Source organism: Rhodococcus sp. 66b, assembly GCF_002076325.1.
GTDB lineage: Bacteria > Actinomycetota > Actinomycetes > Mycobacteriales > Mycobacteriaceae > Rhodococcus_F > Rhodococcus_F erythropolis.
In genome coordinates this window covers 57,122-114,792 of the sequence record NZ_MUZB01000018.1, presented here as the reverse complement: position 1 = coordinate 114,792, position 57,671 = coordinate 57,122, and the positions used below count along the sequence as shown (strand labels likewise).

Annotated in this window: 55 protein-coding genes and 6 tRNA genes (2 of these 61 running past the window's edge); 24 read left to right on the top strand and 37 right to left on the bottom strand. The window is 63.2% G+C overall.

All coding sequences use genetic code 11. The annotated features are described in order from the left end of the window. Positions 1-424, top strand: the 3' portion of a protein-coding gene (locus tag B0E55_RS27280) for a peptidylprolyl isomerase (protein ID WP_019748307.1). Its footprint begins 389 nt before the window's first position; 424 of the gene's 813 nt are visible here — the last part of the coding sequence; the start codon falls outside the window, past its left edge; the stop codon is at positions 422-424. A gap of 53 nt (positions 425-477) precedes the next feature. Here the strand turns inward: B0E55_RS27280 and B0E55_RS27275 are convergent, their stop codons facing one another. The 10 genes from B0E55_RS27275 to B0E55_RS27230 all read right to left on the bottom strand — a co-directional run bounded on the left by B0E55_RS27275 (position 478) and on the right by B0E55_RS27230 (position 12,081). Continuing rightward, positions 478-2,889 (bottom strand): RelA/SpoT family protein, encoded by a 2,412-nt coding sequence (locus B0E55_RS27275; protein WP_080910855.1) that lies wholly within the window; start codon positions 2,887-2,889, stop codon positions 478-480. Positions 2,890-2,987: 98 nt separating this feature from the next. Further along, entirely contained in the window at positions 2,988-3,566 is a 579-nt protein-coding gene (locus tag B0E55_RS27270; protein WP_019748305.1) for an adenine phosphoribosyltransferase, read from the bottom strand. Then, on the bottom strand, positions 3,563-5,293 hold the full coding sequence (locus tag B0E55_RS27265) for an ABC transporter substrate-binding protein (RefSeq protein WP_080910854.1): 1,731 nt from the start codon (positions 5,291-5,293) through the stop codon (positions 3,563-3,565). The genes B0E55_RS27270 and B0E55_RS27265 overlap by 4 nt, the downstream gene beginning before the upstream one ends. 2 nt (positions 5,294-5,295) lie before the next feature. Next, a complete protein-coding gene (gene secF / locus B0E55_RS27260; protein ID WP_020907642.1) occupies positions 5,296-6,519 on the bottom strand; it encodes a protein translocase subunit SecF in 1,224 nt (407 codons plus the stop codon). Continuing rightward, positions 6,516-8,237: a protein translocase subunit SecD gene (gene secD, locus B0E55_RS27255; RefSeq protein ID WP_019748302.1), complete on the bottom strand. Its 1,722-nt coding sequence runs from the start codon at positions 8,235-8,237 to the stop codon at positions 6,516-6,518. Before secD ends, secF begins: the two co-directional genes overlap by 4 nt. Positions 8,238-8,457: 220 nt before the next feature. Beyond that, the gene (gene yajC, locus B0E55_RS27250) at positions 8,458-8,805 is read right to left on the bottom strand and encodes a preprotein translocase subunit YajC (protein WP_019748301.1); all 348 of its coding nucleotides are present in this window, start codon (positions 8,803-8,805) and stop codon (positions 8,458-8,460) included. 138 nt (positions 8,806-8,943) lie between these two features. Next, complete coding sequence (gene ruvB, locus B0E55_RS27245; protein WP_019748300.1) at positions 8,944-10,041, bottom strand: Holliday junction branch migration DNA helicase RuvB; 1,098 nt, start codon at positions 10,039-10,041, stop codon at positions 8,944-8,946. Continuing rightward, positions 10,038-10,637, bottom strand: a complete 600-nt coding sequence (gene ruvA, locus B0E55_RS27240; protein WP_007732953.1) for a Holliday junction branch migration protein RuvA — start codon at positions 10,635-10,637, stop codon at positions 10,038-10,040. Before ruvA ends, ruvB begins: the two co-directional genes overlap by 4 nt. Further along, positions 10,634-11,203, bottom strand: coding sequence for a crossover junction endodeoxyribonuclease RuvC (gene ruvC, locus B0E55_RS27235; RefSeq protein ID WP_020907638.1), 570 nt, complete (start codon positions 11,201-11,203; stop codon positions 10,634-10,636). The genes ruvA and ruvC overlap by 4 nt, the downstream gene beginning before the upstream one ends. A gap of 125 nt (positions 11,204-11,328) precedes the next feature. Next, positions 11,329-12,081, bottom strand: a complete 753-nt coding sequence (locus B0E55_RS27230; protein ID WP_007732951.1) for a YebC/PmpR family DNA-binding transcriptional regulator — start codon at positions 12,079-12,081, stop codon at positions 11,329-11,331. 145 nt (positions 12,082-12,226) lie between these two features. On the opposite strand from B0E55_RS27230, the gene B0E55_RS27225 reads away from it, so the two are divergent. Both B0E55_RS27225 and B0E55_RS27220 read left to right on the top strand, forming a co-directional pair. Continuing rightward, positions 12,227-12,583 carry a GntR family transcriptional regulator gene (locus B0E55_RS27225; protein WP_003943322.1) on the top strand — a complete coding sequence of 119 codons (357 nt, stop codon included), beginning with the start codon at positions 12,227-12,229 and terminating at the stop codon, positions 12,581-12,583. Then, on the top strand, positions 12,580-13,500 hold the full coding sequence (locus B0E55_RS27220; protein WP_019748298.1) for a hypothetical protein: 921 nt from the start codon (positions 12,580-12,582) through the stop codon (positions 13,498-13,500). Before B0E55_RS27225 ends, B0E55_RS27220 begins: the two co-directional genes overlap by 4 nt. 30 nt (positions 13,501-13,530) lie before the next feature. On the opposite strand, the gene B0E55_RS27215 is transcribed toward B0E55_RS27220, so the two are convergent. Continuing rightward, on the bottom strand, positions 13,531-14,232 hold the full coding sequence (locus tag B0E55_RS27215; RefSeq protein WP_019748297.1) for a GAP family protein: 702 nt from the start codon (positions 14,230-14,232) through the stop codon (positions 13,531-13,533). Position 14,233: 1 nt separating this feature from the next. Then, a complete protein-coding gene (locus B0E55_RS27210; protein WP_003943331.1) occupies positions 14,234-14,434 on the bottom strand; it encodes a hypothetical protein in 201 nt (66 codons plus the stop codon). Positions 14,435-14,545: 111 nt separating this feature from the next. Here B0E55_RS27210 and B0E55_RS27205 point away from each other — a divergent pair, with 111 nt between their 5' ends. Then, entirely contained in the window at positions 14,546-15,760 is a 1,215-nt protein-coding gene (locus tag B0E55_RS27205; protein ID WP_225989350.1) for a sensor histidine kinase, read from the top strand. After that, on the top strand, positions 15,715-16,392 hold the full coding sequence (locus tag B0E55_RS27200; RefSeq protein WP_046378508.1) for a response regulator: 678 nt from the start codon (positions 15,715-15,717) through the stop codon (positions 16,390-16,392). Before B0E55_RS27205 ends, B0E55_RS27200 begins: the two co-directional genes overlap by 46 nt. A gap of 25 nt (positions 16,393-16,417) precedes the next feature. On the opposite strand, the gene pdxT is transcribed toward B0E55_RS27200, so the two are convergent. Together pdxT and tesB are read right to left on the bottom strand one after the other, a co-directional pair. After that, positions 16,418-17,023: a pyridoxal 5'-phosphate synthase glutaminase subunit PdxT gene (gene pdxT / locus B0E55_RS27195; protein WP_003943308.1), complete on the bottom strand. Its 606-nt coding sequence runs from the start codon at positions 17,021-17,023 to the stop codon at positions 16,418-16,420. Further along, on the bottom strand, positions 17,023-17,874 hold the full coding sequence (tesB, locus tag B0E55_RS27190; protein WP_080910853.1) for an acyl-CoA thioesterase II: 852 nt from the start codon (positions 17,872-17,874) through the stop codon (positions 17,023-17,025). Before tesB ends, pdxT begins: the two co-directional genes overlap by 1 nt. Before the next feature lie 35 nt (positions 17,875-17,909). Between tesB and B0E55_RS27185 the strand changes: the two genes are divergently transcribed. Further along, the gene (locus tag B0E55_RS27185; RefSeq protein ID WP_020969524.1) at positions 17,910-18,575 is read left to right on the top strand and encodes a hypothetical protein; all 666 of its coding nucleotides are present in this window, start codon (positions 17,910-17,912) and stop codon (positions 18,573-18,575) included. Positions 18,576-18,625: 50 nt separating this feature from the next. Here the strand turns inward: B0E55_RS27185 and B0E55_RS27180 are convergent, their stop codons facing one another. Together B0E55_RS27180 and B0E55_RS27175 are read right to left on the bottom strand one after the other, a co-directional pair. Further along, complete coding sequence (locus B0E55_RS27180) at positions 18,626-19,447, bottom strand: acyl-CoA thioesterase (RefSeq protein ID WP_019748291.1); 822 nt, start codon at positions 19,445-19,447, stop codon at positions 18,626-18,628. Between the two features lie 114 nt (positions 19,448-19,561). Next, entirely contained in the window at positions 19,562-21,070 is a 1,509-nt protein-coding gene (locus B0E55_RS27175; protein WP_080910852.1) for an HNH endonuclease signature motif containing protein, read from the bottom strand. A gap of 196 nt (positions 21,071-21,266) precedes the next feature. On the opposite strand from B0E55_RS27175, the gene B0E55_RS27170 reads away from it, so the two are divergent. Then, a complete protein-coding gene (locus B0E55_RS27170; protein ID WP_046379901.1) occupies positions 21,267-21,743 on the top strand; it encodes a RidA family protein in 477 nt (158 codons plus the stop codon). A 100-nt stretch (positions 21,744-21,843) separates the two neighbouring features. Here B0E55_RS27170 and pdxS read toward each other — a convergent pair whose 3' ends face one another. The 9 genes from pdxS to B0E55_RS27125 form a co-directional block, all read right to left on the bottom strand. After that, a complete protein-coding gene (gene pdxS / locus B0E55_RS27165; RefSeq protein ID WP_003943338.1) occupies positions 21,844-22,752 on the bottom strand; it encodes a pyridoxal 5'-phosphate synthase lyase subunit PdxS in 909 nt (302 codons plus the stop codon). 170 nt (positions 22,753-22,922) lie between these two features. After that, on the bottom strand, positions 22,923-23,945 hold the full coding sequence (locus tag B0E55_RS27160; protein WP_042951805.1) for an NUDIX hydrolase: 1,023 nt from the start codon (positions 23,943-23,945) through the stop codon (positions 22,923-22,925). Next, entirely contained in the window at positions 23,942-25,069 is a 1,128-nt protein-coding gene (locus tag B0E55_RS27155; RefSeq protein WP_003943332.1) for a glycosyltransferase family 4 protein, read from the bottom strand. The genes B0E55_RS27160 and B0E55_RS27155 overlap by 4 nt, the downstream gene beginning before the upstream one ends. Then, complete coding sequence (locus B0E55_RS27150) at positions 25,066-25,968, bottom strand: phosphatidylinositol mannoside acyltransferase (protein WP_070386652.1); 903 nt, start codon at positions 25,966-25,968, stop codon at positions 25,066-25,068. The genes B0E55_RS27155 and B0E55_RS27150 overlap by 4 nt, the downstream gene beginning before the upstream one ends. Next, entirely contained in the window at positions 25,965-26,660 is a 696-nt protein-coding gene (pgsA, locus tag B0E55_RS27145; RefSeq protein ID WP_070386653.1) for a phosphatidylinositol phosphate synthase, read from the bottom strand. Before pgsA ends, B0E55_RS27150 begins: the two co-directional genes overlap by 4 nt. Positions 26,661-26,741: 81 nt before the next feature. Then, the gene (locus B0E55_RS27140; protein ID WP_080910851.1) at positions 26,742-27,296 is read right to left on the bottom strand and encodes an HIT family protein; all 555 of its coding nucleotides are present in this window, start codon (positions 27,294-27,296) and stop codon (positions 26,742-26,744) included. Then, positions 27,293-29,350 carry a threonine--tRNA ligase gene (thrS, locus tag B0E55_RS27135; RefSeq protein ID WP_080910850.1) on the bottom strand — a complete coding sequence of 686 codons (2,058 nt, stop codon included), beginning with the start codon at positions 29,348-29,350 and terminating at the stop codon, positions 27,293-27,295. Before thrS ends, B0E55_RS27140 begins: the two co-directional genes overlap by 4 nt. Before the next feature lie 133 nt (positions 29,351-29,483). Further along, entirely contained in the window at positions 29,484-29,894 is a 411-nt protein-coding gene (locus B0E55_RS27130) for a TIGR02611 family protein (RefSeq protein WP_085989954.1), read from the bottom strand. Between the two features lie 245 nt (positions 29,895-30,139). Next, positions 30,140-30,211: transfer RNA gene (locus B0E55_RS27125), tRNA-Val, on the bottom strand. A 293-nt stretch (positions 30,212-30,504) separates the two neighbouring features. Here B0E55_RS27125 and B0E55_RS27120 point away from each other — a divergent pair. From B0E55_RS27120 to B0E55_RS27100, 5 genes are all read left to right on the top strand, one after another. Beyond that, positions 30,505-30,577: transfer RNA gene (locus B0E55_RS27120), tRNA-Gly, on the top strand. A gap of 25 nt (positions 30,578-30,602) precedes the next feature. Further along, a tRNA-Cys gene (locus tag B0E55_RS27115) sits at positions 30,603-30,673 on the top strand. A gap of 1 nt (position 30,674) precedes the next feature. After that, positions 30,675-30,749 (top strand) — tRNA-Val (locus B0E55_RS27110). Positions 30,750-30,841: 92 nt separating this feature from the next. Continuing rightward, positions 30,842-30,917: transfer RNA gene (locus tag B0E55_RS27105), tRNA-Gly, on the top strand. 16 nt (positions 30,918-30,933) lie between these two features. Then, positions 30,934-31,008: transfer RNA gene (locus B0E55_RS27100), tRNA-Val, on the top strand. A 146-nt stretch (positions 31,009-31,154) separates the two neighbouring features. Here the strand turns inward: B0E55_RS27100 and B0E55_RS27095 are convergent. After that, complete coding sequence (locus tag B0E55_RS27095) at positions 31,155-31,652, bottom strand: alpha-isopropylmalate synthase regulatory domain-containing protein (protein WP_080910849.1); 498 nt, start codon at positions 31,650-31,652, stop codon at positions 31,155-31,157. A gap of 174 nt (positions 31,653-31,826) precedes the next feature. Beyond that, a complete protein-coding gene (locus tag B0E55_RS27090; RefSeq protein WP_047888390.1) occupies positions 31,827-33,212 on the bottom strand; it encodes a GH1 family beta-glucosidase in 1,386 nt (461 codons plus the stop codon). Between the two features lie 116 nt (positions 33,213-33,328). Here B0E55_RS27090 and B0E55_RS27085 point away from each other — a divergent pair, with 116 nt between their 5' ends. Both B0E55_RS27085 and B0E55_RS27080 read left to right on the top strand, forming a co-directional pair. Further along, a complete protein-coding gene (locus B0E55_RS27085) occupies positions 33,329-34,525 on the top strand; it encodes an MFS transporter (RefSeq protein WP_047888391.1) in 1,197 nt (398 codons plus the stop codon). Positions 34,526-34,592: 67 nt separating this feature from the next. Further along, positions 34,593-35,126 carry a GNAT family N-acetyltransferase gene (locus B0E55_RS27080; RefSeq protein ID WP_060938507.1) on the top strand — a complete coding sequence of 178 codons (534 nt, stop codon included), beginning with the start codon at positions 34,593-34,595 and terminating at the stop codon, positions 35,124-35,126. A 12-nt stretch (positions 35,127-35,138) separates the two neighbouring features. Here the strand turns inward: B0E55_RS27080 and zapE are convergent, their stop codons facing one another. Further along, positions 35,139-36,155, bottom strand: a complete 1,017-nt coding sequence (zapE, locus tag B0E55_RS27075) for a cell division protein ZapE (RefSeq protein ID WP_080910848.1) — start codon at positions 36,153-36,155, stop codon at positions 35,139-35,141. A gap of 43 nt (positions 36,156-36,198) precedes the next feature. Between zapE and B0E55_RS27070 the strand changes: the two genes are divergently transcribed. Genes B0E55_RS27070 through msrB form a run of 4 tightly spaced genes read left to right on the top strand, consistent with a single transcriptional unit; the run spans position 36,199 to position 40,306 of the window. Next, positions 36,199-36,948, top strand: coding sequence for a pyrimidine reductase family protein (locus B0E55_RS27070; RefSeq protein ID WP_080910847.1), 750 nt, complete (start codon positions 36,199-36,201; stop codon positions 36,946-36,948). Positions 36,949-36,967: 19 nt separating this feature from the next. Then, a complete protein-coding gene (locus B0E55_RS27065; protein ID WP_080910846.1) occupies positions 36,968-38,521 on the top strand; it encodes an alpha/beta hydrolase in 1,554 nt (517 codons plus the stop codon). Between the two features lie 60 nt (positions 38,522-38,581). Beyond that, positions 38,582-39,865 carry a glycosyltransferase family 87 protein gene (locus B0E55_RS27060; RefSeq protein ID WP_019748274.1) on the top strand — a complete coding sequence of 428 codons (1,284 nt, stop codon included), beginning with the start codon at positions 38,582-38,584 and terminating at the stop codon, positions 39,863-39,865. A 9-nt stretch (positions 39,866-39,874) separates the two neighbouring features. Next, positions 39,875-40,306 (top strand): peptide-methionine (R)-S-oxide reductase MsrB, encoded by a 432-nt coding sequence (gene msrB, locus B0E55_RS27055; protein WP_080910845.1) that lies wholly within the window; start codon positions 39,875-39,877, stop codon positions 40,304-40,306. A gap of 119 nt (positions 40,307-40,425) precedes the next feature. Here the strand turns inward: msrB and B0E55_RS27050 are convergent, their stop codons facing one another. The 7 genes from B0E55_RS27050 to hemE form a co-directional block, all read right to left on the bottom strand. Further along, positions 40,426-41,346 (bottom strand): WXG100-like domain-containing protein, encoded by a 921-nt coding sequence (locus B0E55_RS27050; protein ID WP_080910844.1) that lies wholly within the window; start codon positions 41,344-41,346, stop codon positions 40,426-40,428. After that, positions 41,346-41,657, bottom strand: coding sequence for a hypothetical protein (locus B0E55_RS27045; protein WP_080910843.1), 312 nt, complete (start codon positions 41,655-41,657; stop codon positions 41,346-41,348). Before B0E55_RS27045 ends, B0E55_RS27050 begins: the two co-directional genes overlap by 1 nt. Beyond that, positions 41,650-42,123 (bottom strand): YbaB/EbfC family nucleoid-associated protein, encoded by a 474-nt coding sequence (locus B0E55_RS27040; RefSeq protein WP_232816759.1) that lies wholly within the window; start codon positions 42,121-42,123, stop codon positions 41,650-41,652. Before B0E55_RS27040 ends, B0E55_RS27045 begins: the two co-directional genes overlap by 8 nt. A gap of 82 nt (positions 42,124-42,205) precedes the next feature. After that, the gene (locus tag B0E55_RS27035; protein ID WP_080910841.1) at positions 42,206-44,482 is read right to left on the bottom strand and encodes a molybdopterin guanine dinucleotide-containing S/N-oxide reductase; all 2,277 of its coding nucleotides are present in this window, start codon (positions 44,480-44,482) and stop codon (positions 42,206-42,208) included. 54 nt (positions 44,483-44,536) lie between these two features. Further along, positions 44,537-45,232: a hydrogen peroxide-dependent heme synthase gene (gene hemQ / locus B0E55_RS27030; protein ID WP_019748269.1), complete on the bottom strand. Its 696-nt coding sequence runs from the start codon at positions 45,230-45,232 to the stop codon at positions 44,537-44,539. A gap of 4 nt (positions 45,233-45,236) precedes the next feature. Then, positions 45,237-46,598, bottom strand: coding sequence for a protoporphyrinogen oxidase (locus B0E55_RS27025; RefSeq protein ID WP_019748268.1), 1,362 nt, complete (start codon positions 46,596-46,598; stop codon positions 45,237-45,239). Next, positions 46,595-47,692, bottom strand: coding sequence for a uroporphyrinogen decarboxylase (gene hemE, locus B0E55_RS27020; protein WP_021334677.1), 1,098 nt, complete (start codon positions 47,690-47,692; stop codon positions 46,595-46,597). Before hemE ends, B0E55_RS27025 begins: the two co-directional genes overlap by 4 nt. 168 nt (positions 47,693-47,860) lie before the next feature. On the opposite strand from hemE, the gene B0E55_RS27015 reads away from it, so the two are divergent. The 5 genes from B0E55_RS27015 to B0E55_RS26995 all read left to right on the top strand — a co-directional run bounded on the left by B0E55_RS27015 (position 47,861) and on the right by B0E55_RS26995 (position 54,707). After that, positions 47,861-48,451 (top strand): DUF3000 domain-containing protein, encoded by a 591-nt coding sequence (locus B0E55_RS27015; protein ID WP_019748266.1) that lies wholly within the window; start codon positions 47,861-47,863, stop codon positions 48,449-48,451. A 60-nt stretch (positions 48,452-48,511) separates the two neighbouring features. Continuing rightward, positions 48,512-49,918: a WS/DGAT/MGAT family O-acyltransferase gene (locus B0E55_RS27010; RefSeq protein ID WP_080910840.1), complete on the top strand. Its 1,407-nt coding sequence runs from the start codon at positions 48,512-48,514 to the stop codon at positions 49,916-49,918. 11 nt (positions 49,919-49,929) lie between these two features. Next, positions 49,930-51,219, top strand: coding sequence for an HRDC domain-containing protein (locus tag B0E55_RS27005; protein ID WP_019748264.1), 1,290 nt, complete (start codon positions 49,930-49,932; stop codon positions 51,217-51,219). A 161-nt stretch (positions 51,220-51,380) separates the two neighbouring features. Then, positions 51,381-52,601 (top strand): thiolase family protein, encoded by a 1,221-nt coding sequence (locus B0E55_RS27000; RefSeq protein WP_003942598.1) that lies wholly within the window; start codon positions 51,381-51,383, stop codon positions 52,599-52,601. After that, complete coding sequence (locus B0E55_RS26995) at positions 52,602-54,707, top strand: 3-hydroxyacyl-CoA dehydrogenase NAD-binding domain-containing protein (protein ID WP_047888396.1); 2,106 nt, start codon at positions 52,602-52,604, stop codon at positions 54,705-54,707. 66 nt (positions 54,708-54,773) lie between these two features. Here the strand turns inward: B0E55_RS26995 and B0E55_RS26990 are convergent, their stop codons facing one another. Together B0E55_RS26990 and B0E55_RS26985 are read right to left on the bottom strand one after the other, a co-directional pair. After that, on the bottom strand, positions 54,774-56,345 hold the full coding sequence (locus B0E55_RS26990) for a GMC oxidoreductase (protein WP_080910839.1): 1,572 nt from the start codon (positions 56,343-56,345) through the stop codon (positions 54,774-54,776). Positions 56,346-56,447: 102 nt separating this feature from the next. Next, positions 56,448-56,999 carry a TetR/AcrR family transcriptional regulator gene (locus tag B0E55_RS26985; RefSeq protein ID WP_080910864.1) on the bottom strand — a complete coding sequence of 184 codons (552 nt, stop codon included), beginning with the start codon at positions 56,997-56,999 and terminating at the stop codon, positions 56,448-56,450. A 124-nt stretch (positions 57,000-57,123) separates the two neighbouring features. Between B0E55_RS26985 and B0E55_RS26980 the strand changes: the two genes are divergently transcribed. Then, a protein-coding gene (locus B0E55_RS26980) for an iron-siderophore ABC transporter substrate-binding protein (protein ID WP_020969505.1) crosses the window boundary here: on the top strand, positions 57,124-57,671 show its 5' portion. The gene runs 469 nt beyond the window's last position; only the first 548 of its 1,017 coding nucleotides appear in the window; the start codon lies at positions 57,124-57,126; its stop codon lies off the right edge, out of view.

The window sequence follows — 57,671 nt, the reverse complement described above, 5'->3', positions numbered from 1 at the left end:
CGAGCAGAAGTATTTCGACGACACCCCGTGCCATCGACTGGTCACCACACCCGGTCTTCAGATCCTGCAGTGCGGCGATCCCTCGGGCAAGGGCACGGGCGGACCGGGCTACGGATTCGACAACGAGTACCCGACCACTGCGTACTCCGCTAACGATCCGGCGCTCTCCTTGCCTGCCGTCTACCCCCGCGGCACGCTCGCAATGGCCAACTCGGGTGCACCGGGCAGCAACGGCAGCCAGTTCTTCCTCGTCTACGAGGATTCGGTCTTGCCGCCCAACTACACGGTCTTCGGAAAGATCGACGACGCCGGCCTGGCGACGATCGAGAAGATCGCAGCCGACGGCGACGACGGAGGCATGGGCGCAACCGGTGGCGGCGCACCCAACACCCCGATCACCATCGAGACTGCAGTAGTCGCCTAACCCTGCTGTGCGCCTTTATTAACCGCCCACGGTTAATAAAGGCGCACAGCAGTTTACGAAGCAGAGGTCACGCGGTAGACGTCGTAGACGCCTTCCACATTGCGAACCACGTTGAGCACATGACCCAAGTGCTTCGGGTCGCCCATCTCGAAGGTGAACTTGCTGATCGCCACTCGGTCACCTGAGGTGGTGACCGAGGCCGACAGGATGTTCACTTTCTCGTCGGCCAACGCCTTGGTGACGTCGGAAAGCAACCGATGACGATCGAGCGCCTCGATCTGGATCGCGACCAGGAACACCGACGTCGCTGAGGGCGCCCATTCGACGTCGATGATTCGCTCGGACTGATCGTGGAGCGAGTTGGCGTTGGTGCAGTCGGTACGGTGCACGCTCACCGCCCCACCGCGCGTGACGAAGCCCAGAATCGAATCGCCCGGAACCGGCGTGCAACACTTTGCGAGTTTTGCCACCGTGCCGGGTGCTCCGGGAACCAGAATTCCGGAGTCACCCGTACTGCGGGTGCGCACCGGCATGGTCGACGGCGTCGAACGCTCGGCCAGTTCCTCCTCGACGGCGCCGACGCCGCCCAGATGAGCAACCAGTCGCTGCACGACGTGGTGCGCCGACACCTGGCTCTCGCCTACCGCCGTGTACAACGCCGAGACGTCGGGATAGCGAAGTTCATGCGCGATCGTGCTCATCGATTCGGCATTCATCAACCGCTGCAACGGAAGTCCCACACGGCGGACTTCCTTCGCGATCTGATCCTTGCCGGACTCGAGCGCCTCTTCGCGGCGTTCCTTCGCGAACCACTGACGGATCTTCGCCTTGGCACGCGGCGAGACGACAAACGTCTGCCAATCTCGGCTCGGTCCGGCGGTGGCAGCCTTCGACGTGAAGACCTCCACCACTTCGCCGTTTTCGAGAGTTCGTTCCAGCGCGACCAACCGGCCGTTGACCCTGGCACCGATGCATCGGTGCCCGACCTCGGTGTGCACCGCATACGCGAAATCGACGGGAGTCGATCCGGCAGGCAACGTGATCACGTCACCCTTTGGCGTGAAGACGAAGATCTCCTTGACCGCGAGGTCGTAACGCAACGATTCGAGGAACTCCCCCGGATCGGCCGCTTCACGTTGCCAGTCGAGTAGCTGACGCATCCACGCCATGTCGTCGACCTCGGCGATGTCGCCCGCGTGCTTACCCTTGGTCTCCTTGTACCGCCAGTGCGCGGCGATACCGAACTCCGCGGTCCGGTGCATGTCCTGGGTCCGGATCTGGACCTCCAGGGGCTTGCCTTCCGGTCCCACGACGGTGGTGTGCAGCGACTGGTAGACGCCGTAGCGCGGCTGTGCGATGTAGTCCTTGAAGCGTCCGGCCATCGGCTGCCACAGTGAGTGGACAACGCCGACCGCGGCGTAACAGTCACGCACTTCTTCACACAGGATGCGGACGCCGACCAGATCGTGGATGTCGTCGAAATCGCGGCCCTTGACGATCATCTTCTGATAGATCGACCAGTAATGCTTGGGCCTGCCTTCGACGATGGCGTTGATCCGCGAGGCGGACAGGGTCGAGTTGATCTCGGCGCGAACCTTGGCCAGATAGGTGTCACGAGAAGGCGCGCGATCGGCGACCAGTCGAACGATCTCGTCATACTTCTTCGGGTGCAAGATGGCGAACGAGAGGTCCTCGAGTTCCCACTTGACGGTCGCCATTCCAAGTCGATGTGCAAGTGGCGCAATGACTTCGAGAGTCTCTCGCGCCTTACGTGCCTGCTTTTCTGGCGGCAGGAATCGCATCGTGCGCATGTTGTGCAGACGATCCGCGACCTTGATCACGAGCACGCGCGGGTCCCGCGCCATCGCGATGATCATCTTGCGGATGGTTTCGCCCTCGGCGGCGGTGCCCAGAACGACCTTGTCGAGTTTGGTGACGCCGTCGACGAGGTGAGCGACCTCGTCACCGAAGTCCTTGGTCAACTCTTCGAGTGAGTACCCGGTGTCCTCGACGGTGTCGTGCAGCAGGGCTGCGACGAGGGTGGTGGTGTCCATACCCAACTCGGCCAGAATGCTTGCGACGGCCAACGGATGCGTGATGTACGGATCGCCGGACTTGCGACGCTGGCTCGAATGTCTGTCCTCGGCGACGTCGTACGCACGCTGGAGCAGCGCGAGGTCGGCCTTCGGATACAGCTCACGGTGGAGGCTGACCAACGGCTCGAGCACCGGGCGGATGGTGGCGTTGCGCTGACCGGTGATGCGCCGAGCAAGCCGAGCGCGCACCCTACGGGAGGCGGAAGCGGGCACGGCCGGGTTCTGCCCACCCCGATTGCCGGCAGTTTGCGCAGATCCCGAATCGTCGGGCACCGCGGACTTCGATGGTGTCGTCTCCGGAGCCGGATCTGCACCCGTCTCCTGCGACACTGCACCCGAGTTCTGTGATCGATCAAGATTCGACGTCATGTCGCCACCTCCTACCACCGAGTTGGTTGAGGCAACCGCCCTGCATCGGGTAATTGCCCTGGAGGTCTAACTCGACCCCCAGGAGACAACTTTAATACTCAGACCTTCACCAGGGATGTCAGTGGGTACTTCAAGAAGCGATCTCGACCGCGCAGTTCCTCGATCTCGAGCACCACTGCGACGCCGACGACGTTCGCTCCACCCAACTCAACCAACTGTACAGCCGCCTCGAGTGTCCCTCCGGTAGCCAGAACGTCGTCGATCACCAGAACATTCCGCCCGGTGAGATCGAAGCCGTTTGCGGGGATCTCGAGAGTCGAGGATCCGTACTCGAGGCTGTACGAACGAGAGAGTACCGGCGGCGGCAGTTTGCCGACCTTCCGCACGGCCACCACCCCTGCACCCATCTTCGCAGCCGCGCCGGCACCGAGCAGGAAACCGCGAGCATCGACGGCCGCAATCGTGTCGGCGTCCGGAGCACAGGCGACAAGGGCGTCGAGCACGGCCCCGAACCCCTCGGCGTCGGCGAACACCGGAGTCAGATCGGCGAACCGAACCCCGGGCCCGGGAAAGTTGTCCGCCCAGCGGGTCAGCCGAACAACGGCGTCTCCGGCAGCCCGGTGGATTGCGATCAATTCTTCAGGCGTGTGCAAGGCAACACCATTCGAGACGCTCATCTGCGTAATACCCATCTGTCCATGTTCCAGCCGGTAGCGGCCCGAGTCGGATTGACCAACACTGCCGACATGCCTGGAGCTACAGCGACAGTTCGTAGTTGATTGAACAGTGGAATCGTAGGCACCTGGGTCCACAGGATGTTCTCCGCCTCCACCGAGAGTCCCAATTGCGCACTGGTGCTCGCATCCACGTTCAACTGATCGATGATCTGATCGATCCGTGCATTTCCGTACGTACCGAGGTTTGCGCCGTTGCCCGATCGCAACGCTCCGCGCGCGTCGATCATGCTCGCTGTTCCGCCTGCCCCGACTTTGCCTGCCATGCCGGAAAGCACAGCGTCGACTCCCCCGGACTGCAGACTCGCAGGATCGAAGCTGTCGGTACTCGCGTCCTCGATCGTAATTCCCGCTGGAGCACACGCGGCTTTGGCTTCAGAGACGATCTGCGCCCGCACCGGGTCCGGTGCGAGGTACCCGACCCGGACGGTCAACTGGTCGAGATCGGCTTCCGACAACGACGTCTTCGCGGCATCGACGTCGGCATTGGCGTACCGGTCACCGTCGACCGCAGCGGCGTCGCTGTACACGAGTGAATCCGGCGCCATCAGTCGCGAATCGACCACGCCGGAACCCAGACCAGCCTGCGGCGCATTCTCCGTCTGCCCGAACTTCTCGAACAGAGTTGTCCGCGGAACACAATGCGCGAACGCTCGACGGGCGGCTTCGTCGCCCAGCGAACCAGACGTCGCGAGAACGAACTGCTCGATCGACCGCGACGGAATCTGTTGGACGTCGAACCCGGACGGAGTACCGAGCTCGCCGGCCGACCCGGAAGCGACGTCGACGACCTCGATCGAGTTCTTGTCGAGATCCTCGGTCAGATTCACACCACGTGGCCAGACGACGATGCGATCGGTCGCGGGCTTGTTGCCCCACCACCGCTCGTTCGCGACCAGCACCAGGCCGTCGTCGGCGCTGTACGAGTCGATTCGATACGGACCAGCGGAAGGCAGTACGGAGGTGTCCACCTGACCTGGAGTCAGGTTCCACCCGGTGTTCCAGAAGTCGGCGATCTTCGACAACGCTTCGGTGTCACCGGCATTCACCGCGCTCACCACGTCGCCGACTCCGGCGCGCTGCGTCACGATGTGTGAAGGCATCAATGCAGTCGCACCGAACAACGACCGCCAATCGGTGAACGATCGCCCGGGCTTGAAGAAGACAGTCGCGTCCTTCGACCCGCTCTGGCAGTCGATCCGGTCGATGTCCGCGTAACCGAGATTGTTCGCCGTGTCGAACATGGGCTTCACCGCACCATCGACGTCTTTGGTGTACTTGCCACTCGACGCCGCCCAGGTGAGGACCAGATCGTCACAGGACATCGGAATCCCGTCGGAGTACACCGACGCCGGATTGAGCTTGTACGAGACCGTGAGCACGTCACCGGGCAACTCCGACGCCGTGCCGATGTCGGTGTCCGACACAGGAGCACCGGCCGGACCGGTGAACGTGAAGCCGGGAAGCACCCGGCCGAACGCGGCCATCGCCCCGGACACCGATCCAGCTGTCGTGTTGGCGTTGTACGTGGAGATGGAGTTGTCGATGGCATATCCGATGGACGGAACCTGCTCGGCGCTTTCCGAGCAGGCCGCCAACGAACCGGCAGCCACAGCGGTGGCCGCAACGAACGTCATCGATCGAACCAGTGTGCGTGTTCTTGGGAGCATGTTCAGTGCCCCTTCTTGTTTCGCTTTCCGGTCGGCCGCACACCCGGCTGCGGAGCAACCGGCGCACGGCGTGCAACTGGTGCGCCGACGGCAACCGTCTGCGTACCCTTCTCGGCCAGCGTAGCCCGGCGCGAGAGCACCTTACGAGTGTGCGCGGCAACGGGTCCCCAGCGTTCCTTCATCGACACCAGGAGTGGCGTCGCGAAGAAGATCGAGGAGTACGCACCCACGATGATGCCGACGAGCTGAACCAGCGCAAGGTCCTTGAGCGTGCCGACGCCGAGCATCCAGACCGCGACAACCATCAGAGCGATCACCGGGAGCACACTGATGACGGTCGTGTTGATCGATCGCATCAAGGTCTGATTCACCGCGAGGTTGGCCTGCTCGCCGTACGTCCGGCGCGTCAGATGCAGAACACCGCGTGTGTTCTCTTCGACCTTGTCGAACACCACCACTGTGTCGTACAGCGAGAAACCGAGAATGGTGAGCAAACCGATCACCGTCGCGGGCGTCACCTCGAAACCGACGAGCGAGTAGACGCCGGCAGTGACGATGATGTCGAAGAACAACGCGACAATCGCGGCTACCGCCATGTCCCGCTCGAAGCGGATGGCGATGTAGATACTCACGATCACCAGGAACACAATCAGCGCGATCAGCGCCTTCTTGGTGATCTGGCCGCCCCAGGTTTCACTCACGTCCGCAAAACTGATGGCCTGCGCCGACGGGTTCCCGTTCTTGTCCTTGGGCTGGAACTCGTCGAAGAGCGCCGACTGCAGATCGTTGATCTGCGTCGCGTTCAACGTCTCCGACCGAATCTGTACGGTGGCGCTGGCACCCGAGCCGACCGTCTGCACGCTGACCGGCTCGAACCCGAGTGTGTCGGAGTAGACGGTTTCCACCTCCGACGTCTCGACTCCACCCTCGGCCGGGAACTGAATGCGCGATCCGCCCTCGAAATCGATACCGAAGGTGAAGCCGCGCAGGATGATGCTGAGCAGCGCAATGGCGACCAGAGCGCCGGTCAGTCCGTAGTAAAAACGACGCCTGCCGACGACCTCGAACGCACCCGTTCCCGTGTACAGCCGCGAGAGCCAACTGTGCTTGGGCATCGCGCCCTGATCGACGCCGGAGTCGGTGATCTCCGACCGGGCTGCGGCATCGGCGGACTCGGCCGAGGAACTGTTGTTGGACCCCACCGGGGAGTTGTTGGACTCGCTCATGCTCGTGTCTCCTTAGCCGACGCAGCGGCGGCAACCTTACGTTCGCGGGCAACCTCTTGCACTGCGCCGAGACCGTTGACGCTGGGCTTGGACCAGAACGCCGAACGGGACGCCATGCTGACCAGTGGCCACGTCACGAGGAACACGACAATCACGTCGAGGATGGTGGTCAGACCCAAGGTGAAGGCGAAGCCTCGCACCTGTCCGACCGCCAGCACGTACAGAACTGCAGCGGCGATGAAGCTCACCGCGTTGCCGGACAGAATTGTTCGGCGCGCTCGCGCCCAACCGCGTGGCACCGCGGAGCGGAAGCTACGGCCCTCACGCATTTCGTCCTTGATGCGTTCGAAGAACACGACGAACGAGTCGGCGGTCATACCGATACCGATGATCAGACCAGCCATGCCGGCCAAGTCGAGTGTGAAGCCGATGTATCTGCCGAGCAGAACCATGATCGCGTAGACCATGACTCCGGAGAGGATCAGCGACAACGCCGTCAGGACGCCGAGCATCCGGTAGTAGACGAGGCAGTACAGCAGAACGAGAACGAGACCGACCGCGCCGGCAATCAATGCCGCCTGAAGTGAGGCCAGGCCGAGCGTTGCCGAGACCGTCTCGGCCTCGGAGGCTGCGAACGAGAGCGGAAGCGAACCGTACTTCAGAGTGTTGGCAAGTTCTTTGGCGCTCTCCGCAGTGAAACTGCCCGTGATCGAGGTCGCGCTACCCGCAGGCGTTGCACCTTGAATCGTGGGGGCGCTGACGACCTTCGAGTCGAGCGTGAACGCTGCCTGCTTGCCGATGTTGGCTGAGGTGAACTCGGCCCAGGTGTTGCTGCCGGTCGTCTTGAACGAGAGGCTGATCTCGTGGCGCGACTGCTGCGAGTTGAAGACCGAAGACGCGTCGGCAATCTCCTGGCCGTCGATGATCGAAGGACCGAGAAGATAGATGTTCAGTCCGTCTTGCGAGCACGCGACCAGCGGAAGAGTCGGGTCGTCGTTTCCACGGAGCGGATCCGCGACGGAGCAGTCGAGGTTCGCCACTGCTTGCTGCTGCACCGTCGGATCGCTGCTCTGTCGGAGGGCGCGCGCTGCGGCGATTTCCGCTGCTGCTGCGTCGCCTTCGTCGGTGCCGTCACTCGATGCGTCCGCGGGGGGAGCCGGTGTTGTCGTCTCCGGCGCCGGGGTTGCCTCCGGAGTGGTCGGGTCCTGAGCCAGGAACGGGCGGTTCTGCGGCGTCTGGGTCCCGTCGGCCGGCGCCTCGGGAGCCGGGGCATCAGTGGCCGGAGTTTCGGCCGCCGGCGCCTCAGGGGTAGCTGTCCGGTTCGCGTCACGGGTGGCGACATCGATCGAACCCGTCACCGGGCGGATGTACAGACGGGCGGTCTGGCCGAGCGAGCGAGCCTGCGCACTGTCGTCGCCGGGAACGGTGATGACGAGATTGTCACCGTCGACGACGACCTCGGAGCCGGAAACGCCGAGACCGTTGACGCGGGTCTCGATGATTTCCTGAGCCTGCTTGAGACTGTCCTGACTGGGAGCGCTGCCGTCCGGGGTACGAGCGGTCAACGTGACGCGCGTTCCACCCTGCAGGTCGATGCCGAGTTTCGGCGTGGCCGACTTGTCTCCAGTGAAGAACACCAGGGCATACAGTGCCACCACCAGGACCCCGAAAAGGGCCAGGTAGCGGACCGGATGCACCGTTCCGGTGGAAGGTGCCACGATCTTTAAGTCTCCTCAGTAGGTGCAGAGCTTCAGTAAATGCAGGGCTCGGGCGGTCGACGACCACCCGAGCTGCGGCGTTCGAACTGCAACGATTGATCAACGGGATGAACTGAGCTGCTGGTGAAAGAACTACTCCGATGAAAGAACTACTACAGACCAACCGATCTGGACGTGTGTCCGAGTTCACAACTCTAGAACACGTGCCAGGTCGACGAAGTCAGGACTCCTTGGTGAGCCGGATTTCGGTGTCAGCAGCTGATTCTTCGATCTCGGAAACCGAGTCGTCGTCGTACTCGTCGGTTTCGGTCGTCTCGACAACGCGCTCACGGATGACCAGACGCGACCAGGTGGTGATGACACCGTCGGCGATCTCGAGGTCCACGGTGTCGTCGTCCAGAGAAGCAATCGTGGCATAGAGCCCGGCCGTGGTCTGCACTCGATCGCCGACCTGCAGCGAGTCCTGCATCTCGGAAGTGGCAGCCAAAGCCTTCTTCTGCTTGCGCATGCCCAGGAACATGGGCACCAGCAGTGCGAGGATCAAGAGTGGGAAAAGCAAACTCGACATGTGTTGATCAACCTCGGTTGTGTTGCACGTTTTACGCCGCGATGGTCCCGGATGGACCTACGCAATACACCAGTGTGCCATTAGTTGCTGAGGATTCCTGACAGATCGGCCGTTCAAGTAGGCCTTTCCAGTCGAAATTCACTCTCCGTTCGGATCGAACAACGTGGCCTGCGGTTCGTTGACACGAACCTCGATACCGCCCGCTGCGGCATCCGGCGGCGGTGTCATTCCGAGTTGAGTCCAGGCAGCGGCGGTAGCCACGCGTCCTCGCGGCGTCCGGGCGATCATCCCGGCCCGAACCAGGAACGGCTCGCACACTTCTTCCACCGTCGACGGTTCCTCGCCGACGGCCACCGCAAGCGTCGACACGCCGACTGGCCCGCCGCCGAACGACCGCACCAACGCACTCAGTACGGATCGGTCGAGACGGTCCAAGCCCAACTGGTCCACGTCGTAAACAGCCAAGGCCGCCTGAGCGACGTCCATCGTGACGATTCCGTCGGCGCGAACCTCGGCGAAGTCACGAACCCGGCGCAGCAATCGGTTCGCGATACGCGGCGTCCCTCGCGAGCGTCGTGCGATTTCGGCGCCGGCGTCAACTTCGAGATTGACACCCAGAATTCCGGCCGAACGCATCAGAATCTGTTGCAGCTCTTCGGGTTCGTAGAAATCCATGTGAGCGGTGAACCCGAAGCGGTCGCGCAACGGACCGGTCAACGCACCTGACCGCGTAGTCGCACCGACCAGCGTGAACGGTGCAACCTCCAGAGGAATCGACGTGGCACCCGGCCCCTTACCGACGACGACGTCGACACGGAAGTCTTCCATCGCCAGGTACAACATCTCCTCGGCCGGACGAGCGATTCGGTGAATCTCGTCGATGAACAGCACGTCACCCTCTACGAGATTGCTCAGCATCGCGGCCAGGTCTCCGGCGCGTTCGAGCGCCGGTCCGGACGTCAACCGTAGAGAAGAGCCCAACTCCCCCGCGATGATCATCGCCATCGACGTCTTGCCGAGCCCGGGGGGACCGGACATCAGGATGTGATCAGGTGTGCTGCCGCGAAGTTTTGCTCCGGTGAGCACGAGCTGCAGTTGTTCGCGAACACGGGGTTGCCCGATGAAGTCGTCGAGACTCTTGGGACGCAAACTCGCTTCGACATCGCCGTCTCCCGCCACCAATTCGGCAGAGACCTGCGACTCGTCGTCGAAATCGTCGATCGGGTCGAAGTTCATCGAGTCTTACCGAGCAGCGACAGAGCAGAACGCAGTGCTACCGACGTAGTGGCCTCGGGCGATTCCGCCAGGACCGAATCCGTGGCCTGCTCGGCCTGCTTGATCGGGAAGCCCAGACCTTCGAGAGCCTCGACGATCTGATCACGGATCGAACTGCCGACGACGACACCGGACGCCGCGCCGGCCGTCGTCGCGACGGCGTCGACCTTGTCGCGCAGTTCGACGACCATGCGCTCGGCGCCGCGTTTCCCGATACCGGGGACCCTCGTCAACGCCGTCAGGTTGCCTTCCGAGAGTGCCCGCCGCAATGCGTCCGGTTCGAGCACTGCAAGAGTTGCCATCGCCAGGCGCGGTCCGACTCCGGAAACCGTCTGCAAGAGGCTGAACAGGTCCTTCGACTCGGTATCGGAAAAACCGTAGAGCGTCATCGAGTCTTCGCGAACGATCATCGTCGTGAACAGTCGCGCTTCGCTTCCCCGATGCAGTGCACCGAGAGTCACCGGGGTGGCATTGACCCGATAGCCGACACCTGACGCTTCGATGACCGCATGGTCGAGTGCAATATCGAGTACCTCGCCGCGTACCGACGCGATCATCGTGAACCTGCCTTCTTCATCTCGGCCAATTTTGCCTGATACTTACGCATTTGTTCAGCGGCCATCGCCTCGGCGCGGGCCATTCGCTCGATCATCGGTGCTCGCCAGCAGTGACAGATCGCGAGCGCCAGAGCGTCAGCGGCGTCAGCCGGTTTCGGCGCCGTCTTCAAGTTCAGGATTCGCGTCACCATCGCGGTGACCTGCGCCTTGTCGGCGTTACCGCTGCCGGTAACGGCGGCCTTCACCTCGCTGGGCGTGTGGAAACACACCGGGATGCCGCGTCTGGCGGCAGCGAGCGCGACAACTCCGCCTGCTTGCGCCGTGCCCATCGCGGTACTGACGTTGTGCTGCGCGAATACACGCTCGATCGCGACGACCTCCGGCTTGTACTGCTCGATCCACAGTTCCGCCGCATCGGAGATCCGCAGTAGCCGAGACCCGAGGTCCATCTCGGGCGGGGTCCGCACCACGTCGACGGCAATGGGGCGCACTTTCCTGCCGTTGCTCCCGTCGACCACACCCAACCCGCAGCGAGTCAAGCCTGGGTCCACTCCGAGCACGCGCACTTTGTCACACCTCTCCATACCGAACAGCTGTTCGATAGCTTAGCGGTGCGCGGGCGTACTGCCCCGCATCAACACGCAACCCGGCCGAGACGCGGACGTCAGGGCCGGGTTGAGTTGAAAAGCAATCAGTCTTCGAGAGCCGCGAGAACTTCGTCGGACAGATCGATGTTGGTGTAGACGTTCTGCACGTCGTCAGAGTCTTCGAGCGCGTCGACGAGCTTGAAGATCTTGCGTGCGCCGTCGACATCCAAGGGAACCTCGACGGAAGCGCGGAAATCGGCTTCAGCGGAGTCGTAGTCGATGCCGGCTTCCTGAAGTGCCGAACGGACGGCAACCAGATCCTGTGGCTCACTGACGATTTCGAAGGTTTCACCGAGATCGGTGACTTCCTCGGCACCGGCGTCGAGCACAGCCATCAGGACGTCGTCCTCCGACTGGCCGTTCTTCTCGAGCGTGACGACGCCCTTGCGAGCAAACAGGTAGGAGACGGAACCCGGGTCAGCGAGGTTGCCACCGTTACGGGTCATCGCGGTGCGAACTTCACCGGCTGCGCGGTTGCGGTTGTCGGTGAGGCACTCGATCAGAACGGCGACGCCGTTGGGTCCGTAGCCCTCGTACATGATGGTCTGCCAGTCTGCGCCGCCCGCTTCTTCACCGGCGCCGCGCTTGCGCGCACGCTCGATGTTGTCATTGGGAACAGACGTCTTCTTCGCCTTCTGGATGGCGTCGTACAAGGTGGGGTTGCCCGTGGGATCGCCACCGCCGGTTCGTGCCGCCACCTCGATGTTCTTGATCAGCTTCGCGAAGGATTTGCCACGACGTGCGTCGATCACAGCCTTCTTGTGCTTGGTGGTGGCCCATTTTGAGTGGCCGCTCATGCGATTCAAGCCCCTTTCCTGCTGCGTTGCGCACGCCGAATGCGCGTCTTTCAGCTCTGCCGATGTTACCCGTCCCACGTCACAACTCGCTGCATCCCCCGACACGAATTAGTCAAACCGCGCATTGTTTGCATAGAATGCAAACATGTTGGTCCGAATAGATCACGCCTCCACAACTCCACTCGCGGAGCAGATCGCAGCCGGGGTTCGTGGCTCGGTCATCCGCGGTGAGATCGGTCCAGGTGACCGCCTGCCGTCCGCTCGCGCTCTCGCCGAGTCGATCGACGTCAATCTCCATACGGTTCTTCGTGCGTACGCAACACTCCGCGACGAAGGCCTGATCGACCTCCGACGCGGACGTGGCGCCGTCATTCGCGCCGAATTCGACTCGGGAAGAACAGCTCTCAACGAATCTGCGCGCGAGTTCGTACGGCAGGCCCGAAATCTCGGACTCGACACTGCGCACATGCTCGACCTCATCAAGGAGACCAGCACACAATGACGACCAGCAAGATCCGACTCTGGACAGCAGCTTCGCTGACTCTGATCCCGACCCTGATTCTGGTTCTCGCACGCTTCGCGTGGGGTGACCGCCTACCCGAGACCGTCGCGAGCCATTGGTCCGGATCGACCCCGGACGGGTTCAGCACCACGACGACGTTTTTCGCCATCGCACTGGTGATTTCACTGGTGGCTGTCGTTTGCGCCTGTGTCGTCGCGGCCCGTTCGAGCGACAACGCGCCCTTGTTTCTCGCCGTAACCTCGATCTCGAGTGCGACACTGGCGACGATCTGGATTCTGAGCGTCGCCTTGACGATCGACGCCGGGTCGCCGGAAGACGCGCGTATCGGCTGGTGGATTCTTGCGCCGATCGCGGCGGTACTCGTAGGAGTTCTGGCATACGCGCTGCCTGACCAGCAACGAAGCGGCCCGGAGTCGCCACTGCCAACCCCGACGCTCGACACTCCGCTGACGGCCTCCGAACGTGCAGTGTGGGTCGGGCAGGTCCGCAGCGTCTGGCCGTGGATCGTTACCGCCGGCCTCGTAGTTCTCGTGATCGCGACTGCCGCGTACTCGGATTGGTGGGTTGCCGTGATCCTGGGTGTGTCCACCCTCGCCGTCACAGCATTCGCGTCGGTCACCGTTCGCGTCGACCGTCATGGTGTCGGCATCAGTTCCTGGGGCGTTCGATGGAAGAAGATCCCCATCTCGAAGGTGAAGTCCGCATCAGTCGACGCGATACGTCCGGCCGAATGGGGTGGATGGGGTTACCGAATGACACCGCGCGGAACAGCCGTCACGCTCCGCTCGGGTGAGGCCATCGTGGTCACTCTCGAGAACGGACGACTGTTCGCCGTAACCGTCGATCACCCGGAAGACGGTGTGAAGCTGATCAATTCGTTGGTTCAGGCTGGTTGATTCACGAACAACGTCAATTTACGAACAACGTCAATTCACGAACAACACGGCAGCGGCATTGCCGGCGAGGTAGAAGCCGGCAATGCCGAACACCCAACCCATCGCGCTGTCGCCGTGGCGTGAGATGAACGAGTCCACCCCGCTCAGCGGCTTGTCCAGTCGGTCGCCGGCCACGATCCGCCCGCACAACAGAAGCACTGCCGGAGTGGCCATGATCAGGCAGTATCCGGCAAGTATCGACGCAGACGTGACTGCGGACAGCCCAGCAGCGGTGATCATCGCGATCGCCGCCAAGTAGGGCAGCATCGTCACCAATTCGGCGGTCCCGGCAGCAATTGCCAGAAGTACAACACTTCTCGCGGAACTGGCCGAGCCGAGCACCCGCTCTCGCCAAACATGGGTTCGATCGGCTTGACCGGATGTGCGCCTCTTCTCGGAATCGAATCGAAAGCTCCACGCGAACAACGCGATACCGAGTATCAACTGCGCACCGCGGGCGGCGGGGGTTTCGAGCAGCGGGGCGACGACAGGCATACCTGCCCGTGCCGTCGTCCAGACTGCCACCCCGACAACAAAATAGAACGTCGTGATGACCACCAGATACGTCAGCAGCCTGCGAACCTGCGGTCGTCCCGGCATCAACAACATCCAGACCGGGACGACCAAAGTTCCGATGCTCGTACTGTCCAGCAGGGCGAGCCCGCCCAGCGTGGTGAGCAGGACGAGTTCCACGTCAGTCGTTTCGGCGCTCGGGTATCGCTGTCTCCCTCGTTCGGACTGCATTCACGATGTCGAAGGCACCGATGATCGCGAGGATCACGCCGAGTGGTCCGCCGCGAAACCAGAAGAACTCGGCGTCACGCGCGAACAGCCACAGACAGCCGCCACCGACGACCAAGAGAATGCCGATCATCAACTCGAAGCGAATTTTCATACGTCGAGCCTGTCTTCTCTATCGAATCCGCACATCAGCCATCGGAACAACGCCGACCTCATCATTTGGTATGACAAGTCAGGCGCCCCGATGTGCTCTGATAAGTCTGTGGTGACCAGAAGTCGGAGTGTCGGCAAGTGGAACGATCCGCTCATCGCCTTCGGCCTGTTCGCGATCGGGGTACTCCTCTACCTGGTCGGCCTGTACCAAATGTGGACCGATGTCGGAGGTGTCGCCGACGTTCCCGCCGGGGTTCGGATCGGGATGCTGGCTCTGCTGTGTGCGATCGACTCGTTCCGACGGGTGCGTCCGGCAACAGCTTTGGCGGCGGGGGCCGTCATCGTCGCGGTCGACGCTGCCCTGGGACCCACTCTGCCGATGTGGCTGGTCCTCTCGGATCTCACCTACGCCGCAGTTCTGTACGGGACGGCGCGGCTGGGCCGAGTGGTGTGTTCTCTGACCGCGGTGACGGTTGCCGCGCTCACCGCACTCGTCTACCTGTCCACCCAGGACGTCCGCGCTGCGGCTGGGGCAGGCGTGGTGACGGCACTGTTCTTCGGTACGCCGGTGTGGTGGGCACTGGTCATCCGTCGACAAGTCGAACTGACCGAGGCCGAACGCGAGCGTTCCAGAGTCCACGAAGCACTCGCCGCTCTAGACCGCGAGGCCGCAGTCGCTCACGAACGAGCAACCATGGCGCGCGATCTGCACGACGTCATCGCAAGCCACCTCTCCGCCATCGCAATCCATTCGGAGGCGGCACTGTCCACCACAGCTCTCTCCGGTGAACGGGGCGAACCAGACGACGGCTTGCGGGAGATGATCGGGGCGATCAGATCGAGCAGTCTCGCGGGCCTTTCCGAGATGCGGTCGATGATCGAACTGCTCCACGCCGGGGACGACGAGACCCCGGACCCGCGTTCCTCTCCCCCGCGGCTGACCGAGTTGCCCGTCGTCCTGGACGCAGTTCGGGCAGCCGGCGGCACTGTGCACGTTGCGATCGACGTCGATGCTGCCGCCTTGCCGAGCGTGGTCGATCACACGGCGTATCGGATCACCCAGGAAGCCTTGACCAACGCACTCAAACATGCGCCCGGTGCGCCGATCTCGATGTCGATCTCTCTCCAGCACAATGCATTACAGATCGAGATCCGAAACCCCGTCGGTCCCGACACATCCCATCCGCGAGCAGGAACGCGCGGACTTGCAAACATGCGTCACCGCGCCGAGCTGCTGGGCGGTTCACTCGACGCACTTCCGGTCGACGGAGAATGGACGGTATGCGCACAGCTACCGGTCCCCGCACCGAACGGAACGGATCGGTGATCACCGTCGCCCTGGTCGACGACCACGCCGCGATCCGCTCCGGCCTGGCGATGATCCTGCGGCAGCACGACGACATCGATGTCGTTGCAGAAGCCGGTGACGGAGCGTCGGCGATCACCGTCACCCGCACGCATCAACCCGACGTCGTACTCATGGACGTCCGGATGCCAGGCACCGACGGCATCGAGGCGACGCGTCAGATCATCGGGACGACCCGCAGCCGGGTTCTGGTGTTGACCACCTTCGACCTCGACGAATACGTCTTCGCGGCCTTGCGCGCCGGCGCGTCGGGATTTCTGCTCAAGACTGCGACCGCGGACGAGCTGACCAGCGCTATCCGCAACGTCGCGGCTGGAGATGCAGTGCTCGCTCCTCGCGCGGCGCGTGCACTGATCGGCGAGTTCGTTCAGCGTGCACCCAAACCCACCGAACCGCTGGGATTGAGCGAGCTCACCGATCGTGAACGCGAGGTGCTCGCGCTGCTTGGGACGGGTATGTCCAATGCCGAACTGTCGCGTGAACTCGGTGTCGGTGCTCCGACGGTGAAGTCTCATGTGTCACGAGTTCTGTCGAAGTTGCACCTCACCTCACGCGTCCAGGCGGCGATCCTTGCCCGCGAACTGGAGCTGTAGGTTCGGCCGAGGCTGACTACTCGAGTTATCCGCGAACCAGATCGACGAACATCTCGTGCACTCGACGGTCCCCGGTGACCTCGGGATGGAAAGAAGTGGCGATCACCGAGCCCTGCCGAACCGCGACGATCCGGCCCGCGGCCTCCCCCGCGGCGGCGGGAACCTGTGCAAGGACCTCCACGCCCGGTCCAACTCGCTCCACCCACGGCGCGCGGATGAAGACGGCGCGGATGGGATCTCCGATGATGCCCTCGAACTCCAGGTCGGACTCGAAAGAATCGACCTGTCTGCCGAAAGCGTTGCGGCGCACCGTCATGTCGATGGCGCCGAGATGTTCGGCGTCCGGCCGGGTGTCGAGTACCTCGCTCGCCAGCAGAATCATGCCGGCACACGAACCGTAGGCCGGCAGCCCGCCGCGAAGACGCTCACGAAGCGGATCCAACAGTTCGAACACCTGCAGAAGCCGGCTCATGGTGGTGGATTCGCCACCCGGAATCACGATTCCGTCTACCTTGTCCAGCTCCTCCGGCCGTCGGACACCCACGGCATCCGCACCCGAATCATCAAGTGCAGCAAGGTGCTCGCGAACATCACCCTGGAGGGCGAGTACACCGATCAACGGACGCGTCATCACACAGTTCCTGTCTTGTTCTCACGGCTGTCGGGTTCGCGTTCCAGACGCGTCAAACCCTCCTGAACCACCGCTGCCACCATGTTGCCATCGCGATCGTAGATACGCCCTTGAGTGAGCGCGCGACCGAAACCTGCCGACGGCGATGTCTGGTCGTAGAGCAACCACTCGTCGGCCCGGAACGGACGCAGGAACCACATCGCGTGATCGAGCGAAGCAGTCTGCGTCTTCACGCCCCGGTGCGGGACTTTCGAAGTTCCGAGCAGGGTCATGTCACTGAGGTACGCAAGCGTGCAGATGTGCAACAGCGGACGATCCGGCAGAGCCTCGCGGTAGCGCATCCACACGCGCTGTTGTGCGGCGAGATCCGGCGCTGACGCACTCTGCTCGGCCGGCACAATTCTGATGTCCCAGTTCTTCCACTCTTGGTAGAACTGCGATTCCGCCAACTTGGGAACGGTCTGCGCGTCCTGCAAGTCCTCCGGCGCCGGAACGTAAGGCATCCGATCCTGATGCTCGATACCTTCGTCCTCGACGTGGAACGAGGCCGACATCGTGAAGATCGTCTTGCCGTCCTGGACTGCGTTCACCCGGCGGGTGCAGAACGAGCGCCCGTCGCGGATGCGGTCCACCAGGTAGACCGTCGGAATCTTCGGGTTGCCCGGGCGCAGGAAGTATCCGTGCAACGAGTGCACGTGGTAGCTCTCTTCGACGGTGCTCACGGCGGAAACCAGAGACTGCCCGGCAACCTGCCCGCCGAACGTCCGTTGAAGTGCGGTGGGATGGACCGCACCACGGAAGATGTCCTTCTCCAGGTGTTCGAGCGCGAGGATCTCCTCGATACCAACCATGAGTCCTCCGGAAATAGACCGCCGCAGTGGGCGCGATGACGGTTCACAATATCGCCTCGGCGAGCGGGCACGGCACCATGGTGGGCGTGAGCACATTCATCCCGTCCACTCCCCTCGCCCTGGCCGAGCAGATCGCAACGCTGACCGGATCATTTCCGTCGGTGGCGGTAGTAGCGATCGACGGACCTGATTGTGCGCAGCCGTCTCGGCTCGCGGAACTGGTCCGGGCCGCCGTCGAGTCGCACAGCAGGCCGAGTGCTGTTGTGTCACTGCACGACTACGTGCGGCCGGCTTCGCTGCGATACGAGTTCGGTCACGAGGATGCGCTGAGTTACCGCACCATCTGGTTCGACTATCCGGCACTCGATCGTGAAGTGATCACCGCCGCCCGCACCAAACGAGCGTTCTTGCCGAAACTCTGGGACGAACCCACCGATCGATCGGCTCGCTCGACCCGCGTCCCCGTCCATGAGCGCGCGGTCATCGTGATCGCCGGTCCGATGTTGCTCGGGCGTGGGCTGGAGTTCGACGTCAGCGTCCGCCTGGACATGAGCGAACCTGCCATGCGGCGGCACACACCGGAGGCGGATCTGTGGACCGTCGACGCACTCCTCGAACACCGATCAGAGGTGTCCGAGGAGGTCGATTTCGAGGTCAGGTACGACCATCCGGCCCGGCCTGCGGTGCGGTCTCGCCCCTGAAGGTCTCACTGCGATTGATCTCACTTCAGGCGACCTCAATTCGGCCGACCTCACTTCGGGCGATACAGCCTGGTCAGGCCTTCCTGGACGACTGCAGCAACCATGTTTCCTCGGCTGTCGAAGATCCGTCCCTGCGTCAATGCGCGACCGAAGCCCGCTGACGGCGACGTCTGGTCGTACAACAGCCACTCGTCGGCCCGGAACGGCCGCAGGAACCACATGGCGTGATCGAGCGAGGCGCTTTGCATGGCGACGTCCATGTGAGGGCCTCGGGAAGATCCGAGCAGCGTCATGTCGCTCATGTACGCAAGCGTGCACACGTGAAATACCGGGTCGTCCGGGAGAGCCTCGCGGGAACGGAACCATACTTGCTGCTGTGCGGCAGCGCCTGGACGTTTGTTGATGTCGGCCTTCGGCACCATCCGGAGGTCCCAATCGGACCACTCGCGAGCCAACCACGCAGTCTCTGGATCTTCCGAATCCTGGGCGATGGCCAAGGTCTCGGGGTCAGGGACCGGTGGCATCTCGTCCTGGTGCTCGATGCCTTCGTCTTGGACGTGGAAGGATGCCGACATCGTGAAAATGGCTTGCCCGTCTTGAATTCCGGTGACCAAGCGGGTCGCGAACGATCGACCGTCCCGAACACGATCGACCAGAAAGACCGTCGGCTCCATCGGATTGCCCGGACGCAGGAAGTATCCGTGCAACGAATGAACTGAATAGGCCGGATCGACCGTGCGTACCGCCGACACCAATGCCTGACCGGCGACCTGGCCGCCGAAAGTGCGGGTCAGGGTGGTCTCCGCGATGATTCCTCGAAAGATGTCACGCTCGAGGCGTTCCAACTCCAGAATTTCTTCGATCCTCGCCATCGATGCTCCACATCTTCCCGTGTACCGACGTCTACCGACCTTCACACAATGCCTGACGCACCCCCGGCCACCAAAGTGGGCATCCGAAAACACTGAGCGACGGGGCGCATCGACTCAGAATGGCGGTGGATCGTCTCCGCCGTCGAAGGTCCTCCTCTGTGCCTTCTTCATCCGCCGGTGCATCCGTATCCGCTGACGCCGGCGCTCACCCCGCACACGAGAGGCCTTGTTCTCCAGACGTGTGCGCCGACGCCGACCACCCTCGGGCAGTACAGGCTCGAGCATTCCCGCCAGCAGACCTGACGGCCTGGTTCGGTAGCAATGTCCGGTCGGCGAGGTCAGCATGACACTCCGGTCCGGGTTCGAGATGTGCAACCACTGACCGGAATGCTTGAGGCGGTGATGGTTTCGACAATACGCACTCAGATTCGACGCCACGGTCTTTCCACCACGAGTGGGATCGCGATGATCAAAGGGCTCAGTGTGATCAAGATCTGAATTCCATGCAGCGACATCGCAGTGCAACCACTGGCAGCTTCCTGCGATCACCCGCACCCAGGTGTCGAGGACAGCGCCGGGGCGGTAGACCGACGCCGAAGGAACAACGGGCGGAGGTACTGGCTCGCCCTCACCGGAAGACTCGCGCGCGGCATCGGCTGGTACCTTCACCTTCCGAATCAGCGCACCCGCGGCGATGTCACGCGCATGCTCTGCACTGATCACTCCATAACCGTCAAGGTGAGCGGGTTCGTCTGCACCTGGTCCGTCACCGCCCTGAAGCGTTGATTCCAGCATGACCACGTGAACCAACGGCCGACGCACCACCACAATCCCGCTTCGATCTTGTGGGCACTCGTCCAGGCCGCAATCGCACGGCAGAATCGTCGACCCGGATACCAACGCTCCCAATGCGTCAGCTCGTCGTTGCTCGTACTTACGGGAATCGTGTCGACACACCGACATTGCCAACTCCCGCAACCGACGGTCGAAAGCCCGTGCTTCCTCCGCCGGAATACTCCCCAATATCCGCGCCATTCCGTCCTCGGCAGCGCTCACACCCACGAACCGATCAGCCAGGGCGCGGCGTCGACGTTCGCGTATCCCCTCGGGATCCACCACGGCGACGATCCGGTCGATAGCCGCTGTCAATCGGCGACCGGTCAAGCCAGTACCGCCAGGCATCGGTGACGCCGAGATCTTTTCGAGGAGTTGCCGTTCCACCTCGTCGATCAAATCGTCAGCGACGTTGGCCGTAGCGGAGTCGATCAATCCGACTCGATACAGATCCAGTTCTCCGCGCGCCATGGCGGCACGCGTGCGATGGAGCCGAGACTTGAGAGAAAAGCCGAGACCGATCAACTTTCCCGCTGCGGCACGGCCCATGGTCAATGCCGCGCCGAGCTCGGCCTCAGCCAGTTCGTGAGCGGTAGACGACCAAGCACCATTATCGGTGTGGTCAGCGCTGCGACGCTCGAAAAACTCGGCAATGGCAGCCAGTTTCCGTTCCGCGAGCATCGATTCGCGCGCATGCAGATCGGCGATGAGATCGATGAGGGCGCAGTCGGATTCAGCACCGGACAGCAGCGCTGCGGTACCCGAACTTCCTGCTCCGTCATCGAACATTCCTCAACACTATTCGAATATACGTTCGATATCCATGATTTCCAGGAATCAGTCCGAACAATCCCGAACGACCGAAAATCCACGGCGAGTATCACCAAAAGTGATGGGGTGGGCGCAAATACGACTTGGACGTGCAGACACCGACGATGACAGACTCGAACACCATTCCCGGACAAAAGAACCCATTGAGGAACCGATGAACGACGCAAGTACCTGGACCGCACGACTCGCCGCACTCGACCTGACCCTCCCGCCTGTTGCCACCCCCGCAGGCTCATACCTTCCCGCCGTTCAGACGGGGTCATACGTCTACACGTCGGGGCAATTGCCGCTCGTCGAGGGCACTACGACGTGCATCGGCAAGTTGGGCGAGGGCGTCTCCGTCGAAGACGCCGCCCAGGCGGCGCGGTTGTGCACTCTCAACGGACTCGCGGCCGTTGATGCCTTGGTCGGTCTCGACCGCATCGTTCGGGTCGTCAAGGTCGTTGGATTTGTTGCTTCGGGATCCGGATTCTCGCAGCAACCCCAGGTGATCAACGGTGCGTCCGACCTGCTGGCCGAGATCTTCGGTACCGCTGGACAGCACGCCCGCTCTGCGATCGGCGTGGCCGAACTCCCCCGAAACAGTGCCGTCGAGGTCGAGTTCGTGTTCGAGGTATCGGACAGCATCTGACGGTCCGCCACACCCCGAAGGGGCGGCGGTTGCCAATGCAACCGCCGCCCCTTCTTGTGTAAAGACTTTCAGGCACTGAGCCCGGTCGTCGAACCTGCTGTCACCAACCGCGCTCTGCGAGGCGGTGTCCGACGGGCAGGTCGTCGACGTTGATGCCGACCATTGCCTCGCCGAGTCCGCGCGAGACCTTGGCGAGCACGTCCGGGTCGTCGTAGAACGTGGTGGCCTTGACGATTGCCTCGGCGCGCTGCTTCGGGTTGCCGGACTTGAAGATGCCCGATCCGACGAACACGCCCTCGGCGCCGAGCTGCATCATCATCGCAGCGTCTGCCGGGGTGGCGATGCCGCCGGCGGTGAACATGGTGACAGGCAGCTTGCCGGCCTTGGCGACCTCGACGACCAGTTCGTAGGGGGCCTGCAGTTCCTTGGCGGCTACGTACAGTTCGTCCTCGCTCAGCGAGGTCAACCGGCGGATCTCGCCGCGGATGGTGCGCATGTGAGTGGTGGCGTTGGAGACGTCTCCGGTGCCGGCTTCACCCTTCGAGCGGATCATGGCCGCGCCTTCGTTGATGCGACGGAGCGCTTCACCGAGGTTGGTGGCGCCACAGACGAAGGGAGCGGTGAACTTCCACTTGTCGATGTGGTTGGCGTAGTCGGCCGGGGTCAGGACCTCGGACTCGTCGATGTAGTCGACGCCGAGGCTCTGCAGGATCTGAGCTTCGACGAAGTGACCGATGCGTGCCTTCGCCATGACGGGGATGCTGACGGTGGAGATGATGCTGTCGATCATGTCCGGGTCACTCATGCGCGAGACGCCGCCCTGTGCGCGAATGTCTGCGGGGACCCGCTCGAGTGCCATGACGGCGACGGCGCCGGCGTCTTCGGCGATCTTGGCCTGCTCAGCGGTGACCACGTCCATGATCACACCGCCCTTGAGCATTTCAGCCATGCCGCGCTTGACGCGGGCGGTGCCGATGGCGGTGGTGGGGGCAGAGTCGGGGGTGCTCACAGCAAACTCCTGCAGTAGTGGCGTGACGAAAGAAACAAGGCACGGCGAACACACGAGTTCATACGCTCGGAGGCCTCTGGCCAGAACTCTAGGACGAACCGGCCTTCGATTCCGTATCCAATTTGCCATTGCTGGCCTTAAACGGCCGCGAGCACTGAACGACCGAACGATCAGCGGATGGAACGCACTTCCGGATCCTCGGAACCGTCCGCAATCGTCGCGGCCTCCACCAGGAGGTTTGCCAGATCCAACGGGTAGACGGGCTCACCGGACTTGGCCAGTCGGCGGATCTCGTCGGCGCTGCACCAGCGATGGCCGGTGATGGCACGCTGTTCCAATTCCGTGTGGCCTTGGAAGACCGGCTCGAAGCCGTGAGTGCGCGTAGCGAAGAACAGCTCTTCCGAACGGATCAGCTCACCGTCGAACGGGAAGATCGCCACCCGACGCCAAAGCGGACCTCGCAGATTCTCCGGCGCTACCTTGAACCCCGTTTCCTCCTCGATCTCACGAACCGCGGCCGCTCGCAGATGTTCGCCGCGTTCGAGCCCGCCGCCGACGGTGAACCAGAAGTAAGTGTTCGGGATCTTGGGATCGTGCCCGCGCAACAGCAGCACCCGATCTTCCTCGTCCAGCATCACCACGCGGGCAGAGGTCCGTGACGTATCCACGGTGATTCCCTCGGGCACCGCCGCCGCGGTCGTGCGCTCAGAGATCTCGAAGTATTGAGGCAGTGGCGCCGTTCCGCCGAGATGTAGCCATCGAACAAGTCGTCGGGTACGCAACGCGAGAGTGTCTCGCACCGCGTCGTTGTGGAACCGCCGGGCGATCAGCACGCGCGCCTCGGCATCGGCCAACTCGGCCACCAGTTGAGGTCGCAGCGACGTCGTGCCGTAGGCAGCGAGAGCATTGGACAGCCGGTTCTCGGCAAGCTCGCGATCCTGACGATCCGCCCGTTCGGCGGCGTCCGCCAAGGTGACGAATCTGCGGGCGTCGTCGGCGCTCATGTCCACAGCCGCCGCGCGGACAACCGCGGCACGACGGGACAGAGCCGCATCGAGCGCCAACCACGACTGATCCGAACGCACATGCAGTCGATCGAGTCGGTTCGCCGTCCCGTACGCCCACAGTCCGACGACCAGGACGACGGCAGCGACGAGCCCGAGAATGAAGATCGTCAGAGCGGAGAAGGTCATGAACCCACCACGCGTACGCCGGTGCCGCCAACCGTGACGGTCTCGTAGACACGCAGGATCTGTTCGGCCACCACCGGCCAGTCGTATTCGGCAACAACACTTGTCGCGGTGTTGACCAGCGCGCGTCGTCGATCCGGGTCACCGAGAACGGAATCGATTGCCTCGGCCAAGGCATCGGAGTTCCCGATGGGGACCAGCAAGCCGGCCTGACCGTCGCGAAGAACACGGCGGAAAGCGTCCAACTCACTGGCCACGACGGCAGTGCCAGCCGCCATGGCCTCGACCAGCACGATCCCGAAGCTCTCACCGCCGAGATTGGGCGCACAGTAGACGTCCGCACTGCGAAGCGCCGACGCTTTCTCCTCATCGCTGACCTGCCCGAGCAGGCGGAGATGCTTGAAGTACTTGCCCGCCTCTTTGCGGAGTTTCTCCTCGTCGCCGCGTCCGACCACGATCACTTCGAGATCCGGGTGACGCTCGACCAACTCCGGCAGTGCGCCGAGGAGGACGGCCATCCCCTTGCGCGGTTCGTCGTAGCGACCGAGGAACAGAATGGTTCCACCTTCGCGCGGGTAGCCGGGCAACAGATCGGCCTCGGCAAACGCTGCGACATCGACGCCGTTGGGAATTTCGACCGCGTCGGATCCGAGGGACTCGACCTGCCAACGACGCGCCAACTCCGAGACTGCGATCCGGCCACTGATCTTCTCGAGATACGGAGCCAAGACACCCTGAAAAGTGCTCAGCACCAACGACTTCGTGGTCGACGTGTGGAAGGTGGCGACGATCGGGCCTTCCGCGATACGCAACGCGAGCATGGACAGACTCGGCGCATTGGGTTCGTGGATATGTAGAACGTCGAAGTCACCTTCCGCGATGAACTTGCGGAGGCGGTTGTTCGCCGTCGGGCCGAAAGACAACCGCGCAACAGAACCGTTGTAGGGAATCGCGACGGCTTTACCTGCGGAAACCACAAAATCCGGCAACTCGTCGTCGTCGGACGACGGCGCAAGCACACTCACTTTGTGACCACGTTCGATCAGCACCTCGGCCAGATCCACCACGTGCGCCTGCACGCCGCCGGGGACGTCGAAGGAGTACGGGCAGATCATGCCGATTTTCATTCACCCTCCATGCGGGCGAGCCGCGATTCGGAGAGGTCGGAGCGCCACAGCGGCTGAAGCATGTGCCAGTCAGCGGGGTGCGCTGCGATGTTGACCGCGAAACGGTCGGCAAGCGCCTGCGTGGCCGGGCCGACTCCGCCGGATACGTCGATCGGCGGGTCGATCTTGAAGCCCCAACCATCGGAGGTGAACCAGCAGTGGACCGGAAGTAGCGGCGCGCCGGTATCGATCGCGAGCTTCGCCGGGCCGGCGGGCATGCGAGTGGGTTCTCCGAAGAATGTGACGGGCACACCCTTCTTCGCCAGATCGCGCTCCCCCAGCAGGCACACGATCTTGTTCTCGCGCAGATGCTTGGAGAGTTCGACGAACGGTGGATGCTCCCCGCCGCTGAGCGGAAAGATCTCGAAACCGAGACTCTCGCGGTATTCGACGAACCGTTCGTACAGGGATTCGGGCTTGAGCCGCTCGGCAACGGAGGTCAACCCACCCCATTGCTGAACACACCACACGCCGGCCATGTCCCAATTACCGCTGTGGGGCAGCGCCAATACCGCGCCATGACCTGCTGCCATTGCTTTTTCCAGATGTTCCTGGCCCTCGACCAGCGCATGCAGCGCTTTACCGGTCGCGACCAGATCCATCGACGGAAGACGGAACGCCTCACGCCAATACCGGGCGTACGAGCGCATCGAATCCTTGATCAACTGATCCGGAACTTCCGCCGGCGTCGTGCCCAGAACTCTCGCGAGGTTCTTCCTGAGTTGTTCGGGTCCGCCCTTGCGTACCGCGAAATCCGCTCCGGCGTCGAACAGCTTGACCGCCACCGATTCCGGCAGGCTTCTCACCAACCGCCAACCCGCGGCATATCCCAGATCGGTTGCGCGCTCGGAAAAACTCACTGCTCTGCCTCACCTTCAGGCTTGGGATCGCCCTCGGTGCCCGCCGCGCCTTCGACCGTCGATGCCGCCGGGGCGATCGGCAGAAGTTCCCGGGCGCCAGGCGAATTGCGCACCGCGAGCACTCGTTGGAAGACCGTCACGACACTTCCGGCGGCAAGTACCCACATCGCGATGTGAATCGCCCACGGTAGACCCATACCTGTCAGGCCAGATCCGACCAACACGATGATCAGTCGGTCCGGGCGCTCGATCCACCCGCCGTCCGCAGTCAGCCCGCTCGCCTCCGCGCGCGCCTTCGCGTACGAGATGACCTGCGAGGTGACGAGGCAGATGAGAGTCGCGACGAGCAGCCACTTGCTGTTCTCGTGGTAGACCGCCCACCAGGCCAGGCCGGCAAAAATCGCGCCGTCGGCCACGCGGTCGCAGGTCGCGTCCAGTACCGCCCCGTACCGCGTTCCGCCGCCGCGAGCACGAGCCATTGCGCCGTCGAGCATGTCGAACATGACGAAGAACCAGATGAACAAGGTTCCCCAGAACAGATGTCCGGACGGAAACAGCGTCACCGCACCGGCGACGCTTGCCACCGTGCCGATCACCGTCACCGAGTCCGGCGTCAGACCGGTCTTGACCAGCGCCTTCCCCATAGGTGCCGTCACCTTGGACACCGATGCGCGCCCGAAGAAGCTCAACACCGCAGGAACCCTCCCCGTCGTGAGTTCCGGTTCGGAACTCGTTGCAGCAATGCATCCTGCCATGAAGCCGGATGCATCAACCTATTGTTGCCAGGCACCGGCGAGTAGTCCCCTGGTCTCCCGCAGCAATTGCGGCATCACCTTGACCCCACCGAGCACGGTGATGAAGTTGGCGTCGCCGCCCCAACGTGGCACTACGTGTTGGTGAAGGTGCTCGGACAGCGAACCGCCCGCGGCAGCACCGAGATTCAGACCGACGTTGAATCCGTGCGGATTCGACACGCTCTTGATCACCTGCAACGCACGCTGGGTGAACGCCATCAACTCGGCGCTCTCCTCCGGCGTGAGGTCTTCGAGGGCCGCGACCTTGCGGTACGGCACCACCATCAGGTGACCCGGGTTGTACGGGTACAGGTTCAAGACCGCGTAGACGTGTTCACCGCGGGCGACGATCAACCCTTCCTCGTCCGACATTTTCGGAATGTCGATGAACGGTTCACCCGTCGTACCCGGGGTGTTGGGCGCCTCGGTGATGTACGACATCCGATGTGGCGACCAAATACGCTGCAAATGATCAGGATCGCCGACGCCGTGGTCGATCAGCGAACCCGGACCATCGTCACCGGGGGCGCTCACTGCGCCACGCTTGGCTGCACCAGTTCGGCTGTCGGCGAGGCATTCTCGCGGCGGCCGATCCACTCGGTGATGATCCGGACGGCGTCGTCGACGGGAATTCCGTTGATCTGGGTGCCGTCACGGAAACGGAAGCTGACCGCGCCTGCCTCCACGTCACGCTCGCCCGCGAGGAGCATGAACGGGACCTTTTGCGTGGTGTGGTTACGGATCTTCTTCTGCATCCGGTCGTCACTGAAATCGACCTCGGCGCGAACACCGGCTGCCTTGAGCTTCTTCGTGACGTCGAACAGGTGATCGGCGAAGGCCTCGGCCACCGGGATTCCGACGACCTGCACCGGCGCCAGCCACGCCGGGAACGCGCCCGCGTAGTGCTCGGTCAGGACACCGAAGAATCGCTCGATCGAGCCGAACAGCGCGCGGTGGATCATGACCGGACGAGTCTTGACGCCGTCGTTGCCGGTGTATTCGAGCTCGAACCGCTCGGGCAGGTTGAAGTCGAGCTGGATGGTCGACATCTGCCAGGTGCGGCCGAGTGCGTCCTTGACCTGAACGGAGATCTTGGGACCGTAGAACGCGGCTCCACCCGGATCCGGCACCAGAGTCAGGCCAGAAGCTTCGCCGACCTCGGCGAGCGTTGCGGTCGCCTCTTCCCAGACGTCGTCGCTACCGACGAACTTGTCCGGGTTCTTGGTGGACAGTTCGAGGTAGAAGTCGTCGAGGCCGTAGTCCTTGAGCAGGTTCAGAACGAACTGCAGGGTGGTGGTCAGCTCGTCGCGCATCTGCTCACGGGTGCAGTAGATGTGAGCGTCGTCCTGGGTCATGCCGCGCACGCGGGTCAGGCCGTGGATGACGCCGGACTTCTCGTAGCGGTAGACCGAGCCGAATTCGAAGAGCCGCAACGGCAATTCACGGTACGAGCGTCCGCGAGCACGGAAGATCAGGTTGTGCATCGGGCAGTTCATCGGCTTGAGGTAGTAGTCCTGGCCCGGCTTACGCACGGTGCCGTCCTCGTTCAGTTCCTCGTCGACATGCATCGCCGGGAACATTCCGTCGCGGTACCAGTCGAGGTGACCGGAAACCTCGTACAGATGTCCCTTGGTGATGTGCGGAGTGTTGACGAACTCGTAGCCCGCCTCGATGTGGCGGCTGCGCGAGTAGTTCTCCATCTCGGTGCGGATGATGCCGCCCTTGGGATGGAACACCGGCAGACCCGAACCGAGTTCGTCGGGGAAGCTGAAGAGGTCCAGTTCGGTACCGAGCTTGCGGTGATCACGACGCTCGGCCTCGGCGAGCAGTTCGAGGTACTCGTCCTGAGCCTCGGTGGACTCCCACGCGGTGCCGTAGACACGCTGAAGATCGGCGTTGTCCTGGTTGCCACGCCAGTAGGCGGCGGAGCTTCGGGTCAACTTGAATGCCGGAATGTGCTTGGTGGTCGGAATATGCGGGCCGCGGCACAGATCGGACCAGATCTTGTCGCCAGTGCGCGGATCGAGATTGTCGTAGATGGTCAGCTCGTTGCCGCCCACCTCCATGATCTCGGGATCGTCGATACCGGACTTGTCGTCGATCAGTTCGAGCTTGAAGGGCTCGTCGGCCAACTCGACCCGAGCGTCCTCGATCGAATCGATCACCCGACGCGAGAAACGCTGCGATCCCTTGATGATCTGCTTCATACGCTTTTCGAGCTTGGCCAGATCCTCCGGAGTGAACGGACGATCCACTGCGAAGTCGTAGTAGAAGCCATCCTTGATCGGCGGACCGATGCCGAGCTTCGCGTCGGGGAATTCCTTCTGGACCGCCTGCGCGAGGACGTGGGCCGCGGAGTGCCGGATGACGCTGCGGCCGTCCTCGGTGGATGCTGCCACCGGCTCGACGTCGACATCGACCTCAGGTGTCCACGACAGATCCTTGAGCGTTCCCTCGCCATCGCGGACAACGACGATCACGTCGGGCCCCTTCGTGGGGTATCCGGCTTCGCGCACTGCAGTCCCGGCGGTCGTCCCCGCGGGCACCCGAAGTGGGGCGGCTGAGTGCTCTGGCGCGGGACTGGTCACGGCGATGTGCTCCTAAAGGTATTGCGACAAGTTAGACAGGCGTCGTACCCACTGCGAGCACGCGCACGATCATGTTATCGGCCCTACCGACATGGTGAGACAACCGAGTGAAGGAAACCGGGCCGCGTTCAGCTCACAGTGGCGACTCGAGCCACGAGTAGTCCAGGCCCACCCATGTCCCGATCAGGCCGAAGGTGCCGAGCACCCACAAAGTCGCCAGGACGATCACTGTGGTGAACAGAACGCCCAACCCCTTGACGAACAGCGACTGCTTGCCGAACCATTCCATGAACCTGTCGTATCGAGCCTTCGCGAAATGAAGGAGTCGATGTGCCCACGCGAACTCCGACGCCAGTATGCCGAGGCCGGCGAAGACGATGAGCCAACCGGGCCCGGGGTACGGAATAGCCACGATGCCTGCGGCGAACACGATCGTGCCCACGACTCCCACGCCGATGCGGTACGCAAGATTGAGGGTGGGCCGCGCGGCGATTCCAGCGCGCCACCGCTCCCAGCGGGACTCTGCGTCTTGGAAGACGGACAGGTCTGAATCGTCGACGGGAGAATCGACCTTTTCGGTACTCAAGTCGGTCACCTTTTCGGTCGCGAAATGTCTCTTCGACCAGGCTACCGAAATCGTCGGCCGGCGACCTGCGACGACGGTCTGCATGCCGAAACAACCGTGCCCTCGAACAGCTGTGCTCTCAAACAGCTGTGCTCTCAAACAGCTGTGCTCTCAAACGACTGAAGGCGTCCCCGATGATCGGGAACGCCTTCAGTGTTTTTCTGTGGTCCCGGCTGGGATCGAACCAGCGACCTTCCGCGTGTGAAGCGGACGCTCTCCCACTGAGCCACGGGACCGTAAGTCATTCGAACGCATGCGCTCGAACGAGTTGGAACATTAACACGGCTGCGCGATGAATACGAATCACCAGGTTGGCATTCGTTTTGCTCCAGGCGACCCCGAAATCTACGAATTCGAGCTGATTTCAGACCGTATTCATCGCCAAGACGGACAGTTGCAACGCGCGCGACGGGCCGATTCGACTCCGAACACGCCACTGAGCTGGTGATTTGTGTGTATCCGACACGGTCGGCTAATGTTTCCAACGCACCGAGGAGAGCGAGCAGCTCCCCAAGCAACACGGTGCGATGCGGACGTGGCGCAGCTGGTAGCGCACAACCTTGCCAAGGTTGGGGTCGCGGGTTCGAATCCCGTCGTCCGCTCGAGAGGTGTGACTCAACCTTTTACGGTGGAGTGGCCGAGTGGTGAGGCAACGGCCTGCAAAGCCGTGCACACGGGTTCGATTCCCGTCTCCACCTCGCGCGATTAGCTCAGCGGGAGAGCGCTTCCCTGACACGGAAGAGGTCACTGGTTCAATCCCAGTATCGCGCACCACGTCAGGCCCTCGGGCCTGATGGTCAAGACCTGCTTGCAGGTCTGATAAGTTAGAAAAGTACTGAGTTCCGGTAACGGAGTTCATTGCTCATGCGGACGTGGCGCAGCTGGTAGCGCACAACCTTGCCAAGGTTGGGGTCGCGGGTTCGAATCCCGTCGTCCGCTCCATTTTTCTCCAGAACCCGCGCGATTAGCTCAGCGGGAGAGCGCTTCCCTGACACGGAAGAGGTCACTGGTTCAATCCCAGTATCGCGCACCATTTGAAATTGTAAGAAGCCGGAACCTCAAGGTTCCGGCTTTTTGCGTTCGAGCGCCGAACATATCAACCGCAGTACAGACGCAAGCCCTCTCGGGAATCCACGTCAGGACTGCGGTTGATGTAGCTGATCAGATTGTTGTAACTGATCAGTGAGAGAAGCGGTTCGCTGCCGAAGTCATCGCGCGCAGCGAGGACTCAGTCGACGACTCCGCAATCCCCATCGCCCAGCTCCGACGGCCGTCGCACTCGGTAAAGATGAACGTCGCCGTGCGGTGGCCGATCTGGTGCTGATGGAAAGACAGGATCTCGAGCGAGATTCCCGCGTCGTGCAGCATCGACGTCATGGCCGAGATCGCGCCAGTCGAGGTGGCGGAAGCCTTCTGGATGCGCTCCCCCAGACCGAGAGTCGCTTCGAAAGTCCAACGACCCGGCGCAACCTTCTCGGAGGACCACGCGCCCAAACGGATCGGGCCGCTCATAGCCGCATACGTGGACTCGAACTCGGTCCAAGACATCGCTGAGCATTCGGCACGCAGGCCGGCTGGCAGAGATTTTCCGTGACGCGCCGCGAAAGGATCAGCAGCGGTAGAAGAATAATCAGAACCGAAGGCAGAATCAGAAGCGAAGGCGAAGTTGTAAGTCATGATCGTGGTCTTCCTGGAATGAAGTGGAGGACCAACTGGTAGCAAGACGACCCGCAGCGAGGGGTCGGTCCGATTCAGACCCCGCTACGGCGGCTTACTACGAGAATTCGCTTCATGAGAGACGAGGCTAGGCGGCCCGGTTCGAGAATGCAACCCAGACCGCCTCCGCACAGGTCAGAGCTGAGCCGATTTATGCTCGGCGATCAGGGCGCGATACCACTCGAACGAGGTCTTCGGTGTGCGCTTCTGGGTGTCGAAATCGACGTGTACCAGGCCGAATCGCTCTTTGTATCCCGCAGCCCATTCGAAGTTGTCGAGGAGTGACCACACAAAATAGCCACGGACGTCGACACCGTCGTCCATAGCCGATTGGAGGGCGCGAAGGTGCGCGTCGTGGTAGTTGATTCGCGCTTCGTCCTCGACGACGCCTGCGGCATCCGGTGCGTCGTGGAATGAACATCCGCTTTCCGTGATGTAGATCGGCGGCAGTGCGTCACCGAACCGAGTCTGGAACGTCCGCAGGATCTCACCCAGCCCTTCGGGAACGATCGGCCATCCGAAATCGGTTGTGGGATAACCGGTAATCGCGACAGGCGCAAAGGGCAGGCCCGGCGGTAGGTCGACCTCGAGCACACCTTCGGTCCCCTGGCCTTCCACCGGAGCGGCAATCATCGTCGGCTCGTAGTAGTTGATCCCGTACCAGTCCAGCGGCGCCCCGATGATTTTCAAGTCCTCGTCGACGGGACCGCTGAGCAGCTGAGCGAATTCGTCGGCGGGGTACTTACCGACCAATATCGGGTCGGCGAACATCCAATTGACGACGTGGTCGTAGATGTCGGCAGCCATCACGTCTTCCGGGGAATCGGAAGCGGCCCGCACCGGTGCATGGTTCGAGGCGATTCCGATGTTCGTGCATCCGGTTGCCCGAAGCGCTTCGACAGCGAGGCCGTGCCCGAGCAGCTGGTGATGTGCGGCTTGGAAAGCCTCGAACCCCAAGGCCAGGCCGGGGGCATGAACTCCCAGGGCATGACCGTAGAGCGTGTGCACTACCGGTTCGTTGAGCGGCATCCACATTCCGACGCGATCGGACAACCGTTCGCCGACGACCTGGGCGTACTCCCCCAGCCGGTACGAGGTGTCTCGGTTCATCCAGCCGCCCTGCTCTTGCAGTGCGAGGGGCAGATCCCAGTGAAAGAGAGTGACGGCAGGAGTAATTCCCACCGAACACAGTCGATCGATCAGGCGGTCGTAGAAGTCGAGCCCTTTCGCATTCACGGCCCCCGATCCGGTGGGCAGAATTCGCGACCACGACAGGGACAGCCGATAAGCGTCGAGCCCGAGGTCTTTCATCAACTCGATATCCGATTCCCAGCGGTGATAATGATCGGCAGCAACCGCTCCGGTGTCGCCCCCGACGACTACACCGGGGCGGTCACAGAACTCGTCCCAAATCGACGGTCCGCGACCGTCTTCGGCCACAGCTCCTTCGATTTGGTAAGCCGCGGTGGCGGTTCCCCAGACGAAGGAAGACGGAAATTCTGGTGTCGGCTGCCGAGTCATGTCGGTCAGTTAATCAAAGAACCGTGCAAAACACGCAGCTTTGTTGGACACTCGACCAGTATCAAGATCCAGTACCGTTCGGCCTAACCGAACGAACGAGACAAAGGCCCTGCTTGATGACGGATAACACCCGCACCCTGACGAGGGCTCGGATCGCCACTTCGGTGGCCTTCGGACTTCAAGGATTTCTGCTCGCCGCCATTCTGACGCAGCTGCCGCAGTACAAGGATTTGTTCGATCTGAGCGAGACACTGGTTGTGGTTGCGGTTGTCACCGTGTCCGTCATCGCCGGGCTCGGCAGCGTGCTCGCCGAGATTCTGGCCGTGAGAACGTCGAGCAAGATGACTCTGCGAACCGGACTCGCCGTCATCGCAGTCTTCGGCGGGGCAACCGGAATCGCGCCCAACGCGGCGATGTTCTTCGTCTTCCTGGCGATCTACGGCATCGGACTCGGCATGGTCGACGCCGCCGCCAACATGCAGGCAGTCTCGATCCAACACGCCAAGGGCCGCTTCATCCTCTCCTCGTTCCATGCTTCCTGGAGCGTCGGAGCGATTGTCGGCGCTCTGTTCATCTCTGCTACCGCAAGCCTCGACATCTCGATCCGCATAACGCAGGTGATCGCGGGAGTTGTTGTCGGACTGATGCTTCTGGCCTTCGGCCCGCAACTGCTCGATCGCTCCGAGTCTCCGGTTGCCGATGCAAACATCACGAGCACCGCGAAATTCACCGTACCCACCCGCGCCTTCGTCCTGCTCGGCGTCGCGATGGCATTGTTCTATGCGGTCGACTTCAGCGTCGGAAACTGGTCGACGCTGTACGTCAAGGACGAACTGCTCGCCGACGCCGGGACGGCCGCCCTTTCCGTGGCGGCGTACCAAATCGCGGCATTGGTCGCACGACTGACCGGCGACTACTGGGTCGGCAAGTTCGGTGAGACCACCGTCGTGCGGATCGGCTCTCTCATCGGCGTGGTCGGCATGACGATCGTTGTCCTCGCGCAATCTCCCGCCGTTGCCATCGCCGGCTTCCTGATCGTCGGCCTCGGCGTACCGGTAATCGCCCCGATCTGCTTCAGCGCCGCCGGACGGATGGCTCCCCCGGATCAGGTCGACGCGGTGATCGCACGCATCAACCTCTTCAACTACGTCGGCACGGTGGTCGGCGGCGGCATCGTCGGCGCGGTCGCTGCCTTCAGTGACCTTCGAATCGGGTTCCTGATTCCGCTGGCGTTCTGCGCGATCTTGATAGTCCTTGCTCCCGCGTTCGCACCGAAACGAGCCACGACGCCGGTCGCCGAGAACGCCGCTTGAGCATCACGCTCGACGAAGGTGGTGTACTTGATCAACCGAATCATGTGCGCGAGAGGTAGAAACTGACGTGACGATCACCGTTGACCGGGCCGGAATCTGGGATTCCGAAGCAATCGCCGACGTGGCAGCGGTGACGTTTCCGCTGGCTTGTCCGCCGGGCGCATCCGACGACGACATCAGTGCCTTCATCGACAACGTTCTCTCGGTCGACAAGTTCTCCGAGTACCTGACGGACCCGACACGAACCGTTCTCAAGGTCATTCGCGACGGCTCGATCGTCGGCTACGCGATGCTCGTCGACGACGAGCCCGCCGACCCGGACGTCAAAGCTGCTGTGACACTTCGCCCGACGACGGAACTGAGCAAGTTGTACGTGCTTCCGGGAAACCACGGAACCGGCGCGGCAGCATCCCTGATGGACGCGGTTGTCGACCATGCACGACGCAGCGGAAGTGCCGGGATCTGGCTGGGTGTCAATCAGGAAAATCTGCGCGCCCAGAAGTTCTACGCCAAACACGGCTTCACCCAGGTCGGCACGAAGACTTTTCTCGTGGGGGCACAACTCCACCACGATTTCGTGATGGAGCGTCCCGTCAGCTGACAGGCCTGCTGATCAGCCGGCCGCGACCTCGAAACGAGAAAGTGCGAGCAGACGCGAGGTCGCGCGCAGGTACTTCTTCTTGTACCCACCGGCGAGCATCTCGGGAGTGAAGATCTCGTCGAGGCGTGCGCCGGAAACGGTGACCGGGATGCTCGCGTCGTACAAGCGGTCGGCGAGAACCACGATGCGCAGTGCAACAGACTGATCCGTGGCCGGGTGAACGCCGTCGATGAAGACCGCCTTCACCCCCTCGACCAACTTGTTGTAGCGCGACGGATGCAGTGTGCTGAGGTGCTTGCACAGCTCGTCGAAGTTGTCGAGCGTGGCGCCGTCGATCGCCTCGGCCCGAGAGACCAATTCCTCCGAGGAGATGGGCTCCGGTGCGGGCGGGAGATCGCGGTGACGGTAGTCGGGGCCGTCGACGCGAATCGTCTCGAAGATCGAGCCGAGCTTCTTGATCTCACGCAGGAAGTCCTGAGCCGCGAAGCGACCCTCACCGAGCTGGCCGGGAAGCGTGTTCGACGTCGCGACGATGGACACGCCGCGCGCGGAAAGCTCCGAAAGGAGGCGAGAGACGAGCATGGTGTCGCCCGGATCGTCGAGCTCGAACTCGTCGATGCAGAGAAGGCTGTGGTCGGCGAGCGCTTCGACCGCTTTGTTGAAGCCGAGAGCGCCGACGACGTGTGTCAGCTCGACGAAGGTTCCGAAAGCCTTCGGCGACGGGACGCTGTGGAAGATCGACGCCAGCAAGTGAGTCTTACCGACACCGAACCCGCCGTCGAGGTACAGGCCGGCGCCGGTCGCCTGGGTCTTCTTGCCGAACAGTCCGCGGCGTCCACCACTACGGATCTTGGTTACGCGCTTGGAGAATTCCTCGGCCTTGGCGACAGCAGCTGCCTGGCTCGGTTCCTTCGGATCAGGAATGTAGGACGCAAAACTCACCTCGTCGAACATTGCGGGAGGCACCATTTGAGCTACCAATTGATCGGCGGGTACCACCGGGCTGCGATCGACAAGACGTTCATGCATCCGTCAAGGGTATCTACGTGATGTGATCTCTCATGTGCACCGTATGGATATTGCGACCTACTTCACACCAGGCCACGAAGACGAACTCCGCGGCTTGTACGCCTATCCGGAGAACCTCTCCCAACCCTGGATGCGCGTGAACTTCGTTTCCAGCATCGACGGGTGCGTCTCCGTCGACGGAGTGAGCCATGGACTGGGCACCCCTGCAGACAAGTCGGTATTCGGGATCTTGCGCGAACTTTGTGACGTCGTCGTGGTCGGCGCAGGCACAGCGCGAGCCGAGAACTACGGGGGTGTGCAGATCTCGGACGCAGCCCAGGCGCGACGAAAGGCGGGCGGCCTCGCTCCGGTCCCACCGATCCTCGTCGTCTCGGCGCACGCGTCGATCGACCCTGAAAGCCGGCTCCTACGAGATACCGAAATTCCGCCGATTCTTGTTGTCGGTAGCGCCGCGGACAGCGCAGCGATTTCAGCGCTGAGGTCGGCCGGAGCGCAGGTGGAGGTGACGGACTCACCGAATGTCAGCAGCGGCGACATCGACAGGGCCTTGTCGGCTCGCAAGCTCCGTCGCGTGCTGTGTGAGGGCGGGCCGTCACTTTTCGGGCAGTTGATCGAGGACAATGCCGTCGACGAACTCTGCATCACCACTTCACCTCAACTGGTGGGGAGCAAAGTCGGCCGAATCTCGCTCTCCCCCAATGCAATGCCCACGTCGATGCGTCCCGCTCACATTCTCGGCGATTCGGACGGCACGATCCTCACTCGATGGGTTCGTCAGCAGCCACGTCGGTGAACCTGGCACTCTGGTCGGCATGCGCAGAGTTGCTTTGATGGCCGTCGTCCTCGCGACGTGTTGTGCGTGCGGCGCCGGGCCGTCGCTTCGGCCCGCCGTCGCGGTCGAAGGCCGCACCGACGGCAGCCCTGCCCAGAGCGAGGTACCGTCACCCGATGCGCCGCCGGTTGACCCCGGCGTCCCGACCGACGACATACCGTGGCGAGACTGCACCGGCACGTCACTCGCCGACCAGGCTCTCGCAGCGTCGAGCGCCGGCGTCATCCTCGAATGCGCGGAATTCAGTGCCCCCATCGACGTGACCGGCGCCATCGACGGCAACTTCACTGCCGGCTTGACCCGCGCTCGGACATCCTCGACGCCTGCCAACGCGTATCCGATCGTGTTCACGTCCGGCACCGACCGTTCGTCGGGAAACTCTCTGGCCATGCTCGCTACGTCCGGCTTGACGACGGTGCTCGCGGACCACCCCGTCGTTGCCCTGGATCGACGCGGAATCGACAGGTCCACCGCAATCGACTGCATGACGCCGGAGATTCGGCGCGGCCTTCACGATCTGGGCCAGTTCGACGCAGACTCCACCGGCGACGCCGCCGACGCGGTCGCCGCTCTCGGTCACGATGCAACCATCGCCTGTACCGACTATCTCGATCCTCAAGAACTGAAGTTCGGCGCGGACTCCGCTGCCGAGGACATCGACGCTCTACGTACGCGGTGGGGCGTCGAGACCATCGCTCTGTGGTCGGCAGGGTCCGGCTCTGACATCGCGCTGAGCTACGCGGCAGCCCACCCCGACAACCTCGCGAGGTTGATCCTCGATTCTCCCGCTCCGGTGGCCACCGACGCTGCCACCGAGGCGGAGAGCCGCGTGCAGGGCGAGGAAGCGGCGTTGACCGCATTCGCTCAGCGATGTGTGGCGCTGGGGTGCTCTCTCGGACCTGATCCGAAGAAAGCGGTCACGGACCTGATGGAGCGCGCTCGGGCCGATGAATTCCAGCCGCTGTCCGCCGCTGCGGTGTCGAACGCGATTTCGGCGAGCCTGTGGACTGCCGGAACCAACCGTGAGCAAGAGACCCGCTCGCTCTCAGACGCTCTGTCCGCGCTCGGCACCGGCAACGCTTCGCCGATTCGAGAGCGCGCCGCCCGGGCAGAGAACGAGGTGGACGGTGACGGCCAGTTCATCGGACGATGCACCGACGGCATGCAGTGGCCGGGGATCGGGCGCGTCCGCGAACTGGCGGACACCTGGGGCACCAACTATCCGGTATTCGGTCGAGAAGCCGCGCTCGGTTTGCTCGCATGCGCCAGCTGGCCGTCGACCGCCAACTCTCCCCTGCCGAATCAGTTGAAGCCCGCCGTCCTCGTGCTGAGCGGTCAGGGCGACCCGGCCGTCGGGAACTCCGGACTCTCGACCGTCACCGGCGTCGTGACCAACGCGGGGTCGCGCTTCGCAACCCTGGACTGGCAGGGTGCAGGTCACCCCGCGGCACAATCCACCTGCGCGCAGCAGGCGATGAGGGCATACCTCACCGATGCCTCCCTGCCCAGCAACGGAAGCGTGTGCCCGGCCTGACTCGGGCGCTTGTCCACCACGACGGAAAAGGGGTGCATCCCCCGATCACACCCTGCTCCGGTGTACCGTGCCGAAGTGTTCCTTCGACAGCTCGAGCCGCGTACCGGGCGGACAACCCAACAAGTCGTCAACTTCGTTTTGTGGCCGATCGCCGTGATGACCGTGCTCAATCGTGTCATCGTCACAGCAGTCAACGGCGCCATCACCGATGACTTCCGACCGGTCTACAACGCCGCGCTGGCGTTCTGGAACGGGCGCGACGTCTACACCGCAGATTTCAACTCCGTAGACCCCCATTATCTGTACCCACCATCGGGTTCCTTGTTGATGGCACCCCTGGCGATCCTCGATCCCGAGCGCTCGCGGTGGCTGTTCATCGGTGTCAATGCCGTCGCCATTCTCGTGGCTCTCTACCTGCTGTTGCGCTTGTTCGACCTGACGATCAGTTCCATCGCGGCGCCGATTCTGGTGCTCGGTGCTTTCATGTCGGAGACGGTCACCAACACGTTGGTGTTCACCAACATCAACGGCCTCGTACTGCTCGGCGAAGTTGCCTTCCTCCTGCTGCTGATGCGCAAGAAGGATCTGTGGGCCGGCGCCGCGATCGGTCTCACCATCGCAGTGAAACCCACTCTCGCGCCACTGCTCCTGCTGCCGCTCGTTCGCGGTCAGTGGAAGGTGCTCGTCACCGCCCTGGGCATCCCGTTCATTCTCACGGTCGTGGCATGGCCGCTTGCGTCGGATCCGATGGACTTCGTCCGCCGCACCGTGCCGTACCTGCTCGAATCTCGTGACTACTTCAACAGTTCGATTGTCGGAAACGGCGCTTACTTCGGTCTGCCCGAATGGTTGATCCTGCTGTTGCGCGTCGTGTTGGCCGCCATGGTCGTCGTCTCTCTGTGGCTTCTGTACCGCTATTACCGCAACGACGAACTCTTCTTCCTCACCACCGCGACCGGTGTGATCATGACCGCGTCGTTCCTGCTGCCATCGCTCGGCCAGATGTACTACTCGATGATGCTGTTGCCGCTGTTGATGTCCGTGGTGCTCAAGAACTCGGTCATGCGGAACTGGCCGGCGTGGCTCGCCGTCTACGGCTTCATGACGTTCGACAGCTGGTGGTCGAACCGCTGGCCGACCTTCGGCCGGGCAGCCGAATACACCAAGAGCACCCTCGGCTGGAGCCTTCTGCTGATCGTGATCTTCTGTGTCCTCGGATACCGGTATCTGGTCGCGCGTCGCGAGGGCCGCTTGGATCGCGGAATCGATCCCGCCTACCTCCTCGATCCCCCGCTCGATACCGTCTCACCTGCCGACGAAGCCGAAACGGCGACAAAGCATTAGCGTGGAGGCATGAGTTCTTCACACGATGGCATCGACAGCACACCTGAGGTCACGTACACCGAGAGCGAGTGGCGCGAAAAGCTGACTCCGGAGGAGTTCGCCGTCCTGCGCCAAGCCGGCACCGAACGCCCCTTCGTCGGCGAGTACACCGACACCACCACGGAAGGCGTTTACTCCTGCCGTGCGTGCGGAGCCGAACTGTTCCGCAGCACCGAGAAGTTCGAATCGCACTGCGGGTGGCCGTCCTTCTTCGATCCGGCGGATTCGGATGCCGTGATCCTGAAGGAAGACAGCTCACTCGGGATGCGCCGTATCGAGGTCATCTGCAAGAAGTGCCACAGCCACCTCGGTCACGTCTTCGAGGGCGAGGGATACCCGACGCCGACCGATCAGCGGTACTGCATCAACTCGATCTCACTGGTTCTCAAGCCCGCTCAGTAGCCAGGTCGTGGGCTACCCCGTGTCGCTCAGTAGCCAGGTCGTGGGCTACCCCGTGTCACTCAGTAGCCAGGTCGTGGGCTACCCCGTGTCACTGGTAGCCCACGATTCGAGACTTCAACTCAGAAGTCCCAGTTCAGCGCAGTCGGGCTCAGACCAGCCGCGTTCAGGTCCTCGTTTCGAGCGACAAGACCGTCCTTGACTGACCCGATCCCACCACCGATCGCGCCGGAAGTGATGTCCGTCAACGAGGCATCGCCGCCCGTGACTTCCTTCGTCACGATCGCAGCGGACGCTCCCGATACCGCATCGTCGAAAGCCCCCCGCGCGATTTGCTGCAATCTCGAACCGGTCGGGAGCGGGTTCGGGTCAGGGCCGACACGATCCGGCGTCGTCTTCAACCCTCCGTTCGCAAGTCCCTTGATGAAACCGTCGCGGCCCTCGGTCACGACCTTGCCACCGTCGATCGACTGGCGATGATCCATCGTCATCTGCCCGAGTTGAATGGCGAGGCCGGAGAAGACGGCAGCGGCAGCTTCCACTGCTGCAGCCTCGATCACTCGTATCAACAATTGCTGCAACAGCATTCGGACCGTGAGTGTTGTTGCCACCTCAGCCGCCACGATTCCGGCGGTACTCGCACCCAGTGTCGGGACAGCGGCCGCCAGCATGGCGGCAATCTCGAGCGCCAGTGCGCCCAGCGCCGCGAGGATCGACAGTTTGGTGTACTCGATGTCCGTGCCGGTATCGGTGCATGACTGACCCAGTTCGGCCGCGGCAGAGGACAACCGCTCGAAGACCTCCGCAACTCCCCCGGCCTCCGACCAATACCGAGACAACGAGTCGCCGGCTCGACCGTCGATCGATGCCAGTACAGTTTGCAATCCGTAACCACCGGCAGCGGCCGAAGCCTCGATCCGATCAGCCGCGCCTGACCAGGCATCACCCAACCTCCACAGTGCCGTTTCGTCTCCTTGCGGCCAGTCACTGCCCACCGCGACCGACGCAACCGCCTGTAACCAGCCCGGAATCTCGAGTCCCATCAGAGCCCACCCGCCATGTCGTCGGCAAGCGAGGTGTCGATCGATTCGAAACGATCGGTGATCTCGATCAGCGTGGCGGTCAATTCGCGGAGCGCGCCCGCGACCAGTGTCATCCCACCGACTGCTGACTCCGCACCGGGAACATACGCGTCCGAGAATGCGGTTCCGAACTGGTCAGCGCCCCAGCGCCCCTCTTCGGCGCCGGCCACTGTTTCCAGAGCACTCCGTGCCTCGTCGAGATCGGCAGCGACCACCTCGAATGCTGGTGCAGCACTTCCCATCGCGGCCACGTCCACGTCCAGTTCAGACATTGCCGGAGCTCCTCAGAACGGTGCGGTCCCAGTGCTCGTCGCCGCCGACCGGCACCGACGCCGGACGAGGCGCGAGAATCTCACGCAATCCGAGCACACCGGGAACGAGGTCAGGCAAATCGATCCTGGCCGCTTCGGTGAACGGCCTCGACATCTCGGCAACCTGTCGGCGCATGTCCTCCGCCGCAGATGTGGCCGTGGCCAGGATCAGATTTCCCAACGCTACCGGCGAATGCTTGCCGTAAGCGCTCCCGGAGAGGGTGACTCCCACGGTCGCCCCCGAAGCGTCTACGACGACTTCCACGCTGCCATCACTCGAGCGCGCGCTCGCCGTCGCTCGTGCGATCTTCTCCTGCATATCCGCCAGCGATCGCGTTCGCTCCAACAGATCAACCTGCATCGAATCGATCTGAGCCCGAAGAACTTCGACCTGTCCCCTCATCGAACCAACATCCGCCCCACTCACGATGGCCCCCACCTTCGATAGATCGTGACACCTGATTCAGGCGCTCACGAGGTTCGACGCGGGAGGTCGCCGATCGGTTCCGTCAGCGCGAACGAAGCACGGGCGGATCGAACGCCTTGACCAGCGGCAGAACCCCTTGGAATTTCTCGATCTGCACCAGAACGTGCTGGCCGGTGCACCCGTGCGAAAGCGAAGACGTGCCGACGTCTGGCGTCAGAACGTTGGGATTTCCGTGAACACACAGCGAATCGGGATCGGCAGGATCGAGCGGGTCGTACCACGCCCCGGTCGACAACTGGACGACGTCGCTCCGCAAATCCGAATCGACGATCACACCAGCCAGGCACGCCCCGCGATCGTTGAATACGCGCACCACGTCCCCAGCCGACACGCCGCGCGCGGCCGCTGCATCCGGGTGCATACGAATCGGCTCGCGTCCCTGAATCTTCGATGCCTGGCTCGCAGCGCCGTGATCGAGTTGGCTGTGCAGGCGCGTCTTGGGCTGGTTGGCGATCAAGTGAAGCGGGAATTGCGTGGCCCGTGGTCCACCCAGCCACTCGTCGGGCTCGTACCAGCGCGGATGGCCGGCGCAGTCGTCGTAGCCGAAAGACTCGATGGTCTCGGAGAAGATCTCGATCTTCCCACTCGGAGTCGAGAGCGGATACTTCTCGGGGTCCTCGCGGAAGTCACCGAAGAGCACGAGGTTGTCTTCGGTTCGCATCCGGTAGTGCCCGTCCGACCAGAAATCCTCGAACGTCGGTGTGTTGCCGCCGTCTGCATCGACGAACGGCCGCCATTGACCGTAGAGATGCTCGATCCACTCCTGTGAGGATCTCCCCTCGGTGAACTGCTCCCCGAATCCGAGCGCAGAAGCCAGAGCGGCAAACGTGTCGTAGTCGTCTCGCGAATTCGCGAAAGGTGGAACTACTTGCTGCATCGCGACCAGAAGTGGATCATTTCGTGTGCAGCTCAGGTCATTTCGTTCGAGCGACGTTGTCGACGGGACAACGATGTCGGCATTGCGAGCCATCGGCGTCCAGTAGGGATCGTGAACGACGATCGTGTCCGGACGCGCAAATGCCCGTCGCAGCCTCGGGAGATCCTGGTGGTGATGAAACGGATTGCCACCAGCCCAGTAGACCAACCGAATATCCGGATAGGTCAGGCGCCTGCCGTCGTAGTCGAACTCCTCGCCGGGCGAGAGCAAGAGATCGGAGATCGCGGCCACCGGAATGAAATCGGGCACCGGATTCACACCTTGTGAGAAGGTCGGCAACGGATACGGCACCGGAGCCAGACCCGGCTCGTTCATCGAACCGTAGCCGTGGCCGAAACCGCCACCCGGAAGCCCGAATTGGCCGAGCATCGCGGCGAGTGTCACGCCCATCCACGGAGCCTGTTCACCGTGTTTGATGCGTTGCAACGACCACGTGACGGTCACCAGCGTCCGGCCGGACGCCATTCTCCGAGCCAGGTCGGTGATGAACTCCGCCGGCACCCCGGAGATCTTCTGCGCCCAGCGCGGATCCTTCGGTACACCGTCGGCACGTCCGAGCAGGTAATCCTCGAAGCGTTCGTAGCCGACGCAGAAGCGGTTCAGGAAATCGCGATCGTGCAGGTCCTCCGACGCCAGGACAAACGCCAGGGCAAGCATGATTGCCACGTCGGTTCCCGGAACGGGTGCGATCCACTCGCAGTCGCCATCGACGTCGTCGCGCAACGGACTGAAGGAGACGATCTTTCCGCCGCGGGCACGAAATGCGTCGAGCGCCCCGCGCGTCGGATGATCGCTCGTACCACCGGCATTGACGCCGGTGTTCTTGATCGGTACTCCCCCGAACGAGACGAGAAGATCGGAGTGCTTGGCGATGACGTCCCACGACGTGGAGCGCGCGAACAACTTCCAGTGTGTTCCGACCACACGCGGCATGATGACACCGGTGGCACCGAGCGAGTAGCTGTGGACCGACTTGGTGTATCCACCCAGCTGATTCAGAAATCGGTGAACTTGGCTCTGCGCGTGATGGAATCGACCGGCGCTGGCCCAGCCGTACGAGCCGCCGAAGATCGCTTTGTTCCCGTGCGTGTCGACCACGCGACGCAACTCGCGGGAGAGGAGTTCGGTCAGTTCGTCCCACGAGACCGAGACGAACTCGTCCGCTCCACGTCGGTCGCTGGGACCAGGCCCGTTCTCGAGCCAACCGCGGCGCACCGCCGGGCCCGAAACGCGAGCCCGACTGCGCACCGAACCGGCGAGGTTCCCGAGCATCGGCGAGGGATTCGAATCACCCTCGTACGGATGCACGGCGGTCACCTCGCCGGCGACCGATTCGGCGGTGAACATTCCCCAATGGGACATGTGTTGACGACGCCGGTTCGGTGCAGTTGTCACAGAAACTACTTTCGAAGTAGATCAGGGAAGGGAAAGGACCAGCTTCTCGATGTCCACGCGCGGCCCGGTGAAGAACGGCACCTCTTCGCGAACGTGCAAGCGAGCTTCGGTGGCACGCAGATCGCGCATCAGATCGACGATACGGATGAGCTCAGGCGCTTCGAACGCGAGAATCCACTCGTAGTCCCCCAGAGCGAAGGCCGGGACCGTGTTGGCGCGAACGTCCTTGTACGAACGAGCAGCCATACCGTGATCGGCGAGCATCTTGCGACGCTCCTCGTCGGGGAGCAGGTACCACTCGTACGAGCGGACGAACGGGTAAACGCAGATGTAGTCGCCCGGATCCTCACCCGCGATGAACGAGGGCACGTGGCTCTTGTTGAACTCCGCGGGGCGGTGCACCGCCGAGTTGCTCCAGATGGGAGCACTGGCCTGTCCGAGGACGGTGGTGCGGCGGAAATCCGCGTACGCGGCCTGCAGTTCCTCGATGCTGGCCGCGTGGGTCCAGATCATGAAGTCCGCGTCGGCGCGCAAGCCGGCGACGTCGTAGATGCCGCGAACCACGACGCCCTTGTCTTCGAGACCCTCGAAGAACAAGCGGGCGTCCTTGACCGCAGCTTCCCGATCATCGCCCAGCACACCGGGTTCCACCTGGAACACGGAGAACATGAGGTAACGGATTTCAGAGTTCAGTTTGTCGAAATCAAGGCGTGCCATGGGTCTATCGTGCCACTCGCTCGAATATCCGTGTAGCCGCCGTCGTGCCGACTGCGACACACGCCGGAACCCCGACGCCGTGCAGCCACGACCCGGCCACTTCGAGGCCGTCGAACTGCGTCATCCCGGACTCGATTTCAGCCACGATTTCCGTGTGACCTGGGGAGTACTGGGGAAGACCGCCGTGCCACCGCTGTACGAAGCTCGCTCCTGGCTCCTCGGTGATTCCGGTCACGGTCTCGAGATCGGCGCGCGCAAGTTCGATCAGTTCACCATCCGGCCGGTCAACGATCTCCGATGCGCCGAATCGACCGAACGACACCCGAACGAGATGCTCGCCGCGATCAGCGAGGTGCGTCCACTTTCGGCTCGACAGCGTGAACGCCTTGGCGGTCAGGTCGGCGTCGGTGGCAACCAGGATCCCCGAATTCTGCGGAAGGTCGACCTGACCGGGCAAGCGGAGCGCCACCACCGCGGACGACGCCAGTTCGATCCGCGACGCGATACGCGCAATATCCGCATCGACGCCGGCCAACAGCACCGCTGCGCGCGGCGCCGGAACAGCCAGAATCACCGCGTCGACGCTGCCGAGCGGATCGACGTTCCAACCTTTCCCGTCCCTGCGTAACCCGGAAGCCTCGCCGCGGACGAACGTCGCGTCGGCGGCCTGCCGCAGCGCATCGAGCAAGATGCCGTAACCGTCCCTGAGCGCTCCGAACACTGGTCCGGGTGTAGGTGTCGGCACTGCGGCTGCAACTGCATCCGTGAGGCTCTGAGCGCCCGCATCGAGCGCCGCAGCGAGTGTCGGCAAAGCTGCACGCACTCCGATGGTCTCCGCCAGGCCCGAGTACACCCCGCCGAGAAGCGGATCCACCGATCGGCTGACCACCTGATCGCCGAATCGCTGTGAAACCAGTTCGGCAACACTGCAATCGGAACCGCGGGTCCACTCGAACGGAGCGCCTGGTTCGGCAGCTATGCGCGACAGTGTCTGCTCGTCGACTAGATCTCTCACCGACTCGGACGATGCCGGGATTCCCATCAGGGTTCCGGCAGGAAGTCGATTCAGTGAGCCCTGGGACCAGATCAACGGGCTCAACCCCGCGGGGTAAACGATCTGATCGGTCAGTCCCAGCTCGGCGAGAAGCGCAGGGACTTCGGGCCGACGGGCGATGAACGCCTCGGCGCCGATGTCGATCGGGCCACCGCCAAGATCAATCGTTCGCAGCTTCCCGCCCAGTCGCGGAGAGTCGTCGACGACCGTGATGTCGGCAACGGAGCCCAGACTGCGCCGAAGCCGGTACGCGGCAACCAGACCGGAGATTCCGCCTCCGATCACCGCGACCGACGGCCGAGTGGTTGTCACAGCGAGTGCACCAGCTCCACCGCCGAGGTGATCGCCGTGGGATCGGTGTCGGGAAGAACTCCATGGCCGAGGTTGAAGATGTGGCCGATGGCACCGGCTTCGATCGCGCGGTCACCTTCAGCGGCGATCCGGCGCACCTCACGATCGATCACCTCGGGGCCCGCGAACAGTACAGCGGGATCGAGATTGCCTTGCAGCGCCTTGCCCGGACCGACACGACCGGCCGCGACGTCGAGCGGAATCCGCCAGTCGACACCCACGACGTCGGCACCTGCCTCCCCCATCGCGCCGAGAAGTTCACCGGTTCCGACACCGAAGTGGATACGCGGAACGCCGGCAGCGGCAACCTCGGCAAACACCCGTTCGGAATGCGGGAGAACAAATTCCCGGTAATCGGCCAGCGAGAGCGCGCCGGCCCACGAGTCGAACAGCTGAACCGCGTCGACACCCGCCTTGAGCTGGGTCTGCAGGAAGCAGATCGTGGTGTCTGCCAGGCTTCCGAGCAACGCGTGCCAGGTCTTCGGATCGGAGTGCATGAGCGCCTTGGTCTTCTCGTGGTTCCGGCTCGGACCACCCTCGACCAGATACGACGCCAAGGTGAACGGCGCTCCGGCAAAGCCGATCAGCGGAGTCGAGCCCAACTCGGTGGTGAGAAGTCGAACGGCCTGCGCGATCGCCCCGACCTCTTCGGGGACCAACCGCGGGAGGGCTGCGACGTCGGCGATGGAGCGAATCGGATTGGCAACCACCGGTCCGACGCCGGCAACGATGTCGAGATCGATTCCCGCAGCCTTGAGCGGAACAACGATGTCCGAGAACAGGATTGCCGCGTCCACATCGTGACGGCGCACCGGCTGCATCGTGATCTCACAGACCAGCGCCGGATCGAAACACGACTCCAACATGCCGATCCCCGCGCGGATCTCGCGATACTCCGGCAACGAACGTCCGGCCTGGCGCATGAACCACACCGGCCGTCGACTCGGAGTGCGTCCGGTCGCCGCGGCGAGCAACGGTGCGTCGGGCAAAACTCGCCGAGCGCTGTATTCCGCCGACCCGGTCATGCCTGAATTCATGTTGTCCAACCCGCTCATCAGTCCTCGCGCTCTCCGCCAACGTGTGTCTTCGATCGACTCAATGCTGCCATGTCCCACACTCGGGATCGGACACCCGAGCGGTTCGTGAGCGGCCACACACCCGAACCACACTCGGTCGGCGCGCCTCCACCTACCCGCCCTTATCCCCGACTAACGTCCTGACCTGTGACGACATCCGGATCGACAGCCGACCCGGCCGAGTTCCGTGCCGCCGTGGAGGCGATGACCGCTGCGCGGGTTCGGCCCGAGATAGAGGTCGGTCCCATCCGTCCGCCGCAGCGTCTCGCTCCGTACAGCCACGCAGTGGGAGCCGAGGTTCTGCACCCGGACTCCGACGTCGTGGCCGAGCAGTCCGAAGGCGACGCTTTCGGCCGCCTGATCCTGTTGTTCGATCCGGACGGCGACGAGGCGTGGAACGGCACCATGCGGTTGGTGGCCTACATACAGGCCGACCTCGACGAAGCCGTCGCCGCGGATCCACTACTTCCCGAAGTAGCCTGGAGTTGGCTGGTGGACGCACTCGAAGCCGGACCGGAACCTTTTGTGGCCCTGGGCGGTACGGTCACAGCCACAACTTCCGTGCGATACGGCGACATCGCGGGCCCGCCGCGAGCCCACCAACTCGAGTTACGAGCATCCTGGACTGCAACGTCATCGGAATTGGCTCACCACGTCGAGGCTTTCTGTGAAGTTCTCGCGTACGCGGCAGGACTTCCGCCTGCCGGGATAACCACGCTGTCGCGGCAGGGCGACTAACTCCACTACTCGTTTACGCATTCCCCCGGAAAAATACTAGAACCTGTTCTAAAATGAGTCATGCAACGTCTCAGCGGACTCGACGCGACCTTCCTCTACTTGGAAACACCGACCCAGCTATTGCACGTTTGTGGACTCGTACTGCTCGACCCCTCGACCATTCCGGGCGGTTACGACTACCGGAAGCTGCTTCGCGAGTTGAACTCGCGGATGGCCACGATGCCGACCTTCCGGCGCAAACTCAAAGATTCCCGCCTCAATCTCGACTACCCGGTATGGGTCGACGATCACGATTTCGACATCGAGCGGCACTGCCACCGGACCGCGGTACCTGCTCCGGGCACACACGCGGAACTGGCAGAACTCGCCGGACACATCGCGAGCCAACCGCTGGATCGTTCCCGCCCACTATGGGAGATGTGGGTCATCGAGGGACTTGCCGACGGACAGATCGCCGTCATGTCGAAGATCCATCACAGCGCTGCCGACGGCGTCACCGGCGCGAACATCCTCGCTCAGCTGTGCAGTCTCGAACCGGATTCACCGGCGCTCGTGGATCCCACCGCACAGGGTGCGGGCGACGCGGGAACGCTGGACATCGCCATCGGCGGACTCATGGCCGTCATCGCCCGGCCCGCAAGAATTGCCCGTCTGGTCCCCGGCGGAATCGCCATGCTCCCCAAGTGGGTGACGCGTGCACGAAAGGGTGAAGCGATGCCCGCTCCCTTCACCGCGCCGCGGACCTCGTTCAACGGCGCTATCACCGGTCACCGCAACGTCGCCTTCAGCCAGCTCGATCTCGCGAAGGTCAAAGCCGTCAAAGACCGTCACGGCGTGAAGGTCAACGATGTGGTTCTCGCGCTGTGCGCGGGTGCTTTGCGGACCTACCTCGAGGACCGCGACGAGCTGCCGGAGGACTCACTCGTCGCGATGGTCCCCGTATCGGTCCACGGTAAATCCGATCGGCCGGGCACAAACCAGATCTCGGGCATGTTCACGCAGTTGGGCACCCAGATCGGCGATCCGGTCGAGCGTCTGCACGCGATCAGCGATTACAACGCCACCTCGAAGAACCACAACGAGGCTCTGGGTGCGAACATGCTCCAGGACTGGTCCCAGTTCGCATCACCAGCGGTGTTCGGCGCCGCCATGCGGGTGTACTCGTCGCTCAAACTCGCCGAGCGTCACCCCGTCGTGTCCAACCTGGTCGTCTCGAACGTGCCCGGGCCGCCGGTCCCGCTCTACTTCCTCGGCGCCCAGATCAAGGGAATGTTCCCGCTCGGCCCGATCTTTCACGGGGCAGGACTCAACGTGACGGTGATGTCACTCGACGGAAAACTCGACGTCGGCATCGTCAGTTGCTCCGATCTGGCACCCGAATTGGACCAGCTCGCGCAAGGTTTCGGAGCCGCACTCGACGAACTGTTCGACGCTGAGGTGACAACCCCGGCCCCGACTGCGACGTAGAGTCAGTGACCATGTCCGAAGTCACCGATGATGCAACCGAGCCCACCTCCGACGTAGTTCCGCTGCTCGTTCCGCGTGACGGAGTTCCGGACGTCATCACCACTGCCGCCGGTGTCGCCGACGCCGCGGCCGCGCTGGCCTCCGGCCACGGCCCGCTCGCCGTGGACGCCGAGCGGGCATCCGGATTCCGTTATTCGGCACGGGCGTACCTGATCCAGCTCCGACGCGAAGGAGCGGGATCGTTCCTGCTCGACCCGATCCCGACAGCGCAGGACCTGCAGCCGTTGGCCGAGGCGATCAACCCGTTGCAATGGGTGCTGCACTCGGCCGATCAGGATCTCCCCGGTCTCGCCGAACTGGGCCTGACACCGGCCGAGCTGTTCGACACCGAACTGGCCGGTCGACTGGCCGGGTTCGAACGAGTCGGACTCGCCGCGATAGTGGAACGAACCCTGCGGGTGGAACTTCGCAAGGGTCACGGGGCCGCGGACTGGTCGACACGTCCGCTGCCGGACGCCTGGTTGAACTACGCCGCCCTCGACGTCGAAGTGCTTCTCGAACTGCGCGACGCCATGGAAGCTGAACTCGAATCCCAGGGCAAGCTCGAGTGGGCGAAGGAGGAGTTCGAGTACATCCGTCTGGCCGGCCCGCCCAAGCCCAAGCCCGACCGTTGGCGTCGTACATCGCACATCACCTCGCTCAAGACCACTCGGCAGTTGGCGGCAGTACGGGCGCTGTGGCAGGCGCGTGAGGATCTCGCGCGCAAGCGCGACGTGTCGCCGAGCCGGGTTCTCCCTGACTCCGCCATCATCGACGCCGCTCTCAAAGATCCTCAGTCGCTGGATGCGCTCCGTTCGCTTCCCGTGTTCGGCGGACCACGTCAACGCCGGTATTCGCGTGTGTGGATGGACGCGCTGGAAGCTGCGCGCAGGCTCCCGGACAGCGAGCTTCCGCCGAAGACCCCGCCGATCGTCGGACCCCCTGCCGCCGGCCGGTGGGCTCGCCAGGACCCGGCGGCGGCCGATCGACTGACGGCGGCTCGGGCCGCACTGTCGGACCTGAGCAAGGAAGTGTCGGTGCCCGTGGAGAATCTGCTCCAACCCGACCTGGTCAGGCGCCTGTGCTGGGACTGGAAGTTGGAACCCGACTCCGACATCACCGAAGTCGAGAGCGCAATCGAGACCAAGCTCACTTCCGGTGGCGCACGTGGCTGGCAACGCACTTTGACGGTTCCCGTCCTCGCCGAGGCACTGAACTCCGTGGTCCCGGCCGAGCCCGAAGTAGAAGAGCCTGAATCCTGACCTGACCCCGGTGTGAGGTTGGAGCAATTCGGCACGTTAAGTTACCGGTCAGTAATGGGCAGTAGTACGCTCGATACGAGGCCGGACGCCTGGCCGTGATCGCCGAACCAACGTCTCACCGCACTTCGGAGTGGTGGGCAGCTCCATCAGGAGGAATTCGCGTGGCTCCATCCACAAACAACCAACGCAACGTCGTCTTCGTCGACGGCATTCGCACCCCGTTCGGCAAGGCCGGCCCGAAAGGCATGTACGCCGACACGCGCGCAGACGATCTCGTCGTCAAGGCGATTCGTGAGCTGCTTCGCCGTAACCCGCAGCTCGATCCCGCACGGATCGACGAAGTGGCTGTCGCAGCCACCACGCAGACCGGTGACCAGGGCCTGACCATCGGCCGCACCGCTGCGATCCTCGCCGGTCTCCCCGAAACCGTTCCCGGATTCGCCATCGACCGCATGTGTGCCGGCGCGATGACCGCCGTCACCACCACCGCGTCGGGCATCGGCTTCGGCCAGTACGACGTCGTGATCGCCGGTGGCGTCGAGCACATGGGCCACCACCCGATGGGTGAGGGCGCAGACCCCAACCCGCGCTTCCTCGCCGACCGCCTGGTCGACCCGAGCGCCCTCGTGATGGGTAACACCGCCGAGAACCTGCACGACCGGTTCCCGACCATCACCAAGGACCGCACGGACGCCTACGCCGTCAACAGCCAGAACAAGTACGACGCTGCCAAGAAGGCCGGCTTCATCGCCGACACCCTGGTCCCCGTCGCCACCCGCAGTTCCGCGGGCTGGGGTCTGGCCACCGAAGACGAGCCGCCGCGCCCCGGAACCACCGTCGAAGATCTCGCGAAGCTCAAGACGCCGTTCCGCCCGGCCGGACGCATCACCGCCGGTAACGCCGCCGGACTCAACGACGGCGCCACCGCAGCACTGCTCGCCGGTGAGGACACCGCAGCCGAGCTCGGCCTGCCGGTCGGCATGCGCATGGTGGGCTTCGCCTACCAGGGCGTCGACCCCGCCGTCATGGGCATCGGCCCGGTTCCCGCCACCGAGAAGCTCCTGGCACGCACCGGCCTGAAGATCGAGGACATCGGACTCTTCGAGATCAACGAGGCGTTCGCCGTTCAGGTCCTCGCGTTCCTCGAGCACTACGGAATCGCCGACGACGACCCGCGCGTCAACCAGTGGGGCGGCGCCATCGCGTGTGGCCACCCCCTCGCTTCCTCGGGCGTTCGCCTGATGACGCAGCTCTCCCGCCAGTTCGCGACGCGTCCCGACGTGCGCTACGGCTTGACCACCATGTGCATCGGACTCGGCATGGGCGGCACCGTCATCTGGGAGAACCCGAACCACGCTGACTACCAGGCAGGGGTTAACTAAATGTCTGATATTGCAACAGCATTCGCCGACGAGGTCGTGACGAACGCCTACACGAAGATCATCTCGGTCCCCGGCATCGAGGGCCCGTTTGCACTGATCACCCTCGACAACGGCTTCGACCACACCAAGCCGTCGTCATTCGGTCCCGGCGGACTCGCAGCATTCGACGCCGCCCTCGACGAAGCCTTCGCAGCCAACCCGGTTGCCATCGCCGTCACCGGCAAGCCGTTCATCTTCGCCGCCGGCGCGGACCTCAAGGGTGTTCCCGCGATCACCTCTCGTGAGCAGGGACTCGAGCTGGGCCGCTTGGGTCACAAGGTGTTCCGACGCCTGCGTGAGTCGTCCGTTCCCACGTTCGCCTTCATCAACGGTGTCGCTCTGGGCGGCGGCCTCGAGGTCGGCCTGCACAGCCACTACCGCACGGTTGCCGCCAATGCGGGCGCACTGGGTCTTCCGGAAGCATTCCTCGGTCTGGTCCCCGGTTGGGGCGGAACGCAGTTGCTCCCCAACCTCGTCGGCCCGTCGAACGCTGTCACCGTGGTGATCGAGAACTCGCTGAACCAGAACAAGGTGCTCTCCCCCAAGAAGGCACTCGAACTCGGCGTCGTCGACGTCGTTCTCGATTCTGCCGACTTCATCGAGCAGTCCCTCGCCTGGGCGTCGCAGGTCCTCGCCGGCACAGTGACCCCCGCTCGCCCCGAGATCGATCGTGGCCAGGGCTGGGACGACGCGATCGCTCGTGCGAAGGCGATCGTCGACGGCAAGACCAAGGGCAACGCTCCCGGCGCCGTCAAGGCCGTCGAGCTGCTCGAACTGGCTCGCAGTACCGACATCACCGATGCCGCTTCGCTCGACAAGGGCTTCGCGGCCGAGGACGAGGCTCTTGCAGATCTCCTCCTGACCGACGAACTCCGTGCAGGTCTGTACGCCTTCGATCTGGTGAACAAGCGCGCCAAGCGCCCCGCCGGAGCACCCGACCGCTCGCTCGCCCGCAAGGTCAGCGGCGTCGGCATCGTCGGTGCCGGTCTCATGGCCAGCCAGCTCGCGCTGCTCTTCGTCCGCCAGCTCAAGGTGCCGGTCATCCTGACCGACATCGACCAGGAGCGCATCGACAAGGGTGTCGGTTACGTCCACACCGAAATCGAGAAGCTCCAGGGCAAGGGACGCCTGTCCCCCGACGCTGCGAACCGCCTCAAGGCGCTCGTCTCCGGCTCACTCGACAAGGCCGCGTTTGCCAAGACCGACTTCGTCATCGAAGCCGTCTTCGAGAACATGGACGTCAAGAAGAAGGTCTTCGCGGAACTCGAGCAGTTCATCGCTCCCGAAACCATCCTCGCGACCAACACCTCGTCGCTCTCCATCACGGAGATGGCGTCCGAGCTGAAGCATCCCGAGCGCGTGGTGGGCTTCCACTTCTTCAACCCGGTTGCCGTTCTCCCACTCCTCGAGATCATCAAGGGCAGCAAGACCGACGACGCTACGCTCGCAACGGCTTTCGCCACCGCGAAGTCACTGAAGAAGTCTGCTGTCCTGTGCGGCGACAAGGCCGGCTTCGTCTTCAACCGCCTCGTCACCCGCACCTTGGGTGAGGTCATGTCCGCCGTCGACGAAGGCACCCCCTTCGACGTCGCGGACAACGCCATCGCCGAACTCGGCATGCCCATGTCGCCGTTCACCTTGCTGGCCCTCGTCGGACCCGCAGTGGCTCTGCACACCGGTGAGACTCTGCAGGAGTCGTACCCGGACCGGTTCAAGAGCTCACCTGGACTCGAAGCACTCGTCGAGGCTCGCAAGCCCGGCGTGTGGACCTGGGGCGAGAACGGTCAGGCCGTCGATCCCGAGGTCGCCGCACTGTGGCCGCAGGGTGACAAGGTGTCCACTTCGGAAGAGGTCCTCGAGCGCACACGTCGTGCGTTTGCCGAGGAAATTCAGATCATGCTCGACGAGGGCGTCGTAGCGGCAGCCGAGGACATCGACCTCTGCCTGCTGCTCGGCGGCGGGTTCGGATTCTGGAACGGCGGCATCACGCCGTACCTTGACCGGACCGGTACCTCCGAGGCTGTCAACGGCAAGCGCTTCCTCGCGCCTGGTGTTGCCAGCGTCTGAGTCAGTCGATCGACCCGTCACGGACGGCGCGCCTTCGGGTGCGCCGTCCGTGGCGTTTGCGCAGGTTCAGAATAGGGTTCCCACATCGTCTTTCACGATGTTCTCGAGCGCACGCTCTGCGACGGCGGCGATAGTCATCGACGGATTGCACGCAGCGGAGTTCCCCGGCAACAGAGCGCCGTCGAGCACGTACAACCCTCGCTGGCCCAGAACCCGACCATCAAGATCGCACACCGAGTTCATGCAGGCACCGCCGAGGGGATGCCAGGTGGAGGGCAGTAACGCGTTGGTGTCGGTGAGCAGTCCTCCTGCCGCGATCCGCTGGGCCGCAGGTCCGATGTGGCCTTGCTGGATCGCAGAGTCGCCATCCCTCGGCCAACGGAGCACCGCCTCGCCTCGCGCTGAGTCGTACACGAACCGACCTCGGTCGCTGCTGACCCCGAATCCGACCATCACCGTGCTGTGAGCGTCGAACGCCACCGGCGGGAACGACGCCTGAATGACGGTGAACGCGTTATGCGGGTCGTCCCAGTTCCGGCTGCCGTAGACGACCGGACCGCCCTGCGTCGCACCGAAATTCTCCGCGAGATCCGACCAGATGTAGATCCGGTCGGCATTGGTCCCCCACCCCGCGCCGAGTTCGTCGGGCAGATCCGTGATCCGCCCCGTTGCCGCGGCGCGGACCAGGAGTTTGGTGGTGTTCATGCTGCCGGCAGCCATCACGAGCGCATCCGTCGTCAAAATCTTGTTCTCGAGAATCTTGCCGGAAATGTCGGTCCGGTCCACGTACACACGCCACCGTCCGTCGGCCGCCCGCTCGACATCGGTGACCTGGTGCAGAGTCTCCACATTCACCAATCCGGTCGCTTCCGCTGCCGCAATGTAGGTGACATCCACCGAATGCTTGCCCCCGTTGTTGACACCGAGCGCGCCGTCACCGTTGGTGTACGACGGCTTCATCTCACCCCTCAGTTCGGCCAACGCGTAGTTCCAGTCGATCGGCATCGGAATCTTCGACACGGGTAGACCGGAACGCGTTGCGTTACGCGCGAATACACGTGCCGCCTCGTAGTTCGGGCTGGAAATCAGTTCGTCGGGTGCAGTTTCCACTTGCAACATCCGCGCCACCCGCGGGTAATGGACGCGGTCCATTCGTGCGTAATCGAGCTCCTCCGGAAAGTGCGTGTTGAAGACCGCTTCTTCCGGTTGCAGCGTCATCCCTTGGTACACAAGCGATCCGCCGCCCACCCCGGCTGCGCAGATCGCGGTCATGTTCTCACCGGTCACCGTCTCCAACAAACCCGCGTATGGCTCGAAGATCGCCGGCCTGCCGAACAGAGTCGGGTTGGACTGATGCCAGAGGATACGCTTGTCCGGACTGGCGGGATGCGGAAAAGTTTCGGCATTCGGCCCGGTCTGCCACCGAATCCCTCTCTCCAGCAGGGTGACCGGAACCCCGGCCTCGGCCAAGCGAAGTGCCGTCACCCCTCCGCCGAACCCCGAACCGATAACCACGACACGGTGCACTTCACGTGTCAGCGGAATCCCTGTTGCAGCCTTGGCAGTGCGTGGCGCCATCATCGCGACTCCCACGGCGGCCGTACCGGCCAAGAACGATCTACGTTTCACTCCGGACATGACTGGTGCTCCCTCGAAGAATGTCGCCAGAGAATTCCGGGCACGCCAAAACTAGACACTCTGACGCTCGAGTGTCAAGGTTTTGGCGGAGCAGGCGAGGAACTACGAGGTCGACCGGATTGCGGGCCCGAGCCACCTCGAGAGAAAGGCCCGCAAGGAGTCTTCGGAATGGACGAGGTCACTGTCGAATGCAACAACCGAAAGCCCCAGTCGCACGGCAATTTCCACTATCTCATCCAACTCCGCCTCCGTGGCGAGGCCACGTTCGACCATAGGGGCGAGCATCTGACCAGCGAAAGGTATTGCTCGACTCATCATTTCGAGATCGAAGACAGGGTTTCCCCGCTCGGCGAGGAGCAGAGTCGCGAGCACCGGGTGAGCACGCACGGCAGTTCGCGCGGCAACGATGAATTCGACGACGTAGTCGCACGCCGTGTCAACCGACTCCACCTGTGCCGTGATCTCCCCGAGAACCTCGACAGCGAGACCGCCCATCGCCTGGGAGACGACCTCTTCACGTGTACCGAAAATCGAGTACACCGTCTGGCGCGAGACACCGGCCGCGGTGGCAACTGCGGCAATGTTCACAGCCTCGAATCCGCCACCTTCGATCAGCCCGAGGGCGGCGCCGAGAATCTTCTGCTGTGATCGCACGAGGAAAGTATCGCCCACCGAAACGGCGCCCTGAGAAGCGCGGTCGAGATCCGACTCCCACCTGCATAAACGGCACGATCGGTTTCGTTTGGCTGCCGAAATTCAGTAGGTTAGGCTGCCCTTCATGAAAACATCTGTTCGGGGCTTCACTGCCCTCGGTGCGGCTGCAATCGCGGTCACCGCACTTGTCTCGTGCTCCTCGGATTCAGGCACATCCACGACATCCCAAGGTACGGACGGATTCCCCGTCAGCATCGAGAACACCTTCGGCACCACGACCATCGACTCGAAGCCCGAGCGCCTCGTCACCCTCGGATGGAACGCGCAGGACATCCTGTACGCACTCGATCTGACTCCGGTCGGACAGCCCAAGTACACCTACGGTGCGGACGACAACGGCGTCATGCCCTGGGCCCAGGACTACTTCGACGCGGACAAGACAACGCTCTTCGACATGCCGGCCAGCGGAGAACCGCCGATCGAGTCCATCGCGTCGTTGACCCCCGACGTCATCCTGGCGCCGTACGAGGGCTTCGAGGAATCCGTCTACAACCAACTGAGCAAGATCGCACCGACGGCCGCTTATCCCGGCGCAGCGTGGCAGACGTCCTGGCAGGACCAGACCCGCATCGTCGGCAAGGCAGTCGGCAAGAGCGAAGAGGCCGAGAAGCT

Coding starts and splice junctions, on each gene's coding strand:
- B0E55_RS27045 (WP_080910843.1), bottom strand. CDS start 41,657: ATGTCTGAACTGGACGTGGACGTGGCCGCGATGGGAAGTGCTGCACCA.
- B0E55_RS27065 (WP_080910846.1), top strand. CDS start 36,968: ATGCGCAGAGTTGCTTTGATGGCCGTCGTCCTCGCGACGTGTTGTGCG.
- B0E55_RS27155 (WP_003943332.1), bottom strand. CDS start 25,069: ATGAAAATCGGCATGATCTGCCCGTACTCCTTCGACGTCCCCGGCGGC.
- hemE (WP_021334677.1), bottom strand. CDS start 47,692: ATGAGCGGGTTGGACAACATGAATTCAGGCATGACCGGGTCGGCGGAA.
- B0E55_RS27095 (WP_080910849.1), bottom strand. CDS start 31,652: ATGACTTACAACTTCGCCTTCGCTTCTGATTCTGCCTTCGGTTCTGAT.
- ruvA (WP_007732953.1), bottom strand. CDS start 10,637: ATGATCGCGTCGGTACGCGGCGAGGTACTCGATATTGCACTCGACCAT.
- B0E55_RS27270 (WP_019748305.1), bottom strand. CDS start 3,566: ATGAGCGTCTCGAATGGTGTTGCCTTGCACACGCCTGAAGAATTGATC.
- B0E55_RS26990 (WP_080910839.1), bottom strand. CDS start 56,345: ATGTCCGGAGTGAAACGTAGATCGTTCTTGGCCGGTACGGCCGCCGTG.
- B0E55_RS27200 (WP_046378508.1), top strand. CDS start 15,715: ATGCGCACAGCTACCGGTCCCCGCACCGAACGGAACGGATCGGTGATC.
- B0E55_RS27050 (WP_080910844.1), bottom strand. CDS start 41,346: ATGGGACTCGAGATTCCGGGCTGGTTACAGGCGGTTGCGTCGGTCGCG.
- ruvB (WP_019748300.1), bottom strand. CDS start 10,041: ATGAACTTCGACCCGATCGACGATTTCGACGACGAGTCGCAGGTCTCT.
- zapE (WP_080910848.1), bottom strand. CDS start 36,155: ATGCATGAACGTCTTGTCGATCGCAGCCCGGTGGTACCCGCCGATCAA.
- B0E55_RS27005 (WP_019748264.1), top strand. CDS start 49,930: ATGTCCGAAGTCACCGATGATGCAACCGAGCCCACCTCCGACGTAGTT.
- B0E55_RS27185 (WP_020969524.1), top strand. CDS start 17,910: ATGACGGTTCACAATATCGCCTCGGCGAGCGGGCACGGCACCATGGTG.
- B0E55_RS27225 (WP_003943322.1), top strand. CDS start 12,227: ATGTTGGTCCGAATAGATCACGCCTCCACAACTCCACTCGCGGAGCAG.
- hemQ (WP_019748269.1), bottom strand. CDS start 45,232: ATGGCACGCCTTGATTTCGACAAACTGAACTCTGAAATCCGTTACCTC.
- B0E55_RS26995 (WP_047888396.1), top strand. CDS start 52,602: ATGTCTGATATTGCAACAGCATTCGCCGACGAGGTCGTGACGAACGCC.
- B0E55_RS27010 (WP_080910840.1), top strand. CDS start 48,512: ATGCAACGTCTCAGCGGACTCGACGCGACCTTCCTCTACTTGGAAACA.
- pdxT (WP_003943308.1), bottom strand. CDS start 17,023: ATGACGCGTCCGTTGATCGGTGTACTCGCCCTCCAGGGTGATGTTCGC.
- secF (WP_020907642.1), bottom strand. CDS start 6,519: ATGAGCGAGTCCAACAACTCCCCGGTGGGGTCCAACAACAGTTCCTCG.
- B0E55_RS27175 (WP_080910852.1), bottom strand. CDS start 21,070: ATGTTCGATGACGGAGCAGGAAGTTCGGGTACCGCAGCGCTGCTGTCC.
- B0E55_RS27275 (WP_080910855.1), bottom strand. CDS start 2,889: ATGACGTCGAATCTTGATCGATCACAGAACTCGGGTGCAGTGTCGCAG.
- B0E55_RS27220 (WP_019748298.1), top strand. CDS start 12,580: ATGACGACCAGCAAGATCCGACTCTGGACAGCAGCTTCGCTGACTCTG.
- B0E55_RS27035 (WP_080910841.1), bottom strand. CDS start 44,482: ATGTCCCATTGGGGAATGTTCACCGCCGAATCGGTCGCCGGCGAGGTG.
- msrB (WP_080910845.1), top strand. CDS start 39,875: ATGAGTTCTTCACACGATGGCATCGACAGCACACCTGAGGTCACGTAC.
- B0E55_RS27210 (WP_003943331.1), bottom strand. CDS start 14,434: ATGAAAATTCGCTTCGAGTTGATGATCGGCATTCTCTTGGTCGTCGGT.
- B0E55_RS27265 (WP_080910854.1), bottom strand. CDS start 5,293: ATGCTCCCAAGAACACGCACACTGGTTCGATCGATGACGTTCGTTGCG.
- B0E55_RS27160 (WP_042951805.1), bottom strand. CDS start 23,945: ATGACCTTCTCCGCTCTGACGATCTTCATTCTCGGGCTCGTCGCTGCC.
- yajC (WP_019748301.1), bottom strand. CDS start 8,805: ATGTCGAGTTTGCTTTTCCCACTCTTGATCCTCGCACTGCTGGTGCCC.
- B0E55_RS27170 (WP_046379901.1), top strand. CDS start 21,267: ATGAACGACGCAAGTACCTGGACCGCACGACTCGCCGCACTCGACCTG.
- B0E55_RS27090 (WP_047888390.1), bottom strand. CDS start 33,212: ATGACTCGGCAGCCGACACCAGAATTTCCGTCTTCCTTCGTCTGGGGA.
- B0E55_RS27230 (WP_007732951.1), bottom strand. CDS start 12,081: ATGAGCGGCCACTCAAAATGGGCCACCACCAAGCACAAGAAGGCTGTG.
- tesB (WP_080910853.1), bottom strand. CDS start 17,874: ATGGTTGGTATCGAGGAGATCCTCGCGCTCGAACACCTGGAGAAGGAC.
- B0E55_RS27085 (WP_047888391.1), top strand. CDS start 33,329: ATGACGGATAACACCCGCACCCTGACGAGGGCTCGGATCGCCACTTCG.
- B0E55_RS27070 (WP_080910847.1), top strand. CDS start 36,199: ATGGATATTGCGACCTACTTCACACCAGGCCACGAAGACGAACTCCGC.
- B0E55_RS27180 (WP_019748291.1), bottom strand. CDS start 19,447: ATGGCGAGGATCGAAGAAATTCTGGAGTTGGAACGCCTCGAGCGTGAC.